We start from the raw sequence: 57,671 nt of genomic DNA on the forward strand, positions 1-57,671 counted from the left end.
CGGCCCCACGCCGCGCGCGATCAGGTGATGCGCGAGGCGGTTGGCGCGGGCGTTCAGCTCGCGGTAGGTGATCGAATCGCCCTCGAACGTGAGCGCCGCAGCATCCGGCGTGCGCTCCACCTGCGCCTCGAAGAGATGGTGCAGGCAGGCCGTGCTCGGATACTCCGCGTCCGTCGCGTTCCATCCCTCGACCACCTGGCGGCGCTCCGCGTCCGGCAGCACGGCGATGCGGCCGACGGGGCGCCCGGGGGCCATCTCCAGCGCCTCGACCAGCCCCTCGAGCGCGCGGTGCATCATCGCGCACACGCGCTCGGGGCCCACCGACGCGGGGGCGTACGCCTTCAGCGCGAAGCCCTCGCCCAGGTCGTCCACCGAGAGCGTGAACGGATAGTTGGTGCGCTCCTCGCCCTGCAGGTGCGTCATCCCCTCGCGCGAGCGGACGGGCTCGCCGGCGGCCTCCAGCTTCCGCGTGTGGCGGAAGTTCAGCATGGCGGTGAAGAGCGGCGCCGGCGCCTGCACGCCGCTGCAGCGCTGCGCCAGCGCCAGCGACGCGTGCTCGTGCCGCAGCAGCCGCGCGAGCTGGCGGTGCGCGTCGCGCACGGCGGCCTCGGCGCCCTCCGCGCCCACCCGCAGGCGCACGGGAAGGGTGTTGATGAACGGCCCCAGCACCCGGTCCGACCCCTCGCCGGCCTGCATCCGCCCGAAGAGCACGGTGCCGAACACCACGTCCGGGCGTCCGCAGACGCGCGCCAGCACCTGGGCCCAGGCCACGTGGCAGACGCTGGCCGCGCTCACCCCCAGCTTGCGGGCGCGCTCGCGCAGCCGCCCGGCCAGCGCGCCGTCCACCGGCAGCCGCGCGTCGCGCGTCCCCGAGCCGTCGCCCCACACGTCCAGCAGGCCGAAGGGCGCGGTGGGCTCGTCCACGTCGCCCAGCAGCTCGCGGAAGTACGCCTCGTGCTCGGCGCGGCTCACCCCCAGGCGCGCCTGCGCCACGAAGTTGCGGAACGGCAGCGCCTCGCCCAGCCGGTCCGCGCGGCCGGAGACGAACGCCTCGACCTCGGCGTGCAGCACCTGCAGCGTGGTGTGGTCGTTCAGCAGGTGGTGGAGAAGAAGGAGCATCACCCAGCGGCCGCTCTCGCGGTCGCGGGCCACGTGCACCCGCATCATGGGCGCGCGCGCCAGGTCCAGCCGCGTGTGGCGCGGGTCGAAGCGCGCCCACAGCGCCCGCGCCGCGTCGGGCTCGTTCGGGTCGAGATCGACCTCCACCACCGCCAGCCGCGCGCTGCGCCAGACGACCTGCACCGGCTCGCGCAGCCCGTCCCACACCACGCTGGTGCGCAGGATGTCGTGCCGGTCGATCACCCGCTGCAGCGCGCCCACGAAGGCGTCCAGCCGCTCGCGCGCGTCGAAGCGGTAGAGGCCCGACATCAGGTACGGGTCGCCCTCGGCCGCGGTCAGGTGGTGGAAGAGGATCCCCTCCTGCAGCGGGGCCAGCGGGTAGATGTCCTGCACGTTCGCCGCGCCGCCGTCCACGCGCGCCACGATCCCGTCGATCTCCCGCTGCGTGAGCTCCGCCAGCGTCAGCATCTCCGGCGTGATCGAGCCACACCCCGCGGGGATGAGGTTGGGCGGAACGGCCACCTCCAGCGACTCGCCGCCCACCGCCGCGGCCAGCTCGGCCAGGGTGGGGCTGGCGAAGAGCACCTGCACCTCGGCGTGCATCCCGCGGCGGCGCATGCGCTCGATGAGGCGCACGGCCAGCAGCGAGTGGCCGCCCAGCTCGAAGAAGTTGTCGCGGCGCCCCACGCCCTCCACGCCCAGCACCTCGGACCAGATCTCGGCCAGCGCCACCTCGGCCTCGCCCACGGGCGGCTCGAAGGCGCGGCGCAGCAGGGCCTCGCCCTCGGGCGCGGGAAGCGCGCGGCGGTCCACCTTGCCGTTGGGCGTCAGCGGCATCGCCTCCAGCGCCACGTACGACGCGGGAACCATGTAGTCGGGCAGGCGCCCGCCCAGGTGCTCGCGCAGCCGCGGCACCAGCGCGCGCGTCCGCCGCCCGCGCAGCGGGTCCGTCGCGTACGTCACCAGCTCGCGCCGCTCGCGGCGGGCGCGCGAGGGGAAGCCGCGGCGCGGAGCATCGGCGCCGCGGGTGAAGCGCGCGTCCATGCGCCCCGCGTCGCCGGCGTCGGCCAGGCGGATCTCCACCGTCCACCCCAGCTGCTCGGCCGCGAGCCAGAGCGCCTCGGGATCCGCGCCGTTCTCCGTCGCCAGCGCGCGCACCTCGTCCACCGTCTGCACGCCGCCGGGGTCGCGGCGGATCTCCAGCTGCCGGAGCGCCGAGGCCACGCGGGCGTTGGGGATCTCGCGCACCACCAGCACGTCGCCGTCCGCGCGCTCCAGCCGCGCGCGGAGCGAGTCCACCGTCAGCCGCTCCACCTCCCAGTCCAGCCACGCGGACTCGGCGGACGCATCCTGATCGTCATCCCCCACGTGCACGACCACGTCGTAGCGGAACTCGGTCAGCTCGTTGCGGAAGCGGCCGCGCTTCTGCAGCGTTTCCACCCGCGCCACACCGGGGACCTCGCGCCCCAGCGACCAGAAGAAGGCGGGATCGACGGCCAGCTCGGCCTCCTGCGCCTGCGCCTGCTCGGCGCGGTCGCGCCAGTCGGCCAGCGTGCGCCCGGGGGGCGAGCGGTAGGTCTCCACCGCGGTGTGGAAGGCGCCCAGCAGCCGCAGGTCGCGCACGTCGCCGATGAAGATGCGCCCGCCCGGCGCGACGACGCGCACCGCGCCGTCCAGCACGCGCTGCAGGTACTCGGCGCTGGGGAGGTACTGGACCACGGAGTTGATGACCACGGTGTCGAACGAGCCCGCCTCGAAGCCGCTGAAGTCGTCGGCCGTGCGCTCCATCAGCTCCACGTGCGCCAGCTCGGGACGCGCGGCGCGGAGGCCTTCCACGCTCTTCACCGCCTTCGCGGAGAAGTCGGCGCCCACGTAGCGCTCGCAGCCGGGCGCCACGCGCGAGAGGAGGAGACCGGTGCCGCACCCCATCTCCAGCACGCGGCGCGGGGCCAGCGAGGCGATGCGGGCCACGGTGGCATCCACCCACTCGCGCATCTCCTCGGCAGGCACGGGCTGGCCGGTGTAGCTGCTGTTCCAGCCGACGATGTTGAAGCGGGCATCGCCCTCCTCCACCCGCTCGTCGCCGTAGGTGTACTCCCAGGTGAGCTTCCAGTCGTCCTGGTGCTCGGCCTCCCAGCCGTCGCCCTCCCCTTCCGCCGGCTCGCTCGCCGCGGCCGAGGCCTCGTCCACGCGCTCCCAGTCGGGGACCACGTAGGCCACCAGGCGCTTGTCGCCGGTGCCGTCCTCGCGCGCCATCACGACCGCCTCGCGCACGGCGGCGTGCTCCACCAGCCGCGCCTCGATCTCGCCCAGCTCGATGCGGTAGCCGCGCACCTTCACCTGCGCGTCGTTGCGCCCCAGGAACTCCAGGTTCCCGTCGGGGAGCCAGCGCGCCAGGTCGCCGGTGCGGTACATCCGCGCGCCGGCGTCGGCCGCGAACGGGTCGGCCACGAAGCGCTCGGCCGTCAGCTCCGGGCGGCCCAGGTAACCCCGCGCCACGCCGCGCCCGCCGATGTACAGCTCGCCCACGACGCCGATGGGGACGGGGTCGCCCGCGGCGTCCAGCACGTAGATGCTGGTGTTGGCCACGGGGCGGCCGATGTGCGGGGCGAAGCCGTTCTCGCGCCGCATCTCCACCCACGTCGAGTACGTGGTGGTCTCCGACGGGCCGTACAGGTTGCACAGCCGGTCGATCCCCGTTCCCGCGAAGATGCGCTCGGCCAGCGCCTGCTTCAGCGGCTCGCCGGCCAGGTTCACCGTGCGCACCGAGGCCGGCACGCGGCCGGACTCCACCAGCGCCTTCATCGCGGACGGAACGGTGTTCACCAGCACGACATCGTCCGCCGGCGCAGCGTCGCCCTCGGCGTGCAGCAGCTCCAGCGCGTCGCGCACCACGCGCAGCGCCGCCCCCGCGCCCAGCGGCACGAAGGTCTCGAAGACGTGCAGGTCGAAGTTCAGCGAGGTGGAGAAGAGGGTCCGCTCCAGCTTTCCGAACCCGAACGAGTCCGCCGCCCAGTGCATGAAGTTGGCGGCGTTCTCGTGCGCGATCATCACCCCCTTGGGCCGTCCGGTCGAGCCGGAGGTGTAGATGACGTACGCCAGGTGGCGCGGGGTGAGCCCCGTCTCCCCGCGATGGAGATTCGTCTCCGGCATCGCCGCCCACGCGGACGCGTCGGCGAGGTCGACGACGGGGATCTCCACGCCGTCGAAGAAGCCGGCGGGCGCGGCGTGGGTGAGGACGACGGCGGGGGCGCTGTCTTCCAGCATGTAGCGCAGCCGGTCCTCCGGATACTGCGGGTCGAGGGGGACGTAGGCGCCGCCCGCCTTCAGCACCGCGAGGAGCGCGGGGACCAGCTCCAGCCCCCGCTCGGCGCAGATGGCGACGCGCGCGTCCGGCCCGACGCCGAGCGCGCGGAGGTGGCGGGCGAGGCGGTTGGCCGCCGCGTTCAGCTCCGCGTAGGTCAGCGAGCGCTCGCCGTGCAGCACGGCGACGGCGTCCGGCGTGCGCGCGGCCTGCGCCTCCACCAGGTCCTGCATGCAGGCGGCGGGATACGCGGCCTGGCTGCGGTTCCAGTCGTCGAGGAGAAGACGGCGCTCGGACGCGGGGAGGAGGTCGAGCCGCTCCAGCGGGCGCTGGTCGTCCTCCACCATCTCCTCCAGCACGCGGCGGAGGTAGCCCACGTAGCGCTCCACCGTGGCCGCCTCGAACAGCGAGGTGGCGTACTCCAGCCCGCCCACGATGCGCCCCGCCTGCTCCGACATCTCCAGCGACAGGTCGAACTTGGCGGTCACGCGCGCCGAGCCCTCCGGCGTCACCTCCAGCCCGGGGAGCTGCAGCGCCGACCGGGGGACGTTCTGCCAGGCGAACATCACCTGGAACACCGGGTTGTGCGCGAGCGACCGCGCCGGCTCGACCAGCTCCACTACCTGCTCGAACGGGATGTCCTGGTTCTGCTGCGCCTCCAGCGCCCGCGCCTTCACCCGCGCCAGCAGCTCGGCGACGGTCGGCGAGTGGCCGAGATCGACCCGCAGCGCCAGCGTGTTCACGAAGAAGCCGATCAGCCGCTCCACCTCGGCGCGGTTGCGGTTGGCGGTCGGCGTGCCGATGACCACCTCGTGCTGGCCCGAGAGGCGGCCGAGGACGACCGACCACCCCGCCAGCAGCGTCATGAACAGCGTGGTGCCGTGGCGCTGGCCGAGCGCCTTCAGCCCCGCCGTCAGCGCCTCGTCCAGCTCCACGCGGACCAGGCCGCCGGCGTGGTCCTGCCGCGCCGGACGCGCGTGGTCCTTGGGCAGCTCCAGCAGCTCGGGGGCGCCGGCCAGCGTGCGCTTCCAGTACTCGCCCTGCGCCTGCAGCACCTGGTCGTTCACCCAGCGCCGCTGCCACGCCGCGTAGTCGGCGTACTGCACGGAAAGCGGGGGGAGGGGATCGCCCTCGCCGCGCAGGAAGGCGCCGTAGAGCGTGGCCATCTCGTCGATCAGCACCCCCACCGACCACCCGTCGGAGACGATGTGGTGCATGGCGATGAGGAGCACGTGGTCGTCCTCGGCCAGCCGCACCAGGCGGCCGCGGATGAGCGGCCCGCGCGCCAGGTCGAACGGGCGCGCGGCCTCCTCGGCCATCAGCCGCTCCAGCTCGGCCGCGGCGTCGGGGTGCGCCGAGATGTCGTGGTCGGTGACGGCGAACGCGGCCCCGGCCGCCGGGGCGATGTGCTGCTCCGGCTCCTCGTGCTCGACGCGGAAAACCGTGCGCAGCGGCTCATGGCGCGCGACCACGCCGTCCAGCGCGCGCCCCAGCGCGTCGCGGTCCAGCCGGCCGCGCATCCGCAGCCGCGCCGTCATGTGGTAGGCGCCGCGCAGCTCGCTCAGGCGGTCCAGGAACCACAGCCGCTGCTGCGCGAACGACAGCGCCAGCCGCCCGCCGCGGTCCACCGGCTCGATCGGGGACAGCTGCGACCAGCTGCGCTCCAGGTTGGCGGCGCGCGCCAGCTTCAGGAGCCGTTCACGTTCGGCGATCGTCAGGGTGGCCGTCATCTGCTTTTGGAGCCGTTGTGCGGGTACGGGCGCGGCGCTCCGCGGCCGCCGGTGGGGCGGTCGCGCGAGCCGCGCTGCGATGTTCGTCGGTTTTCCGCCGCCGGCGGGGGCGGGCGCCGGCCGGGGCCGGGCCCGCTCTGCGTTCAGGCGGACGGGTTCGAGGTCTGCTGGGTCCGGGCGCGCCGGTGGATCAGGTCACGGGTGCCGGGCGGACCAGCGCCGTCAGGTTGGCGATGTCGATCGCGCTGAACTGGGCCAGCTGCGCGTCCAGGATCGCGTTCGCGAGCTGCCAGAGCACGGGGTGCTCGAAGACGTCGCCCAGCGCGACGTCCACCTCCATGTGCTGCTTGATGCGGGGCACCAGCTTGCTGGCCATCAGCGAATGGCCGCCGAGCTCGAAGAAGTGGTCGTGCCGCCCCACCCGCTCCACGCCCAGCACCTCGCTCCACAGCCGGGCCAGGATCGTCTCGGTCTCGCCCTCGGGCGCCTCGTAGCCGCGCCGGGCGTAGGCGTCGCCCTCGGGCGCGGGAAGCGCGCGGCGGTCCACCTTCCCCGTCCCCGTGCGCGGCATCGCCTCCAGCCGCACGTACGCGGCGGGAACCATGTACTCGGGGAGGCGCTCGGCGAGATGCGCCCGCAGCGCGTCCACGTCCGCCTCCTCGCCCACGAAGTAGGCGACGAGCCGCTTGTCGCCCGGCCCGTCCTCGCGCGCCACGACGACGGATTCGCGGACGGCGGCGTGCTCGGCCAGGCGCGACTCGATCTCGCTCAGCTCGATGCGGAAGCCGCGCACCTTCACCTGGAAGTCGTTGCGCCCCACGAACTCCAGCCTGCCATCCGCCTTCCAGCGGACGAGGTCGCCGGTCCGGTAGAGACGCGCGCCGGGCTCGCCGCCGAACGGATCGGAGACGAAGCGCTCGGCGGTGAGGTCCGCGCGGTTCCAGTATCCCAGCGCCACGCCGTGCCCGCCGACGTACAGCTCGCCGACGGCGCCGGTCGGCACCGGCTCGCATGCCGCGTCGAGGACGTAGACGCGGGTGTTCCCCTTCGGCCGACCGATCGGGACGACGCGCGTATCCTCCGTCACCCCCACGACATCGTGGGCGATGGAGAAGCAGGTCGTCTCCGTCGGCCCATAGCAGTTGTAGATGGTGACGCGGCCGCGCTCGGCCAGCACCCGCGCGTACGCCGCCGGATCGGCCTTGTCGCCGCCGGTGAGGATCTGCTTCAAGCCCGCGAGCGCGACGGGGATGACCCGCGCGTAATGGTTGAACAGCACGGGGGTGATGAGGATCGTCGTCACGCCCTGGTTGACCAGCAGCGTGCCGTACGCCTCCGGATCGAGCAGCACGTCCTGCGGCACGACGACGATGCGGCCGCCGTTCAGCAGCGGCCCCCAAACCTCCATCGTCGCCGCGTCGAACGCCGGGTTCGAGGCGAGGGCGACGCGATCGTCCGCATCCAGGTCCGCGAAGCCGTTCGTCATCACCAGCTGCGTGATGGCGCGATGCGGAACCATCACCCCCTTCGGCTCGCCGGTCGATCCCGACGTGTACATCACGTAGGCGACGGACTCGCCGCCGCTGGTGATGCGGAGGTTCTCCGTATCCCCATCGACCACGCGGTCGATGTCGATGCGCTCGACGTTCGGGAGATGCGGAACCTGCTCGCCCGACTGGCTGAGCAGCACGCCGCAGCCGCTGTCCGCGACCATGAAGGCGATGCGCTCGGCGGGATACGTCGCATCGAGCGGGACGTACGCGGCGCCCGCCTTCAGCACCGCCAGCTCCGCGGCGACCAGCTCCGCGGAGCGCGGCAGCAGGATCGCCACGCGCGTCCCCGCGCCGACGCCGCGGGCGGCGAGGTGGTGCGCGAGGCGGTTCGCGCGAGCGTTCAGCTCCGCGTACGTCACCGTCGCGGCGCCGTCCACGATGGCGGCGGCGGCCGGCGTGCGCTTCGCCCGCGCCTCGAACAGCTCGTGCACCGCGGACCAGCTGGGGTAGGACGCGGCGGTCGCGTTCCACGTGTGCAGCACCCGCCAGCGCTCGTCCTCGGGCACCAGCGCCAGCCGCTCCGCGGGGCGGGGGTCGTCGGCCACCATCTCGGCCACCGCGCGGCGGAGGTAGCCGGCGATCCGCTCCACCGTGGCCGCCTCGAAGAGCGACGTCGCGTACTCCATCCCGCCCACGATGCGGCCGTCCGCCTCGCGCAGCTGCAGCGACAGGTCGAACTTCGACGTCGCCAGCGTGGCGCCCGGGAGCGCCGCGGGCTCCAGCCCGGGAAGCTGCAGCGTGCCGCGCGGCGCGCTCTGCCAGGCGAACATCACCTGGAAGACCGGGCTGTGCGCCAGCGAGCGGGCGGGCTGCACCAGCTCCACCACCTGCTCGAAGGGGATGTCCTGGTTCTGCTGCGCCTCCAGCGCCCGCGCCTTCACCCGCCCCAGCAGCGTGGCGACGGACGGCGAATCGGAGAGGTCGACGCGCAGCGCCAGCGTGTTCACGAAGAAGCCGATCAGCCCCTCCACCTCGCGCCGCCCGCGGTTGGCCGTGGGCGTGCCGATCACCACGTCGTGCTGTCCCGACAGCCGGGCCAGCACCGTGGCCCAGGCGGCCATCAGCGCCATGAACGGCGTGGCGCCGTGGCGGCGGGCGAGCGCCTTCACCCCCGCCGTCAGCGCCTCGTCCAGCTCCAGCGGCAGCGTCGCCCCGGCGTGGTCCTGCCGCGCCGGGCGTGCGTGGTCAAGCGGCAGCTCCAGCAGCTCCGGCGCGCCCGCGAGCGTGGCCTTCCAGTAGTCCGCCTGCGCGCGGACGGCGCCGCCGTCCACCCAGCGCCGCTGCCAGGCCGCGTAGTCGGCGTACTGCACCGGCAGCGGGGCGAGCGGGTCGCGCTCGCCGCGGCGGAAGGCGGCGTACAGCGCGCCCAGCTCGTCGGTCAGCACGCCCATCGACCACGCGTCGGAGACGGCGTGGTGCAGGGTCACCAGCAGCACGTGGTCGTCGTCCGCCAGGCGGATCAGCCGGGCGCGCGCCAGCGGCCCGCGCGACAGGTCGAACGCCGCCGTGGCCTCGTCGGCCATCAGCCGGTCCAGCATCTGCTCCGCGTCGCCGTGCTCGCGCAGGTCGTGCTCGCGCAGGGGGAAGCGCGCGTCGGAGACGGGGGCGATGCGCTGCTCCGGCTCGCCATCGTTCCCGGCGAAGGTGGTGCGCAGCGCCTCGTGGCGCTCGGCGATGCGGTCCAGCGCGCGGACCAGGGCGGTGCGGTCCAGCTCGCCGCGCAGCCGCACGCGGCTGCGGACGTGGTACGCGGGGCCCAGGTCGCCCAGCTGCTCCAGGAACCAGAGCCGCTGCTGCGCGTGCGACAGCGGCAGCGCCGCGCCGCGGTCCGCGCGCCCGATGGGCGGCAGATCGGCGCGCGCGGCGGCGTCCAGCGTCCGCGCGAACTCGGCCAGCGTCGGGCGGTCGAAGAGCTCGCCGAGCGCGGCCTCTACCCCCAGCACCTGCCGCACGCGCGAGATCATCCGCACGGCCACCAGCGAGTGGCCGCCCAGCTCGAAGAAGCCGTCGCGGCGGCCGACCCGATCGGCCCCCAGAACCTCGGCCCAGATCTCCGCCAGCGCCGACTCGGTCTCGCCCACCGGCGCCTCCCACTCGCGCGCGGCGAACGCGTCACCCTCGGGCGCGGGGAGCGCGCGGCGGTCCAGCTTGCCGTTGGGCGTCAGCGGGAACGCGTCCATCCTGACGTACGCCGCGGGCACCATGTACTCCGGCAGCGCGGCGGCGAGATGCGCCCGCAGCGCCTCGGTCTCCCCCTCGCCCACGAAGTAGGCGGCGAGGCGCCGGTCGCCCGGCACGTCCTCGCGCGCCACCACCACGGCCTCGCGGATGCCGGGGAAGGCGGCCAGGCGCGCCTCGATCTCGCCCAGCTCGATGCGGAAGCCGCGGACCTTTACCTGGAAGTCGTTGCGGCCCAGGAACTCCAGAACCGAAGTGCGTGAGTGCGGGAGTGCGGCAGTGCGTCCATCGCGCGCGGAGGACGTACTTCCGCACTCACGCACTTTCGCACTTTCGCACCATCTCGCGAGGTCGCCCGTGCGGTACATCCGCGCGCCGGGCGTGGACGCGAACGCATCGGGGACGAAGCGCTCGGCGGTGAGCGCCGGGCGGCCGAGGTATCCCCGCGCCACGCCCGCGCCGCCGATGTACAGCTCGCCCGCCACCCCGGCCGGCACCGGCTCGCCGCGTCGGTCCAGGAGATAGAAGCGCGTGTTCGCCAGCGGCCCGCCGATCGCCACCGAAGCGGTGGAGAGGGAGCCGTCCGCGTCCACCGGCTGCACCGACGACCAGATGGTGGTCTCCGTCGGCCCGTACACGTTCCACAGTGCGCCGACCCGCTCGCGCAGCCGCGCGGCCAGCTCGGCCGGCAGCGCCTCGCCGCCGCAGAGGGCGCGGAGATTCGCATCGCCCTCCCACCCGGCGTCCACCAGCATCCGCCAGGTCGCGGGCGTGGCCTGCATCACCGTCGCCCCGCCCGCGGCGATGGCGCGCATCAGCGCCTCCGGGTCGGCCGACGAGGCGCGGTCCAGCAGCTCCACCCGCGCGCCGGTGACCAGCGGGAGGAAGAGCTCCAGGACGGAGATGTCGAAGGAGATGGTGGTGACGGCGATGAGACGATCGGCGGGCGTCATCCCGACCGTCCCGCCGATCGACGCGAGGAGGTTCACCACGCCCCCGTGCGTGTTCATCACCCCCTTCGGCTCGCCCGTGGAGCCGGAGGTGTAGATGACGTACGCCAGGTTCCCGGGCCGCACCCGCCCGCGCGCCGGGTTCGCCGCGGACAGATCGGCCCACGTCCCCGCGTCCGCGTCCAGCCGGAAGACGGGGATCTCCATCCCCCCGAAACGGTCCGACAGCGATGCCTGGGTGAGCACCACCGCGGGCGCGCCGTGGCGGAGGACGTAGCCGACGCGGTCCGCCGGGTACGCGGGATCGAGCGGGACGTAGGCGCCGCCCGCCTTCAGCACGGCGAGCAGGGCCACCATCATCTCCACCCCGCGCTCCGCGCAGACGGCCACCCGCACGTCCGCCCCCACGCCGCGCGCGATCAGCGCATGTGCGAGGCGGTTGGCGCGCGCGTTCAGCTCGCCGTACGTCACCTGCTCCCCGTGGAAGACGAGGGCAACGGCGTCCGGCGTCCGCGCGGCCTGCGCCTCGACCAGCTCGTGCACGCAGGCGCCGGGATACGCGGCCTCGGTTGCGTTGCGCGCCTCGAGGGCGGCGCGGCGCTCGGCGGCGGGGAGGACGTCCACGCGGGCCAGCGGCCGCGCGGGCGCCGTCTCCAGCGCCTCGGCCAGCCCTTCCAGCGCGCGGTGCATCATCGCGCAGACGCGGTCCGCGCCCACCGACGCGGGGGCTACGGAGGTCAGCGACAGCGCCTCGCCGCGGTCGTCCACCGACAGGGTGAGCGGATAGTTGGTGCGGCCGACGCCGTAGATCGGCTCGAAGTCCGAGGCACGTGCCGCCTTCCCCGCCCCGCCGCCACTGTGGCGGTAGTTCAGCAGCGCGGTGAAGAGCGGCGCCGGGGCCTCCACCCCGCTGCAGCGCTGCGCCAGCGCCAGCGAGGCGTGCTCGTGGCGCAGCAGCTCGGCCAGCTGCCGGTGCGCGCCGCGCACGGCGGCCTCGGCGCCCTCGTCCGCCACGCGCACGCGGACGGGGAGGGTGTTGTTGAAGAGCCCGAGCACGCGGTCCGCGCCCTCGCCGCCCTTCATCCGGCCGAAGAGCACGGTGCCGAACACCACGTCGTCGCGGCCGGAGACGCGGGCGAGCACCTGCGCCCACGCCACGTGGCAGAGGGCGGCCGCGCTCACGCCCAGCTTCCGCGCGCGGTCGCGCAGCGTCGCGGCGAGCTTCCCGTCCACCGGGAGACGGGCCTCGGCCACGCCCGAGCCGTCGCCGCGCACGTCCAGCAGCCCGAACGGCGCGGTGGGCTCGTCCACGTCCGCCAGCAGCTTGCGGAAGTACGCCTCGTGCTCGGCGCGGCTCACGCCCAGGCGCGCCTGCGCCACGTAGTCGCGGAACGGCAGCGGTGCGGGGAGCGAGGCCGCGCGCCCCAGCAGGTGCGCCTCCACCTCGGCCTGCAGGACTTCCTGCGCCTGGTGGTCGCTCACCAGGTGGTGGCGCAGCACCAGCAGCAGCCAGCGTCCGCGCGCTTCGTCGCGGGCCACCACGGCGCGCATGATCGGCGCGCGGCGCACGTCCAGCCGGTGCAGCCGCGGGTCGAAGCGGTCGTACAGCCGGCGGACGGCATCGCCCTCCCCCTCCAGCTCCACTTCCTCGACGGGGAGCACGGCGCGGCGGCAGACCACCTGCACCGGCTCGCGCAGCCCTTCCCACATCACCGCCGTCCGCAGCACGTCGTGGCGGTCGATCACCGCCTGCAGCGCGCCCAGGTACGCGTCCAGCCGCCAGCGCGTGTCGAAGCCGTACACGACGGCGAGGAGATACGGATCGCCCTCCGCGGCCAGCAGGTGGTGGAAGAGGATCCCCTCCTGCAGCGGGGCCAGCGGGTAGATGTCCTGCACGTTGGCCGCGCCGCCCTCGACGCCCGCGACGACCCGGTCGATCTCCCCCTGCCCCAGCTCCACCAGCGGGAGCATGGCCGGGGTGATGGCGGTGCACGGCGTGGGGATGCGGTTGGCGGGGACGGCCACGTCGCTCGACTTGCTCCTCACCACCCCCGCCAGCTCGGCCAGCGAGGTGGTGGTGAAGAGCGCGCTGACCTCGGCGTGCAGCCCGCGCTTGCGCATCCGCCCGGCCACCATCATCGCCCGCAGCGAGTGGCCGCCCAGCTCGGCGAAGTTGTCCCACCGCCCCACGCGCTCCACGCCCAGCACCTGGCACCAGATCTCCGCCAGCGCCTCCTCGGTCTCCCCCTGCGGCGCCTCGAAGCCGCGGCGCGCGAAGGCGTCGTCCTCGGGCGCGGGAAGGGCGCGGCGGTCCAGCTTGCCGTTGGGCGTGCGCGGCAGCTCGTCCAGCGCCAGGCAGGCCGCGGGGACCATGTACTCGGGCAGCCGCTCGGCCAGGTGCGCCCGCAGCGCGTCGGCATCGACGGCCCCGTCCGCCACGTAGTAGGCCACGAGGCGCCGGTCGCCGGGCGAGTCCTCGCGGGCGATGACGACCGCTTCGCGGATCTGGGGATGATCGATCAGGCGCGACTCGATCTCGCCCAGCTCGATGCGGAAGCCGCGCACCTTCACCTGCGCGTCGGCGCGCCCCATCACCTCGATCGCCCCGTCCGCCAGCCAGCGGCCCAGGTCGCCCGTGCGGTAGAGGCGCGCGCCCGCCTCGCCCGAGAACGGGTCGGCCACGAAGCGCTCCGCCGTCAGCTCGGGGCGGTTCCGGTATCCCCGCGCCACCTGCACGCCGCCGATGTACAGCTCGCCGACCACGCCGGCGGGCACCGGCTGCGCGTCGCCGTCCAGCACGTACATCCGCACGTTCGCCATCGGGTGGCCGATGGGGATGCGGTCGCGCTCGTCGCCGGCGGCGCAGCTCCACTCGGTGACGTCCACCGCGGCCTCGGTCGGCCCGTAGACGTTGTAGAGGCGCGTGTCGGGGAGATGCTGGTGGAAGCGCTTCACCAGCTCCGGCGGCAGCGCCTCGCCGCCGCAGACCACGCGCTTCAGGTGGGTGCACTCGCCGAAGTCCGCCTCCTGCACCAGCACCTGCAGCATCGAGGGGACGAAGTGCAGCGTCGTCACGCGCTCGCGGCGGATCGTCTCCAGCATGTAGCGCGCGTCGCGGTGGCCGCCGGGACGGGCGACCACCATCCGCGCGCCGACCAGCAGCGCCGGGATCAGCTCGCGGAGCGAGGCGTCGAAGCTGTACGGCGTCTTCTGCAGCACCACGTCGGTCGAATCCAGCCGCCACGCCGCGTTCATCCAGGCGAGGACGTTCACGATCGCGCGGTGCTCGACCATTACCCCCTTGGGCTGGCCCGTCGACCCCGAGGTGTAGATGAGGTACGCCAGGTGGTTCGGGGTGACCGCGCGCTCCGGATTCGTCTCCGGGAGATGCGACCACGCCGCCGCGTCGCGGTCCAGCGCCACGACGGGAACGCCGAGCCCGCCGAAGCGGTCCGCCGACGCGCCGCAGGTGAGGAGGACGGCGGGCTCGCTGTCCACCAGCATGTAGCGCAGCCGCTCCTCGGGATACTCGGGGTCCAGCGCGACGTAGGCGCCGCCCGCCTTCAGCACGCCCAGCAGCCCGGCCATCATCTCCAGGCTCCGCTCGACGCAGAGGCCCACGCGCACGTCCGGCCCCACGCCGCGCGCCACCAGGTGATGCGCGATGCGGTTCGCCCGGGCGTTCAGCTCGCGGTAGGTGATCGAATCGCCCTCGAAGGTCAGCGCGAGCGCGTCCGGCGTCCGCTCCACCTGCGCCTCGAAGAGGTGGTGGAGACAGGCGGCATGGGGATACTCCGCGGCGGTCGCGTTCCATCCCTCCACCACCTGCCGGCGCTCCGCCTCGGGGAGCACCTCGATGGCGCGCAGCGGGCGCTCGGGCGCCGTCTCCAGCGCGTCCACCAGCCCGGCCAGCGCGCGCTCCACCAGCGCGCACACGCGGCCGGGGCCGACGGACGCGGGGGCGAAGACCTTGAACGACAGCGACTCGCCGCGGTCGTCCACGTTCAGGGTGAGCGGGTAGCTGTTGCGCGTCAGCATGCGCAGGCGCCGGATCCCCTCGGGGAGCCCGGCCTGGGCGGGCGTCTGCTCGCCCAGCGCGCGGCTGTGGCGGTAGTTCAGCAGCGCGGTGAACAGCGGCGCCGGCGCCTCCACCCGGCTGCAGCGCTGCGCCAGCGCCAGCGACGCGTTCTCGTGGCGCAGCAGCCCGGCCAGCTGCCGGTGCGTGGCCAGCACGCCGCCCTCCGCCCGCTCGGCGCCCACGCGCACGCGGAAGGGGAGGGTGTTCATGAACGGCCCCAGCACGCGGTCGGCGCCCTCGCCGCCCTGCATGCGGCCGAAGAGCACGGTGCCGAACACCACGTCGTCGCGGCCGGAGACGCGCGCCAGCACCTGCGCCCACGCCACGTGGCAGAAGCTGGCGGCGCTCACGCCCAGCCGCCGCGCGCGGTCGCGCAGGCGGATGGCGAGCGCGGGGTCCACCGCCAGCACGCCCTCGTCCAGGTCCAGCCCGTCGCCCCAGGCGTCCGCCAGCCCGAACGGCGCCGTCGGCTCTTCCACGTCGCCCAGCAGCGCGCCGAAGAACGCCTCGTGCTCGGCCTGCGTCACCCGCATCCGCGCGCGCGCCACGTGGTCGCGGAAGGCGATCGGCTCGGGAAGCTCGCCCCCGCGGCCGGCCAGGTGCGCGTGGATCTCGTCCTCCAGCGCCTCCTTGGTCACGTGGTCGGCCACCACGTGGTGAAGCTGGTCCAGCAGCACCCAGCCGCCGTCCTCGCCGCGCGCGGCGTACAGGCGGATGAGCGGCGCGCGGCGCAGGTCCATCCGCCGCCGCAGCGGCGCGACCCAAGTCCACAGGCGCCGGGCGGCGTCGCCCTCGCCGGGCTCCAGCTCGACCTCGACCACCTCCAGCTTCGCCCGGCGCCACACCACCTGCACCGGCTCGCGCAGCCCCTCCCACGCAACCGACGAGCGCAGCACGTCGTGCCGGTCGATCACCGCCTGCAGCGCGGCCACGTACGCGTCCAGCCGCTCGCGGCTCTCGAACAGGCTGATCCCCGCCAGCACGTACGGGTCGCCGTCTTCCGCCATCAGGTGGTGGAAGAGGATTCCCTCCTGCAACGGGGCCAGCGGGTAGATGTCCTGCACGTTCGCCGCGCCGCCGTCCACGGTCGCCACGATGCCGTCGATCTCCCCCTGCGCCAGCTCCACCAGCGGCAGCATCTCGGGGGTGATGGCGTCGCACGCGGCGGGGATGCGGCTCGCGGGGACCTCGATCTCGCGCGCCTCGGTGCCGGCGACCGCGGCCAGGCGGGCCAGCGTGGGCGCGCCGAACAGGTCCTGCACGCGGGCGTGCAGGCCGCGCTGGCGCATGCGCTCGGTCAGCTTCACCGCCAGCAGCGAGTGGCCGCCCAGCTCGAAGAAGTTGTCGCCGCGGCCGACGCGCGCCACGCCCAGCAGCTCGGCCCAGATCTCCGCGAGCACGGCTTCCGTCTCGCCCTCGGGCGCCTCGTAGCCGCGCGCCGCGAAGGCGCCGGCGTCCGGCGCGGGAAGCGCGCGGCGATCCACCTTGCCGTTCGGCGTCAGCGGGAGCGCCTCCAGCCGCACGAACGCGGCGGGCACCATGTACTCGGGCAGCCGCTCCGCCGCGAACGCGCGCAGCGCCTCCGCGTCGATCGCCGCGTCCGCGACGTACCACGCCACCAGCCGCGGGTCGCCGGCGCTTTCGCGCGCGAGGACGACGGCGGCGCGCACCTGCGGATGCCCGGCCAGCCGCGTCTCGATCTCGCCCGGCTCGATGCGGAAGCCCCGCACCTTCACCTGGAAGTCGTTGCGCCCCAGGAACTCGATCGTCCCGCCCGCCCGCCAGCGCACGAGATCGCCCGTCCGGTACATCCACGCGCCCGGCTCGGCGGCGAACGGATCGGGGACGAAGCGCTCGGCCGTGAGCCCGGGCCGGCCGAGGTAGCCGCGCGCCACGCTCGCGCCGCCGACATACAGCTCGCCCGCGACGCCGACGGGCACCGGCTCGCCGCGCGCGTCCAGCACGTAGACCTGCGTGTTGGCGATGCCGCGCCCGATGTGCAGCCGGTCCGCCGCGCCGACCTCGCCCGAGGTCGCGACGACCGTCGTCTCCGTCGGCCCGTAGTTGTTGATGACGGTGTAGCGCGCGTCCGCCGGAAGCGTCCGCAGCCGGTCGCCGCCGACGAGCAGCGTCCTCAGGGTCGCGGGGGCGATGCCTCGCTCGAACGCGAGCTCGGCCAGCGGCGTGGGGAGGAAGCACACGTCCAGCGGCTGCTTCGCCCACCACTCCAGCAGCGCCTCGGGATCGCGCGCGGCGGGAAGGTGCAGCGCGGCGCCCGCGCACAGCGGCGGCCAGATCTCCCACGTGCTCGCGTCGAACCCGAAGCCCGCTACGCTGGACGACCGGTCGCCCTCGCGCAGCGCGAACGCATCGCAGTGCCAGGCGACCAGGTTGCCCAGGCTGCGGTGCTCCACCTGCACGCCCTTCGGCGTCCCCGTCGATCCCGAGGTGTAGACGACGTACGCCAGGTGCCCCGCGTCCAGCCCGACGCTCTCGCGCGCAGGATTCGTGGCGTCGCGATCCGCCCACGCCGCATCGTCGCCCAGGTCGAGGACGGGGAGATCTACATCCGCGAAGCGCGCGGCGAGCGACGCCTGCGTCAGCAGGGCGACGGGGGCGCTGTCCGCGAGCATGTAGCGCAGCCGCTCGTCGGGATACGCGGGATCCATCGGCACGTACGCACCGCCCGCCTTCACCACGGCGAGCAGCGCTTCCACCATCTCCGTCCCCCGCTCCACGCAGACGGCGACGCGCGAATCCGGGCGGACGCCGAGCGCGCGGAGGTGGTGCGCGAGGCGGTTGGCGCGCGCGTTCAGCTGCGCGTACGTCAGCGCCCCGCGCTCGGAGACGACGGCGTCCGCGTGCGGCGTCCGCGCGGCCTGCGCCTCGAAGCGCTGGTGGATGCACAGGTCGCGCGGGTAGTCCAGCGCGGTTGCGTTCCACGTCTCCACCACCTGCCGGCGCTCGGCGTCGGGGAGGAGGGAGATGGAATCCACGCGCTGGCCGTCGCCGGCCACCATCGCCTCCAGCACGCGGCGGAGGTAGCCCATCCACCGCTCCACCGTCTCCGCCTGGAAGAGCGACGTCGCGTACTCCACCCCGCCGGCGATCCGTCCCCCCACCTCCTGCAGCGACAGCGACAGGTCGAACTTGGCCGACGGCTGCGGCGAGCGCTCCAGCACGGCGGGCGCCAGGCCCGGCAGCGCCAGGCGGCTGCGCCGCACGTTCTGCCACGAGAACACCACCTGGAACACCGGGTTGTGCGCCAGGCTGCGCGTGGGCTGCACCCGGTCCACCACCTGCTCGAAGGGGAGGTCCTGGTTGTGCTGCGCGGCGATCGCGCGCTCCCGCACCCGCCCCAGCAGCTCCGCCACCGTCGGCGCGTCGGCGAGGTCGATCCGCAACGCCAGCGTGTTCACGAAGAAGCCGATCAGCCCCTCGATCTCGCCCCGCCCGCGGTTGGCCACCGGCGACCCGATCACCACGTCCGTCTGCCCCGCCAGGCGGCCGAGCACCACCGCCCAGCCGGCCAGCAGCGTCTGGTACAGCGTGGTCCCGTGGCGGCGGCCCAGCGCCTTCAGCCCGGCCGTCAGCGCCTCGTCCAGCTCCAGCGCGACGGAGGCGCCGGCGTGGTCCTGCCGCGCGGGGCGGGCGTGGTCCAGCGGCAGCTCCAGCAGCTCGGGAATGCCGGCCAGCGCGCGGCTCCAGTACGCCGCCTGCTCCTCCAGCACCTCGTCCTCCACCCACCGGCGCTGCCACGCGACGTAATCCGCGTACTGCACCGGCAGCGCGGGAAGCGGGTCCGCCGCGCCGCGCCGGAACGCCGGGTACAGCACCCCTAGCTCGTCCACCAGCACCTCCATCGACCAGCCGTCGGCCACGATGTGGTGCAGGGTGACGAGCAGCACGTGGTCGTCCGCGGCCAGCCGCACCAGCCGGCCGCGCGCCAGCGGCCCGTTCTCCAGGTCGAAGGGCGCCACCGCCTCCTCGGCGATCAGGCGGCGAAGCTCGGCGTCCGCCTGCGGATCGGCCGAGAGGTCGTGGTGGGCGAGGGGGAAGCGGGACGACTCAGCCGGGGCCACGCGCTGCTCCGGCTCGCCGTCCATCGCGTGGAAGCTGGTGCGCAGCGCCTCGTGGCGGTGGACGATACGGTCGAGCGCGCGGGCCAGCGCCTCGGCGTCCAGCTCGCCGCGCAGCCACAGCTGGCGGGGGATGTTGTACACGCCGGGAAGGCCCAGCTGCTCCAGGAACCACACGCGCTGCTGCGCGAAGGAGAGCGCCAGCCGGCCGCCGCGGTCCGCCGCGGCGATGGGCGGCAGCTCCGCGTGCGCCGCCTGCGCCACCCCGCGCGCGAACTCGGCCAGCACCGGCCGCTCGAACACCTCGCCCACCGCCACGTCCACGCCCAGCGCCTGGCGCACGCGCGCGGCCACCCGCGCGCCCAGCAGCGAGTCGCCGCCCAGCGCGAAGAAGTCGTCGCCGCGGCCCACGCGCGGGGCGCGCAGCACCTGCTGCCAGATCTCCGCGACCGCCGCCTCCACCTCGCCCACGGGCACGGCGTACCCCGGCCACCCGTCGCCGCCCTGCGGGGCGGGAAGGTGTCCGGCCGAGCTGCTCGTTCCGACGTCACTGCGCATGGACGAAATACGGGGTCGTTGGGTGGGCAAAGGTCCCGGTCGAACGGCCGGCCCCGCCGCGGCGGGGCCGGTCCTGTCGGTGGAGGCGGGCGGATGTCCGCCTCTGTCTGTGCGTGTGTGTGCCTGCCGAGGGGGGTGCGTCCACTGCGGAGCTGCGTCCTCCACCATCAGCCGCCCCGGAGCCGCGCGCGCTCCGGTCCCGTCCTGCCGCCTCCGTGGTCCCGGGAGCCCGGGAGCCATGCGGTGGCGGGTTCACTCCGTATGTTCACCGGCGTCCGCTCGATGGCGCCTTCGCAGCGCCATTGCCGGACGGGGAACGCTCCGCCGGTCCGTCATCGCCCTCGCCGGGCGATCCACCGCTCTCCGCCGCCGGGTGCGGGGACGCACCCGGTGTACGCCCGTTCAGCCGTTTGGGGTCACCGCTGGTACGGTGACCCGGCCGGGCGGGTTTCACATCCGCCGATCGATGCCGTAAGGAAATCGGGTCCGGGCAGGCAGGTCAGGGCAGGGCGAGAAGGGATGCCAGATGCTGCACGTGCGGCCGCCTGAGCGCCGTCATGTGGTTCCCGGCACCCATGGAGAAGGCGAGGCCGGGCGCCCAGTGCGTCCACCCCCGAACACTTTCCGCGACACGTTTGTGATTGGCGGCATCATCATACCCAGGATCGCTCACAAGTACAAGTCGAAGTTTGTCCTGGTAGCTCCCAACGGGACGATAGGTCGCCCGGAGGCAGGTGGAAAACGTCCGGAATGGACCCCGCAGCACCTCATGCGTCGACCGGCGCGGGAGGATGCCCAGGTTCACCAGCCGGCCGTGCAGGACGCGCAGCCGCCCGCCCTCGTCCAGCGCCTCGACCTCGGCGGGGAGAATGCCCAGCGGGCGCTCGGCGGTCTGCTCGAACACCTCCACCAGGCGGAAGAAGGCCTCGCGCCCGTCGTGCTCCAGCGCGTCGCGCGCCTCCTCGCCGGGGACCTCGCTGTCCAGGATCGTCAAGCTCCCCACCGTGCGGCCGGCCGCGCGCAGCCGCAGCGCCATCTCGAAGACGACCCATCCCCCGAACGAGTGCCCCAGCAGGTGCACCGGCCCGGTGGGGTGAACCTCGTGCAGCGCGCGCAGATACAGCTCCGCCGCGGCCTCCACGGTGGCGTGGGGAAGGAGCCCGCCGTCCAGGCCGCGCGGCTGGAAGGCGTGGATGGGGCGCGACGGGTCCAGGCACCCGGCCAGCTCGGCGAAGCCCGCCACGCTGGCCCCCGCGCCGGGCACGCAGAACAGCGGCTCGCCCCCCGCCCGCCCGAAGCGCAGCGTCACCAGCGGCGCATACCCGTCCTCGGGCGTGGCGCGCCCGGCGGCCGGCGCGGCGAGCGCGCGCGACAGCGCCTGCCCGAGCGCGGGAACGTGCTTCGCCTCCACCATCGACAGGTGCGACCCCGGCACCGGGGCGACCCGCAGCAGCCGGTCGGGGAGGAGCGCCTGCCACCCGCGCCGCTCGTCCGGATCCGCGCTCCCCTGCGCCGGGAACAGGTGCACGGGGATGGGGAGCGCCTGCGGGAAGTACTCCCCGAGCGCGTGGAGATGCGCCCGCAGCAGCGCGTGATCGGGCTCGGTGCCATCGGCCGCCGACGCGGCGCGCGCGGCGGTGGACGAGGGGCAGCGCGTATCCATCATCCCCACGAACTCCACCGCCTGGTCCATGCCGATGAGCTGGGTGGCCATCTCGTACGCCAGCACGCCGCCGAACGACCACCCGGCCAGGCGGTACGGGCCCTCCGGCTGCACCGCGCGCACCATCCGCAGCAGCCGCGCGGCCATCCCCTCCACCGTGCGCGGCTCCCCGGCCGCGGCGGCGGGAAGGGCGTACACGGGAAGATCGGGAGGGAGATGGGGATGCAGCACCTGCGCGTAGTCCGTCGACCCGGTCCCCTCGTGCACCAGGAAGAGCGGGCGCTGCTGCCCCGCGGCGCGGATGGGGATGGCGCGGTCGCCGCGCGTCTCCCCCGCCCCGCCGCCCAGCCGCTCCGCGAACGCGCGCAGGGTGGGGTGCGCGAACAGGTCCGCCAGCGCCACCTCGCACCCCAGCGCCTGCCGCGCCTTCGCCGCAGCCTGCACCGCCAGCAGCGAGTGCCCGCCCAGCGCGAAGAAGCTGTCGTGCCGGCCGACGCGCTCCACGCCCAGCACCCGCGCCCAGATCGCGGCCAGCGCCTCTTCCGTGGCTCCGACCGGCGCCTCGTACGCGCCGCTGTCGAAGGCGTCGCCCTCCGGCGCGGGGAGCGCGCGGCGGTCGACCTTGCCGTTGGGCGTCAGCGGCAGCGCGTCGAGCCGCACGAACGCGGCGGGAACCATGTACTCCGGCAGCCGCCCGGCCACGAACGCGCGCAGCGCCTCCGCCTCGATCAGCGCATCCGCCACGTACCACGCCACCAGCCGCGCATCCTCGCGCGCCAGGACCACGGCGCGGCGCAGGTCGGGATGCTCGGCGAGCCGCGACTCGATCTCCCCCAGCTCGATGCGGAATCCGCGCACCTTCACCTGGAAGTCGTTGCGCCCGATGAACTCCAGATTCCCATCCGGAAGCCAGCGGACGAGATCACCCGTCTTGTACATGCGCGCCGACGCGTCGCCGCCGAACGGATCGGGGACGAATCGCTCCGCGGTGAGCCCGGGCCGGCCGAGGTAGCCGCGCGCGACGCCGGCGCCGCCGATGTACAGCTCGCCCGCCACGCCCGCCGGCACCGGCTCGCCGCGCCGGTCCAGCACGTAGACGCGGGTGTTGGAGATGGGCCGCCCGATGTGCAGCCGGTCCTCCGCGCACATCTCGCCCGAGGTGGCGACGACGGTGGTTTCGGTCGGGCCGTAGTTGTTGACGACGGTGTAGCCCGCGTCCGCCGGCAGCGTGCGCAGCCGGTCGCCGCCGACGAGCAACGAGCGCAGCGTCTTCGGGGCGATGCCTCGCTCGAACGCGAGCTCGGCCAGCGGCGTGGGGAGGAAGCTGACGTCCAGCGGCTGCCTCGCCCACCACTCCAGCAGCGCCTCCGGATCGCGCGCGGCGGGAAGATGCAGCGCCGCGCCCGCGCAGAGCGCCGGCCAGATCTCCCACGTCGCCGCGTCGAACCCGAACCCGGCGACGCTGGACGACCGATCGCCCTCGCGCACGCCGAACGCATCGCAGTGCCAGGCGACGAGATTGCACAGGCTGCGATGCTCCACCTGCACGCCCTTCGGCGCCCCCGTCGATCCCGACGTGTAGATGACATACGCCAGGTGCCCCGCGTCGAGCCCGGCGCTCTCGCGAGCCGGATTCGACGCGTCGCGATCCGCCCACGCCACCGCGTCGCCCAGGTCGAGGACGGGCACCGCCGCGTCCGCGAACCGCGGTGCCAGCGACGTCTGCGTCAGCAGCGCGACGGGTGCGCTGTCGGCCAGCATGTAGCGCAGCCGCTCGTCCGGGTACGCCGGGTCGAGCGGGACGTACGCGCCGCCGGCCTTCACCACCGCGAGCAGCGCCGCCACCATCTCCGTTCCGCGCTCCACGCAGACGGCCACGCGTGCGTCGGGACGCACGCCCAGCGCACGGAGGTGGTGCGCGAGGCGGTTGGCGCGCGCGTTCAGCTCCGCGTACGTCACCGCCTCCCGCTCGGAGACGACGGCGTCCGCGTGCGGCGTCCTCGCGGCCTGCGCCTCGAACAGCTCGTGGACGCACAGGTCGCGCGGGTACTCGGCGGCGGTGGCGTTCCACGTCTCCACCAGCTGCGTGCGCTCGGCCTCCGCGAGGAGCGGGAGCGCGTCCACGCTGCGCGCGTCGTCCGCCACCATCGCTTCGAGCGCGCGGCGGAGGTAGCCCATCCACCGCTCGATCGTCGCCGCGTCGAAGAGCGCGGTTGCGTACTCCACGCCGCCCGCGATCCGTCCCCCGGCTTCGCTGAGCGAGAGCGAGAGGTCGAACTTCGCGGTGACGTGGGCCGCCGCCGCGCCGCCCGCCGAGCCCGCGCGCAGGCCGGGGAGCGGCGATGCATCGCCCTCCGGCGCGTCCTGCCAGGCGAACATCACCTGGAAGAGCGGCGTGTGCGCGAGCGAGCGCGCCGGCTGCACCCGCTCCACCACCTGCTCGAACGGGATGTCCTGGTGATGCTGCGCCCCGAGCGCCGTCTCCTTCACGCGCCCCAGCAGCCCGGCGACGGAGGGCGAGCCGGCGAGGTCGATGCGCAGCGCCAGCGTGTTCACGAAGAAGCCAATCAGCCCCTCGATCTCGCTGCGCCCGCGGTTGGCGGTGGGCGTGCCGATGGCGATGTCGTCCTGCCCCGACAGGCGCGCGAGCACCGCGGCCCACCCGGCGAGCACCGTCATGTACAGCGTGGTGCCGTGGCGGCGGCTCAGCTCCTTCAGCCCCGCCGTCAGCTCCTCGCCGAGGTCGACGCCCGCCATCGCGCCCGCGTGGTCCTGCCGCGCGGGGCGGGGCCGGTCCGTCGGCAGCTCCAGCAGCTCGGGGACGCCAGCCAGCGTGCGCGTCCAGTACTCCGCCTGCTCGTGGAGGACATCTCCATCCACCCACTTCCGCTGCCACGCGGCGTAGTCCGCGTACTGCACCGGCAGCGGCGGGAGGGGATCGGCATCCCCCCGCCGGAAGGCGTCGTACAGCGCACCCAGCTCGCGCGTCAGCACGCCCATGCTCCACCCGTCGCTGACGATGTGGTGCAGGGTGATGGCGAGCACGTGGTCGTCCTCGGCCACCCGCACCAGCCGGCCGCGGACGAGCGGGCCCCGCTCCAGGTCGAACGGCGCCGCGCTCTCGTCGTCCAGGATGCGGCGCAGCTCGGCCATCGCATCGGCGCGGCCGGCGAGATCGTGCTCCACCAGCCGGGACGCGCTCTCCTCGATCGCGGTGACGCGCTGCACCGGCTGTCCATCGACCTCGGCGAACGTGGTGCGCAGCGCCTCGTGGCGGGCGACGATGCGGTCCAGCGCGCGGCGGAGCGCATCTCCATCCACCCCGCCCCGCAACCGCATGCGCAGGGGGATGTGGTACGCCGTGCCCATTCCGCCCAGCCGCTCGATGAACCAGAGCCGCTGCTGCGCGAACGAGAGCGGCATCGCGGAGCCGCGGTCCACCGGCACGATCGGCGGGAGATCGGCGCGCGCGGCGGATTCCAGCCCGCGCGCGAACTCCGCCAGCACGGGGTGCACGAACAGGTCGCCCAGCGCGGCCTCGACGCCCAGGATCTGGCGGATGCGGGAGATGACCCGCACCGCGCGCAGCGAGTGGCCGCCGAGCCCGAAGAACGAATCCCACCGGCCCACGCGCTCGACGCCGAGCACCTCGGCCCAGATTTCGGCGACGGCGCGCTCGGTCTGGCCCAGCGGCGCCTCGTAGTCGCGCACGCCGAACGCGTCGCCCTCGGGCGCGGGGAGCGCCTTGCGGTCCAGCTTGCCGTTGGGCGTCAGCGGCATCGTCTCCAGCGCGACGTACGCCGCCGGCACCATGTGCTCCGGAAGCTGCCCGCCCAGCCACGTCCGCAGCGCCTCGGCGCCCACGCCCTCGCCGACGTAGTAGGCGACGAGCCGCTTGTCGCCCGGACTGTCCTCGCGCGCCAGCACCGCGGCCTCGCGGACCTCGGGGTGCCGCGCCAGGCGCGCCTCGATCTCGCCCAGCTCGATGCGGAAGCCACGGATCTTCACCTGCGCGTCGTTGCGGCCCAGGAACTCGATGTTGCCGTCCGGCAGCCACCGCGCCAGGTCGCCCGTGCGATACATCCGCGCGCCGGGCTCGCTCGCGAACGGGTCCGCGACGAAGCGCTCCGCCGTCAGCTCGGGGCGATCGAGATACCCGCGTGCCACCCCGTCGCCACCGATGTACATCTCCCCGACGACACCGGCGGGAACGGGCTCGCCGTCCGCGTTCAGCAGGTAGATCTGCGTGTTGGCGATAGGACGGCCCACGTGCGGCGCGAAGCCGTCCTCGCGCCGCATCTCCACCCACGTCGAGTACGTCGTCGTCTCCGACGGGCCGTACAGGTTGCAGACGCGGTCCACGCTGGTCTCGGCGAAGATGCGCTCCACCAGCCCCTGCTTCAGCGGCTCGCCGGCGAGGTTCACCGTCCGCACGGTCGCCGGCACGCGCCCCGCCTCCACCAGCGCCTTGATGGCCGAGGGGACGGTGTTCACCAGCGTCGCATCGACGTCCGCGTGCACCAGGTCCAGCGCGTCGCGCACCACGCGCACCGTGGCGCCGACGGACAGCGGGACGTAGACCTCGAAGACGTGCAGGTCGAAGTTCAGCGACGTCGACAGCAGCGTCCGCCCGATCCCACGGTCGCGGAACTCGCGCGCGCCCCAAACGAGGAAATTCACCGCGTTGCGATGCGTGATCGCCACGCCCTTCGGCTGCCCGGTCGAGCCGGAGGTGTAGATGAGGTAGGCGAGATGTCCGGGACGGAGCCCGCCGCGCTCCGGATTCGTCTCCGGGCGGTCCGCCCAGCGCGGCGCGTCCGCGTCCAGCGCCACGACATCGACGCCCGTCCCCGCGAAGCGCGAAGCCAGCCGCGCCTGCGTGAGCAGCACCGCGGGGCGGCTGTCGGCCAGCATGTAGCGCAGCCGGTCCTCGGGGTACTCGGGGTCCAGCGGCACGTACGCCCCGCCTGCCTTCAGCACGGCGAAGAGCGCCACCACCATCTCCACCCCGCGCTCCACGCAGAGCCCGACGCGCACGTCGGGACCGACGCCGCGCGCCCGCAACTCATGCGCGAGACGGTTCGCGCGGCGGTTCAGCTCCGAATAGGTCAGCGACGCGGCCCCGTCGGCGACGGCCTCTGCGTGCGGCGTGCGCTCCGCCTGCGCCTCGAAGAGCGAGTGGATGCAGGCGTCCGACGGGTACTCCATCTCCGTCGCGTTCCACCCCTGCAGCAGCTGCCGGCGCTCGTCCGCGTCCAGCATCGGCAGCGCGTCCACGCGCCGGTGCTCGTCCGCCGCCATCGCGGCGAGGACGTGGCGGAGGTAGCCCAGCCAGCGCTCCACCGTGGCCGCGTCGAACAGCGCCGTGGCGAAATCCGCCCCGCCCACGATCCGGCCGCCACGCTCGCCCATCGTGAGCGACAGGTCGAACTTGGCCGTCACCTGCGGCGCCGCGCCGCCCATCGGGCCGCCGCGCAGCCCGGGAAGGCTCGCCTCGCCGCCGCCCGGCATGTTCTGCCAGGTGAACATCGCCTGGAAGAGCGGCGTGTGCGCCAGCGACCGCGCGGGCTGGACGAGATCGACGACCTGCTCGAACGGGATGTCCTGGTGCTCCTGCGCATCCAGCGCCCGCGCCTTCACCCGCGCCAGCAGCTCGGCCGCGGTGGGCGAATCGGACAGGTCGATGCGCAGCGCCAGCGTGTTCACGAAGAAGCCGATCAGCCCCTCGATCTCCCGCCGCCCGCGGTTCGCCGTGGGCGTGCCGACCACCACGTCGCGCTGGCCGGAGAGGCGGCTGAGCACGACCGTCCACGCGGCGAGGACGGTCATGAACGGCGTGGTCCCGTGCCGCCGCCCCAGCGCCATCACCGCGGACGAAAGCTCGTCGCCCAGGTCGATGCCGACGGCCGCGCCCGCGTGATCCTGCCGCGCCGGGCGCGGATGGTCGGTGGGCAGCTCCAGCAGCTCCGGCGCGCCCGAGAGCGTGGGCGTCCAGTACTCCGCCTGCTCGCGCAGCACATCCCCATCCACCCACTGCCGCTGCCACGCCGCGTAGTCCGCGTACTGCAGGGCCAGCGGGGGAAGAGGATCGGCATCGCCGCGGCGGAAGGCGTCGTAGAGCGCGCCCAGCTCGCGGGTGAGCACGCCCACGCTCCACCCGTCGGAGATGATGTGGTGCAGGGTGATGAGGAGGACGTGGTCGTCCTCCGCCAGCCGCACCAGCCGCCCGCGGACGAGCGGCCCGCGCGCCAGGTCGAACGGCGCCGATGCCTCCTCCGCCATCACCCGCCGCAGCTCGGCCCCGTCCGCCTGGTCCGCCAGGTCGTGGTCGAGCAGCCGGAACGCGCTCTCCGCCGCCGGCGCCACGTACTGCACCGGCTCGCCCGCGGCCTCGGCGAAGGTGGTGCGCAGCGTCTCGTGGCGCGCGACCAGCCGGTCCAGCGCGCGGAGCAGCGCGGCGCGGTGCAGCTCGCCGCGCAGGCGCATGGCCGTGGGAACGTTGTACGCCGCGCCCGCGGTGCCCAGCTGCTCCAGGAACCACAGCCGCTGCTGCGCGAACGACAGCGGCAGCGGCCCGCCGCGCTCCACCGGCTCGATGGCCGCGAGCTCCGCGCGCGCCGCCGTCTGCACCGTGCGCGCGAAGTCCGCCAGCACGGGAGATACGAAGACCTCGCCCAGCGCGACCTCGGCGCCCAGCGCCTCGCGGATGCGCGAGACGACCTGCACCGCACGCAGCGAGTGCCCGCCCAGCCCGAAGAAGCTGTCGCGGCGCCCCACGCGCTCCACGCCCAGCACCTCGGCCCAGATCGCCGCGACCGCCGTCTCCACCTCGCCGACAGGCGCTTCGTACGCGTGCGTGGCGTAGGCGTCGCCCTCGGGCGCGGGGAGCGCGCGGCGGTCCAGCTTGCCGTTCGCGGTGACGGGGAACGCGTCCATCCGCACGTACGCGGCGGGCACCATGTAGCCGGGGAGACGAGCGGCCAGATGCGACCGCAACGTCTCCGCGTCGAGCGAATCACCCGCCCAGTACGCCACCAGCCTCCGGTCGCCGGGCGAATCCTCGCGCGCCAAGACGACCGCCTCGCGCACGTCCGGATGCTCGCGCAACCGCGCCTCGATCTCGCCGAGCTCGATGCGGAAGCCGCGGATCTTCACCTGGAAGTCGGTGCGGCCGAGGAATTCCAGATCCCCGCGCGCACTCCACCTCGCCCGGTCGCCGGTGCGGTACAGACGCGCGCCGGGGATGCCGGAGAAGGGATCGGGGACGAAGCGCTCCGCCGTGAGCGACGGACGACCCAGGTAGCCGCGAGCCACCAGCGCGCCGCCGAGGTACAGCTCGCCCGCCACGCCAGTCGGGACCGGCGCGCCGAACGCATCCAGCACGTAAGCCGAGCGTCCGGGGAGCGGCCGGCCGATGGGGGCGACGGGGGTGGAGATGTCACCCGCGCGCGCATCGAACGCCGTCGCAGTGATGACCGTCTCCGTCGGCCCGTAGCAGTTCAGCAGCCGCGTCCCTGCGCCCGCGTCCGCCGCGTCAGCCGGAAGCGCGTCGCCGCCGACGAGGAGGAGGCGGATGTTCGCGAGCCCGCCCTCCGCCTGCGCCGCGGGAGCAAGCTCCTGCCAGTACGCGGGGGGAAGATTCGCGACGGTGATGCCGAGCGAACGCGCGCGCTCCGCGAACTCCGCCGGGCTCCACAGCTCCGGCCCGCGCAGCACGAGCGTCGCGCCGGAGAGGAGCGGGAAGAACACCTGCTCCAGCGACACGTCGAACCCGGCCGAGGCGAACTGGAGGACGCGGTCCTCCGCGCCGATGCCGAGTTCTCCGGCCATCGCCGACAGGTGCGCCGCCGCGGGGCCGTGCTCCACCGCCACGCCCTTGGGCCGCCCGGTCGAGCCGGAGGTGTAGATCAGGTATGCGAGATTGGTCGGGGAGATCGCGGAGCGCGGCGCATCGGACGATTCAGCCGTGATCCGCTCCGCATCCGCATCCACGCGCACGATTGCGTCGGCGTGGATGGAGTCGGCGAGCGCGCCGCGGGTGACGAGCGCGCGGAGCCCCGCATCTTCCGCCATGTACGAAAGCCGCTCGGCGGGGAGCGACGGATCGAGCGGGACGTAGACACCGCCCGCCTTCAGCGTCGCCAGCAGCGCGACGACGAGCTCCGTCTCCCACTCCAGGCACACGCCGACCGCGGACTCGGCGGAGACGCCCCGGCCCTTGAGGTGATGCGCCAGCCTGTTCGCACGCGCGTCCAGTTCGCCGTACGTCACCGCCTCGCCGCCGCACATCAGCGCGACGGAATGCGGCGTGCGTGCGGCCTGCGCCTCGAAGAGCGCGTGGATGCAATCGCCGGCCGGGGCCGCGACCGCCGCCCGTCCCCAATCCTCCACGACTTCGTGGCGCTCGGCGTCGGCGAGGAGGGCAATGCGGGCGACGGACTGCCGCTCGTCCGCGGCCATCGCCTCCAGCGTGCGGCGGAGGTAGCCCATCCACCGCTCCACCGTGGCCGCGTCGAAGAGCGCGGTCGCGTACTCCACCGCCCCGCCGATGCGACCGCCGATCTCGGTGAGCGAGAGCGAGAGGTCGAACTTGGCGGTGACCTGCGCCGTCGCGCCTCCGGCGGAGCCCGCGCTCAGGCCCGGGAGCGGCGATGCATCGCCCTCGGGCGCGTCCTGCCAGCTGAACATCACCTGGAAGAGAGGCGTGTGGGCGAGCGACCGCGACGGCTGCACGCGCTCCACCACCTGCTCGAACGGGATGTCCTGGTGATGCTGCGCGCCCAGCGCCCGCTCCTTCACCCGCGCCAGCAGCCCGGCCACGGTGGGCGAACCGGCGAGGTCGATGCGCAGCGCCAGCGTGTTCACGAAGAAGCCGATCAGCCCCTCGATCTCGCTCCGTCCACGGTTGGCCGCTGGCGTGCCGATCGTCACGTCGTCCTGCCCCGAGAGGCGCGCCAGCACGGCGGCCCACCCGGCGAGCAGCGTCATGTACAGCGTGGTGCCGTGGCGGCGGCTCAGCGCCTTCAGCGCGGCCGTCAGCTCCTCGCTCAGCCCGAAGCCCGCCATCGCTCCCGCGCGGTCCTGGCGCGCGGGGCGCGGACGGTCGGCCGGGAGCTCCAGCAGCTCGGGCGCGCCGGAGAGGGTGCGCGTCCAGTACTCGGCCTGCTCGCGCAGCACCTCGCCATCCACCCACTTCCGCTGCCACGCGGCGTAATCCGCGTACTGCACGGGAAGCGGAGGAAGGGGATCGGCATCGCCGCGCCGGAAGGCGTCGTAGAGCGCGCCCAGCTCGCGCCTCAGCACCCCCATGCTCCACCCGTCGCTGACGATGTGATGCAGGGTGATGAGCAGGAGATGGTCGTCCTCCGCCATCCGCACCAGGCGCCCGCGGATGAGCGGCCCGTGCTCCAGGTCGAAGAGCGCCGCGCCCTCCTCGTCGCCGATGCGGCGCAGCTCGGCGGATGCATCGGAGCTGCCGGCGAGGTCGTGCTCCACCAGCCGGAACGCGCTGTCCTCGATCGGCGCGACGCGCTGAACCGGCTCGCCCGCTACCTCGGCGAAGGTGGTGCGCAGCGCCTCGTGGCGCGCGACGATGCGGTCCAGCGCGCGGCGGAGCGCATCCGCATCCACCCCGCCGCGAAGCCGCATGCGGAGAGGGATGTGGTACGCGGTGCCCGCCCCGCCCAGCCGCTCGATGAACCAGAGCCGCTGCTGCGCGAACGACAGCGGCATCGCGGCAGTGCGATCCACCGGCACGATCGGCGGGAGATCGGCGCGCGCGGCGGATTCCAGCCCGCGCGCGAAGTCCGCCAGCACCGGGCGCTCGAACAGGTCGCCGAGCGCCGCCTCGACGCCCAGCACCGCGCGGATGCGCGAGACGACGCGGACGGCGCGCAGCGAATGGCCGCCCAGCCCGAAGAACGAATCCCACCGCCCGACGCGCTCGACGCCCAGCACCTCCGCCCAGATCTCCGCCACCGCGCGCTCGGTCTCGCCCAGCGGCGCCTCGTAGGCACGTGCGGCGAACGCATCGCCCTCGGGCGCGGGAAGCGCGCGGCGGTCCAGCTTGCCGTTCGGGGTGACGGGGAAGGCGTCCAGCCGCACGTACGCGGCGGGCACCATGTAGCCGGGGAGACGAGCGGCGAGATGCGACCGCAGCGCCTCCGCATCCACCGCATCACCCGCCCAGTACGCCACCAGCCGCCGGTCGCCCGCCACGTCCTCACGCGCCACGACGACGGCGTCGCGCACGTCCGCATGCTCCCGCAGCCGCGCCTCGATCTCCCCCGGCTCGATGCGGAACCCGCGGATCTTCACCTGGAAGTCGGTGCGGCCGAGGAATTCCAGCTCCCCGCGCGCACTCCATCTCACGCGGTCGCCGGTGCGGTACAGCCGCGCGCCGGGAAGGTCGGAGAACGGATCGGGGACAAAGCGCTCCGCCGTGAGCGACGGACGACCCAGGTAGCCGCGGGCCACCAGCGCACCGCCGAGATACAGCTCGCCCGCGACGCCCACGGGGACCGGCGCGCCGAACGCATCCAGCACGTACGCGGTGCGTCCCGGCAGCGGCCGGCCGATGGGGGCGACGGGCGTGGAGATGCCGCCCACGCGCGCATCGAACGCCGTCGCGGTGATGACCGTCTCCGTCGGCCCGTAGCAGTTCAACAGACGCGTCGCCGCGCCCGCGTTCGCCGCATCCGCGGGAAGCGCGTCGCCGCCGACGAGGAGGAGGCGGATGCCGGCGAGGCCGCCGTCCGACTGCGCGGCGGGAGCCAGCTCCTGCCAGTACGCGGGAGGAAGATTCGCGACGGTGACGCCCAGCGACCTCGCGCGCTCCGCGAACTCCGCCGGGGCCCACAGCTCCGGCCCGCGCAGCACCAGCGTCGCGCCAGACAGGAGCGGGAAAAACACCTGCTCCAGCGACACGTCGAACCCGGCCGAGGCAAACTGGAGGACCCGGTCCTCCGCGCCGATGCCGAGCTCTCCGGCCATCGCCGACAGATGCGCCGCCGCCGGGCCATGCTCCACCGCCACGCCCTTCGGCCGCCCGGTCGAGCCGGAGGTGTAGATGAGGTACGCGAGATTGGACCGGGAGATCGCGGAGATCGGCGCATCGGACGACTCAGCCGCGATCCGCGCCGCATCCGCATCCACGCGCACGACCGCGTCGGCGTGGATGGCGCCGGCGAGCGCGCCGCGGGTGACGAGCGCGCGGAGCCCCGCATCTTCCGCCATGTACGCCAGGCGCTCCGCGGGGAGCGCGGGGTCGAGCGGGACGTAGACGCCGCCGGCCTTCAGCGTCGCCAGCAGCGCGACGACGAGCTCCGTCTCCCACTCCAGGCACACGCCCACCGCGGACTCCGCGGACACACCCCGGCCTTTGAGGTGATGCGCGAGCCGGTTGGCGCGCGCGTCCAGCTCCGCGTACGTCACCGCCTCGCCGCCGCACATCAGCGCGACGGAATCGGGCGTGCGCGCGGCCTGCGCCTCGAACAGCGCGTGGATGCACGCGCCGGTTGGCGCCGCGACGGCCGCGCGTCCCCAATCCTCCACCACCTGCCGGCGCTCGGCGTCCGCGAGCAGGGCGATGCGGGCAACGGACTGGTGCTCGTCCGCCGCCATCGCCTCCAGCACGCGGCGGAGATGGCCCAGCCAGCGCTCTACCGTGGCCGCGTCGAACAGCGCCGTGGCGAACTCCGCCCCGCCCGCGATCCGCCCGCCGCTCTCGGCCAGCGCGAGGGTGAGGTCGAACTTCGCGGTCACGTGCGCGCCGCTGTCGCCCATCGACCCCGCGCGCAGCCCGCCCAGCGACGGCGCGCCGCCCTCCACGCTCTGCCAGCTGAACATCACCTGGAAGAGCGGCGCGTGCGCCAGCGACCGCGCCGGCTGCACCAGGTCCACCACCTGCTCGAAGGGGATGTCCTGGTGATCCTGCGCCTCCAGCGCCCGCGCCTTCACCCGCGCCAGCAGCTGGACGACGGTCGGGGAGTCGGAGAGGTCGACGCGAAGCGCCAGCGTGTTCACGAAGAAGCCGATCAGCCCCTCGATCTCGCGGCGCCCGCGGTTGGCCGCCGGCGTGCCGATGACGACGTCGTCCTGCCCGGAAAGCCGCGCCAGCACCACCGCCCACGCCGCGAGCACCGTCATGAACGGCGTGGTCCCGTGCCGCTGGCCGAGCGCGATGACCGCCGACGAAAGCTCGTCGCCCAGGTCGATGCCGACGGCCGCGCCCGCGTGGTCCTGCCGCGCGGGACGCTGACGGTCGGTGGGCAGCTCCAGCAGCTCGGGCGCGCCGGCCAGCGCCGCTGCCCAGTAGTCCGCCTGCCGCTGCAGCACCGGGCCGTCCACGCGCCGCCGCTGCCACGCGGCATAGTCCGCGTACTGCACCGGGAGCGGGGCGAGGGGATCGGCATCGCCGCGCCGGAACGCGTCGTAGAGCGCGCCCAGCTCGTGCGTCAGCACGCCCATGCTCCACCCGTCGCTGACGATGTGGTGCAGGGTGACGAGCAGCACGTGGTCGTCCTCCGCGACCCGCACAAGCCGCCCGCGGACGAGCGGCCCGCACTCCAGGTCGAACGCCGCCGACGCCTCCTCCGCCATCACCCGCCGCAGCTCGGCGGCGGCGTCCGCGTGGCCGGCCAGGTCGTGCTCGAGCAGCCGGAACGCGCTCTCCGCCGCCGGCGCGATGCGCTGCACCGGCTCGCCCTCCACCTCGGCGAAAGTGGTGCGCAGCGTCTCGTGGCGCGCGACCAGGCGGTCCAGCGCGCGCACCAGCGCGGCGCGGTCCAGCTCGCCGCGCAGGCGGATGCGCGCCGGCATGTGGTACGCCGACCCCGCGCCGCCCAGCCGCTCCAGGAACCAGAGCCGCTGCTGCGCGAACGACAGCGGCATCGCCGCGCCGCGCTCGGCGGGGTGGATGACGGAGAGGTCGGCGCGGGCGGCCGTCTCCACCGCCGCGGCGAAATCGGCAAGGACGGGAGATACGAAGACCTCGCCGAGCGGCACCTCCACGCCCAGCGCCTCGCGGATGCGCGACACAACCTGCACCGCGCGCAGCGAATGCCCGCCCAGCTCGAAGAATTGGTCGCGCCGCCCGACGCGCTCCGCGCCCAGCAGCTCCGACCAGATCGCGGCGATCGCCGTCTCCACCTCGCCGGCGGGAGATTCGTACGCACGCGTGGCGTAGGCGTCGCCCTCGGGCGCGGGGAGCGCGCGGCGGTCCAGCTTGCCGTTCGCGGTGACGGGGAACGCATCCATCCGCACGTACGCGGCGGGCACCATGTACCCGGGGAGACGAGCGGCCAGATGCGACCGCAGCGTCTCCGCATCCACCGCATCTCCCGACCAGTACGCCACCAGCCGCCGGTCGCCCGCCACGTCCTCGCGCGCCAGCACGATGGCCTCGCGCACGCCTGCGTGCTCACGCAGCTGCGCCTCGATCTCGCCCGGCTCGATGCGGAACCCGCGGATCTTCACCTGGAAATCGGTGCGGCCGAGGAACTCCAGATCCCCGCGCGCACTCCATCTCACGCGGTCGCCGGTGCGGTACAGCCGCGCGCCGGGGACGTCCGAGAAAGGATCGGGGACGAAGCGCTCTGCGGTCAGCGACGGCCGGCCGAGGTAGCCGCGGGCCACCAGCGCGCCGCCGAGATACAGCTCGCCCGCCACGCCCGCGGGCACCGGCGCGCCGAACGCATCCAGCACGTACGCGGTGCGCCCGGGCAGCGGCCGGCCGATCGGCGCGACGGGCGTGGAGATGCCGCCCGCCACGTCGAACGCGGTCGCGGTGATGACCGTCTCCGTCGGCCCGTAGCAGTTCAGCAGCCGCGTCGCCGCGCCCGCGTTCGCCGCATCCGCCGGAAGCGCGTCGCCGCCGACGAGGAGGAGGCGGATGCCGGCGAGGCCGCCGTCCGCCTGCGCGGCAGGCGCGAGCTCCTGCCAGTACGCGGGGGGAAGATTCGCCACGGTGACGCCGAGCGACCGCGCGCGGTCCGCGAACTCCGCCGGGCTCCACAGCTCCGGCCCGCGCAGCACGAGCGTCGCGCCGGAGAGGAGCGGGAAGAACACCTGCTCCAGCGACACGTCGAACCCGGCCGAGGCGAACTGGAGAACGCGGTCCTCCGCGTCGATGCCGAGCTCTCCGGCCATCGCCGACAGATGCGCCGCCGCCGGGCCATGCTCCACCGCCACGCCCTTCGGCCGCCCGGTCGAGCCGGAGGTGTAGATCAGGTACGCGAGGTTTGCCGGGCCGACATTGGAGCGCAGCGCATCGGGCGATTCAGCCGCGATCCGCTCCGCATCCGCATCCACGCGCACGATTGCGTCGGCGTGGATGGAGTCGGCGAGCGCGCCGCGGGTGACGAGCGCGCGGAGCCCCGCATCTTCCGCCATGTACGAAAGGCGCTCGGCGGGGAGCGACGGATCGAGCGGGACGTAGACACCGCCCGCCTTCAGCGTCGCCAGCAGCGCGACGACGAGCTCCGTCTCCCACTCCAGGCACACGCCCACCGCGGACTCGGCGGACACACCCCGGTCTTTGAGGTGGTGGGCCAGCCGGTTGGCGCGCGTGTCCAGCTCCGCGTACGTCACCGCCTCGCCGCCACACATCAGCGCGACGGAATGCGGCGTGCGCGCGGCCTGCGCCTCGAACAGCGCGTGGATGCAATCGCCGGTCGGCGCCGCGACGGCCGCGCGTCCCCAATCCTCCACCACCTGCCGGCGCTCGGCGTCCGCGAGGAGGGCGATGCGGGCGACGGACTGACGCTCGTCGTCGACCATCGCCTCCAGCACGCGGCGGAAATAGCCGAGGTAGCGCTCCACCGTTGCCGCGTCGAACAGCGCGGTGGCGTACTCCAGCCCACCGCCGATGCGCGCGCCGCGCTCGCCCATCGTCAGCGACAGGTCGAACTTGGCCGTCACGTGACCGGCCGACGCGCCGCTGACGGAGCCCAGCGTGAGCCCGGGAAGTTGCAGCCCGCCGCCGCCCGGCGCGTTCTGCCAGGCGAACAGCACCTGGAAGAGCGGGCTGTGCGCCAGCGACCGCGCCGGCTGCACCCGCTCCACCACCTGCTCGAAGGGGATGTCGGGGTGATGCTGCGCCTCGAGCGCGCGCTCCTTCACCCGCGCCAGCACCTGCGCCACGGACGGCTGGTCCCCCAGCTCCACCCGCAGCGCGAGGGTGTTCACGAAGAAGCCGATCAGCCCCTCGATCTCCCGCTGCCCGCGGTTGGCGGTGGGCGTGCCGACCACCACGTCGTCCTGCCCGGAAAGGCGGGCCAGCGTCGTCGCCCACCCCGCCAGCAGCGTCATGAACAGCGTGGTCCCGTGCCGCCGCCCCAGCGCCCGCAGCCCGGCCGCCAGCTCCTCGTCCAGCTCGAACATCGCCAGCGCGCCGGCGTGGTCCTGCCGCGCGGGGCGGGGGCGGTCGGTGGGCAGCTCCAGCAGCTCGGGCGCGCCCGAAAGCGTCCGCGCCCAGTAGTCGGCCTGCTCGCGCAGCACCTCGCCGTCCACGCGGCGGCGCTGCCAGGCCGCGTAGTCGGGGTACTGCACGGCCAGCGGCGGAAGGGGATCGGCATCCCCGCGCCGGAAGGCGTCGTAGAGCGCGCCCAGCTCGCGGGTCAGCACGCCCATGCTCCACCCGTCGCTCACGATGTGGTGCAGGGTGACGAGCAGGACGTGGTCGTCCCCCGCCATCCGCACCAGCCGCCCGCGCACCAGCGGCCCGCGCTCCAGGTCGAACGCCGCCGCGCTCTCCTCCTCCATCACCCGGCGCAGCGCGGCTTCATCCCCCGCCAGGTCGTGCTCCACCAGGCGGAACGCGCCCGCCTCCGCCGGCGCGACACGCTGCACCGGCTCGCCATCGACCTCGGCGAAGGTGGTGCGCAGCGCCTCGTGCCGCGCCACGATGCGGTCCAGCGCGCGCCGCATGGCATCGCCGTCCAGCTCCCCGCGCAGCCGCAGCCGCAGCGGGATGTGGTAGGCCGTGCCCGCACTCCCCAGCCGCTCCAGGAACCAGAGCCGCTGCTGCGCGAACGACAGCGGCATCGCGTCGCCGCGCTCGGCCGGCTCCACCGGCGGCAGCTCGGCGCGGCCGGCCGTCTCCACGCCACGGGCGAAGTCGGCCAGCACCGGGCGGGTGAAGAGGTCGCCCAGCGGCACCTCCACCCCCAGCGCCTGCCGCACCCGCGAGGCGATCTGCACCGCCAGCAGCGAGTGGCCGCCCAGCTCGAAGAAGTGGTCCCACCGGCCCACGCGCTCCACGCGCAGCACCTCGGCCCAGATCTCCGCCAGCACCGCTTCCGTCTCGCCAACCGGCGCCTCCCACTCGCGCGTGGCGAAGGCGTCGCCGCCGGGCGCGGGAAGGGCGCGGCGGTCCACCTTGCCGTTGGGCGTCTGCGGGAAGGCGTCCAGCCGCACGTACGCGGCGGGCACCATGTACTCGGGGACGCGCGCGGCCAGGTGCGTGCGCAGCGCGTCGGCCTCGACCGCCGCCGCGGCCGTGTAGTAGGCGACGAGGCGGCGGTCCCCCGGCGCGTCCTCGCGCGCGAGGACGACCGCGTCACCCACGGCGGGGTGCTCGGCCATGCGCGCCTCGATCTCGCCCAGCTCGATGCGGAAGCCGCGCACCTTCACCTGGAAGTCCAGGCGCCCCAGGTACTCCAGCTCGCCGTCGGGGCGCCAGCGCACGCGGTCCATCACCCGGTACATCCGCGACCCCGCGGGGCCGAAGGGACAGGGGACGAAGCGCTCCGCCGTCATCGCCGGGCGCCCCGCGTAGCCGCGCGCCAGCCCGTCGCCGGCCAGGTACAGCTCGCCGCCCGCGCCGCGCGGCACCGGCTGGAGATGATCGTCCAGCACGTACGCCCGCGTGTTCGCCACCGGGCGGCCCACCATCACCGCCGCGGCGCCGCGGGGGACGAGCGAGTAGGTGGAGTAGGTGGTGTCCTCGGTCGGCCCGTACAGATTGCCGACCTTCTCCACCGTGCCCAGCGCGTACAGCCCCTGCGCCAGCGCGTTGGGCAGCGCCTCGCCGCCCAGGTTCAGCGTCCGCACGCAGGGGGGGATGCTGCCGCCGCGCAGCAGCTCGGCCGCGGCGCTGGGGACCATGCTGGCGTAGACCACTTCCTCGCCCAGCGTGGCCAGCTCCAGCGCGTTCTCCACCAGCACCAGCCTGCCGCCCCAGCAGAGCGTGCCGAACACCTCGGCGATGGAGACGTCGAAGTTCACCGAGGTGGAGAAGAGCACCGACGCGCGCTCGGCGTCGGTCACGTTCTCGCGCAGCCAGTGCAGGAGGACGACGGTGGCCGCGTGGCGGATCATCACCCCCTTGGGCCGCCCGGTGGACCCCGAGGTGAAGATGACGTGCGACAGGTTGCCGGGGACGGCGCCGCTCTCCGGCGCGTCGGAGGACTCCGCGGCCAACGCGCCCCGCTCGCGGTCCAGGAGGAAGAGCGCCGCCGCATCCTCCGGCAGGCGGTCCGCGAGGTGAGATTCGGTGAGGACGAGCGGGATCTCCGCGTCCTCCATCATCCACCCCAGCCGCTCGCGCGGATACGCGGGGTCGAGCGGGACGTACGCGCCCCCCGCCGCGAGGACGCCCAGCAGCGCGACGACGAGATCGGGCGTGCGCGACAGGCAGACGCCCACGCGCACCTCCGGCCCCACGCCGCGCCGCCTGAGCGCGTGCGCCAGCCGGTTGGCGCGCGCGTCCAGCTCCGCGTACGTGACCCGCTCGCCGCGCCAGGAGAGGGCGACCGCGTCCGGCGTCCGCCGGGCCTGGGCCTGGAACATCCCGTGGACGCAGGCGCCCGCGGGGTAATCGCGATCGGTCGCGTTCCACCCCTCCAGCACCTGCCGCCGCTCCGCCTCGGGGAGGAGGGGGATGCGGGAGACGGGCTGCCGCTCATCCGCCACCATCTCCTGCAGCACGCGGCGGAGGTAGCCCAGCCACCGCTCCACCGTCGCCGCGTCGAAGAGCGCGGTGGCGTACTCCATCCCCCCGGTGATCCGCCCGTCCGACTCGGCCAGCGAGAGCGTCAGGTCGTAGCGCGAGGTGGGATGGTCCGCCGCCGCGCCCAGCGGGCCCGCCCGCAGCCCGTCCACGGAGCGGCGCTCGCGGCCGCCGCCGGAGGCGCTCTGCCAGGCGAACATCACCTGGAAGAGCGGCCCGTGCGCCAGCGACCGCGCCGGCCGCACCCGCTCCACCACCTGCTCGAAGGGGATGTCCTGGTGCTGCTGCGCGGCCAGCGCCCGCTCCCGCACCCGCGCCAGCAGGCCGGCCACGGTGGGCGAATCGCCCATCTCCACCCGCACCGCCAGGGTGTTGACGAAGAAGCCGATCAGCCCCTCCACCTCGGGGCGCGCGCGGTTGGCGGTGGGCGTGCCGATCACCACGTCCGCCTGCCCCGAAAGGCGGGCCAGGACGACGGACCAGGCCGCCATCAGCGTCATGAACGGCGTGGCCCCGTGCCGCCGGCCGAGCGCCACAACCGCGGCCGTCAGCTCCGCGTCCAGCTCCAGCGGCACCACCGCGCCCGCGAAGTCCTGCCGCGCGGGGCGGGGCCGGTCCGCCGGCAGCTCCAGCAGCTCGGGGGCGCCGGCGAGCGTTTCCGCCCACCAGTCCGCCTGCTGCCGCAGCAGGTCGCCGCCCACGCGGCGCCGCTGCCACGCCGCCCAGTCGGCGTAGTGCACGGACAGCGGGGGGAGGGGATCGGGATCGCCACGGCGGAAGGCGTCGTAGAGCGCGCCCAGCTCGCGCGCCAGCACCCCCATGCTCCACCCGTCGCCGACGATGTGGTGCAGGGTGAGCAGGAGCGCGTGGTCGTCCGCCGCCAGCCGCACCAGCCGCCCGCGGATCACCGGCCCGCGGGCGAGGTCGAACGGCGCCGTCGCCTCCTCCGCGGCGATGCGGCGCAGCTCTGTTTCGGCCTGCGGATCGGCGGAGAGGTCGTGCTCGAGGAGATGGAAGGGCGAATCCTCGACCGCGGCGATGCGCTGCGCGGCCACGCCGTCCACCTCGGGGAAGCTCGTCCGCAGCGCCTCGTGGCGCGCGACGATGCGGTCCAGCGCGCGGACCAGGGCGCGGCGGTTCAGCTCGCCGCGCAGCCGCAGCCGCATGGGGATGTGGTAGGCCGCGCCCGCGCCCTCCATGCGGTCCAGGAACCAGAGCCGCTGCTGCGCGAACGACAGCGCCGCCCGCTCGTCCGCCGCCGCGGGGGTGATCGGCGGAAGCCCCGCGCCGGGCCCCGTCACCAGCTCGCGCGCGAAGTCGGCCAGCACCGGGCGGGCGAAGACGTCGCCCAGCGCGGCATCGGCGCCCAGGCGCTGGCGGACGCGGGAGATGGCCTGCACCGCGCGCAGCGAGTGGCCGCCCAGCTCGAAGAAGTGGTCGTTGCGCCCCACGCGGTCCACGCCCAGCACCTCGGCCCAGATCTCCGCCAGCGCGGTCTCGACATCCCCCTGCGGCGCCTCCCACCCGCGCCGGGCGAAGGCGCCGCCCTCGGGCGCGGGGAGGGCGCGGCGGTCCAGCTTGCCGTTGGGGGTGAGCGGCATCGCGGCGAGCCACACGAACGCCGCGGGAAGCATGTGCTCCGGCAGCCGCTCGGCGGCGAAGGCGCGCAGCGCGTCGGCCTCGATGGCCGCGTCCGCGACGTAGTACGCCACCAGCCGCTTCCCGCCGCCGGCGTCGGCGCGGGCCAGCACCGCCGCCTCGCGCACGCCGGCGTGCTCGGCCACCCGCGCCGCGATCTCGCCGGTCTCGATGCGGAAGCCGCGGATCTTCACCTGGAAGTCGTTGCGGCCCAGGAACTCCAGAACCGCACTTTCCTTCCATCTCGCCAGGTCGCCCGTGCGGTACAGCCGCGCGCCGGGCGTACCCGAGAACGCGTCGGGGACGAAGCGCTCGGCGGTGAGCGCGGCGCGGTTCAGGTATCCGCGCGCCACCCCCACCCCGCCGATGCACAGCTCTCCCGCCACGCCGACGGGCGCCGGACGGCCCGCGGCGTCCAGCACCAGCACGCGGTGGTTGGCCACGGGGCGGCCGATGCACGGATCGCCGGCCTCGCCGGCGCTGCAGGCGTGGACGGTGGACCAGACGGTGGCCTCGGTGGGGCCGTAGGCGTTGAACATCCGCCGCCCCGGCGCCCAGCGCTTCACCAGCGCCTCCGGCACCGCGTCGCCCGCCAGCACCAGCGTGCGCAGCGACGGCATCTCCACCCCCTCCGGCAGCGGCGCGAGCACCGCGGGGGGAAGCGTGGCGTGGGTGATCCCCTCGCGCGCCACCAGCTCCACCAGCGCCTCGCCCGCCAGCACCGCCCCGCGCGGGGGGAGATGCAGCGCGGCGCCGCGGCAGAGCGCCATCGCCATCTCGAACACGCACGCGTCGAAGCTGAACGAGGCGAACTGCAGCACGCGGCTCTCCGGCGCCGCCTCGAAGCACGCCTGCGCGGCGACGAGGTTGGCCACGCCGCGGTGCTCCACCATCACCCCCTTGGGGCGGCCGGTGGAGCCGGAGGTGTAGATGAGGTACGCCAGGTTCCCCGGCCCCACGTCCGCGCGCGCCGGGTCCTCGTCCGACAGCCCGGCCCACGCCTCCGCGTCCCCGTCCAGCGCCAGCGCGGGCACCCCCGCGGCGGCGAAGCGCGCGGCGAGCGAGGCCTGCGTCAGCAGCACCGCCGGGGCGCTGTCGGCCAGCATGTAGTCCAGCCGCTCCCGCGGATAGGCGGGGTCCAGCGGCACGTATCCCCCGCCCGCCTTCATCACCGCCAGCACGGCGCCCACCATCTCCACCCCGCGCTCCACGCACAGCGCCACCCGCACGTCGGGCCCCACGCCGCGCGCGATCAGGTGATGCGCCAGGCGGTTCGCGCGGCGGTTCAGCTCGCCGTAGGTGAGCGTCCCGCCATCGAAGGACAGCGCCACGGCCTCCGGCGTGCGCCGCGCCTGCGCCTCGAAGAGGTGGTGGAAGCACGACGTGCGGGGATACTCCGCCTCCGTCTCGTTCCATTCGCCGACCACCTGCCGGCGCTCCGCCGGGGGAAGGACGTCCACCGCGGCAGCGGGGCGATGGGGCGCGGTCTCCAGCGCCTCCACCAGCCCGTCCAGCGCGCGGTGCATCATCGCGCAGACGCGCTCGGGGCCGACGGACGCGGGCGCCTGCGTGGAGAAGCCCAATCCGTCGCCCCAGTCGTTCACCGACAGCGCGAGCGGGTAGTTGGTGCGCTCCTCGGCGCACATCCCGCGGACGCCCTCGCCCTCGCCGGCGGCTTCGGAGGGGCGCACGCCGCCGCCCACGTGGCGGTAGTTCAGCAGCGAGGTGAAGAGCGGCGCCGGCGCCTGCACGCCGCTGCAGCGCTGGGCCAGCGCCAGCGAGGCGTGCTCGTGGCGCATCAGCCCGGCCAGCTGGCGGTGGGCGGCGCGGACGGCGGCCTCGGCCCCGTCGGCGTCCACCCGCACACGCACGGGAAGGGTGTTGATGAACGGCCCCAGCACCCGGTCCGCCCCCGCCCCGCCCTGCATCCGCCCGAAGAGCACGGTGCCGAACACCACGTCGTCGCGGCCGGAGACGCGGGCCAGCACCAGCGCCCACGCCACGTGGCAGACGCTGGCCGCGCTCACGCCCAGCGCCCGCGCGCGCTCGCGCAGCCGCCCGGCCAGCGCGCGGTCGACCGGGAGCCGCGCCTCCTCGATCCCCGAGCCGTCGCCCCACGCGTCGGCCAGGCCGAAAGGCGCGGTGGGCTCGTCCACGTCCGCCAGCAGCGCGCGGAAGTACGCCTCGTGCTCGGCGCGCCCCACGCCCTGCCGCGCCTGCGCCACGTAGGTGCGGAACGGCAGCGGCGCGGGAAGCTCCGCCTGCCGCCCCAGCAGGTGCGCGCGCACCTCCTCGCGCACCAGGTCGAAGGTCACGTGGTCGCCGGTGAGGTGGTGCTGCTGCAGCAGGAGCACCCAGCGCTCGCCGTCGCGCGCGGCGTACGCCCGCATCAGCGGCGCGCGGCGCAGGTCCATGCGCGTGTGCCGCGCGTCGAAGCGGTCCCACAGCTGCCGCGCCACGTCGCCCGCGGACGCGTCGGCCTCGACCTCCTCCACCTCCAGCCGCGCCTGGCGCCACACCACCTGCACCGGCTCGGGAAGCCCCTCCCACACCACCGCGGTGCGCAGGATGTCGTGGCGGGCGGCCACGGCGCGGAGCGCGGCCACGTACGCCTCCAGCTCGGCGCGCGTGGCGAAGGTGGAAACGCTGGAAAGGAGATACGGATCGCCCTCCTCGGCCATCAGGTGGTGGAAGAGGATCCCCTCCTGCAGCGGCGCCAGGGGGTACACGTCCTGGAGGTTGGCCGCGCCGCCGTCCACCGACGCCGCGACCAGCTCCATCTCCGCGGGGGAGAGCTCCAGCAGCGGCGCGGCGGGGGCGGCCGCGGCGGCGTACTCGCCGGAGCGGACCACGTTCAGCAGCGCTTCCTTGTTCTCGCGCAGCAGCCCCAGCAGCGCCGGGTCCAGCTTCCGGCCGCGGGCGCGCACCACCAGCTGGTCCGCGTCCACGCCCAGCTCGACGCGCGCGTCGGCCAGGCGTTCGAGAAGCTCTGCGATGTTCACAGCCGGAACTCCTGCACGTGCTCGGTGACCGCGGCCAGCCCGGCCAGCGTGGGGGTGGTGAACAGGTCGCCGACCTCGGCGTGCAGGTCGCGCTGCCGCATCATCTCGAACAGGCGCACCGCCAGCAGCGAGTGGCCGCCCAGCTCGAAGAAGTTATCCGTGCGCCCCACGCGCTCCACGCGCAGCAGCTCGGCCCAGATCTCCGCGAGCACTTCCTCCGTCTCGCCCACCGGCGCCTCGTAGCCGCGCGCCGCGAAGGCGCCGGCGTCGGGCGCGGGAAGCGCGCGGCGGTCCACCTTGCCGTTGGGCGTCAGCGGCAGCGACTCCAGCCGCACGAAGGCGGCGGGGATCATGTACTCCGGCAGCCGCTCGCCGACGAACGCGCGCAGCGTCTCCGGCTCGATCGCCGCGTCGGCCACGTACCACGCCACCAGCCGCGGCCCGCCCGGCGCATCCTCGCGCGCCAGGACGACGGCCGCGCGCACCTGCGGATGATCCGCCAGCCGCGTCTCGATCTCCCCCGGCTCGATGCGGAAGCCGCGCACCTTCACCTGGAAGTCGTTGCGGCCGAGGAACTCGATCGTCCCATCCGCCAGCCAGCGGACGAGGTCGCCCGTGCGGTACATCCGCGCGCCCGGCCCGGCGCTGAACGGATCGGGGATGAATCGCTCCGCCGTGAGACCGGGCCGGCCGAGGTAGCCGCGCGCCACGCCCGCCCCGCCGACGTACAGCTCGCCCGCGACGCCGACGGGCACCGGCTCGCCGCGCGCGTCCAGCACGTAGACCTGCGTGTTGGAGATGCCGCGCCCGATGTGCAGCCGCGCCGCCGTCCCGACGATGCCGGATGTGGCGACGACCGTCGTCTCCGTCGGCCCGTAGTTGTTGACGACGGTGTAGATGGCGTCCGCCGGGAGCGTCCGCAGCCGGTCGCCGCCGACGAGGAGCGTGCGCAGCGTCTTCGGGGCGATGCCTCGCTCGAAGGCGAGCTCGGCCAGCGGCGTGGGGAGGAAGCACACGTCCAGCGGCTGCCTCGCCCACCACTCCAGCAGCGCCTCCGGATCGCGCGCGGCGGGGAGATGGAGCGCGGCGCCCGCGCAGAGCGGCGGCCAGATCTCCCACGTGCTCGCGTCGAACCCGAAGCCCGCGACGCTCGAAGACCGATCACCCTCGCGCAGCGCGAACGCGTCGCAGTGCCAGGCGACCAGGTTGCCCAGGCTGCGGTGCTCCACCTGCACGCCCTTCGGCGTCCCCGTCGAGCCCGACGTGTAGACGACGTACGCCAGGTGCCCCGCGTCCAGCCCGACGCTCTCGCGCGCCGGGTTCGCCGCGTCACCATTCGCCCACGCCGCATCGTCGCCCAGGTCGAGCACGGGGACGTCGATGCCGGTGAACCGCGCCGCCAGCGATGCCTGCGTCAGCAGGGCGACGGGGGCGCTGTCCGCGAGCATGTAGCGCAGCCGCTCGTCCGGGTACGCAGGGTCCATCGGCACGTACGCGCCGCCCGCCTTCACGACGGCGAGCAGCGCTTCCACCATCTCCGTCCCCCGCTCCACGCAGACCGCGACACGCGAATCCGGCCGCACACCCATCGCGCGCAGGTGGTGCGCGAGGCGGTTGGCGCGCGCGTTCAGCTGCGCGTACGTCACCGTCCCCCGCTCGGAGACGACGGCGTCCGCGTGCGGCGTCTGCACCGCCTGCGCCTCGAAGCGCTGGTGGATGCAGAGCTCGCGCGGGTAGTCCAGCGCGGTGGCGTTCCACGTCTCCACCACCTGCCGGCGCTCTTCACCGGCCAGCAGCGGGATCGATGCGACGCTCCGGCGCTCGTCCGCCACCATCCCCGCCAGCACGCGGCGGAGGTAGCCCATCCACCGCTCCACCGTCTCCGCCTGGAAGAGCGCGGTCGCGTACTCCACCCCGCCCACGATCCGCCCGTCGCGCTCGGAAAGGGTCAGCGAGAGGTCGAACTTCGCCGTCGCCTGCGCGGCCCCGCCGACGGAGCCCACGGCCAGGCCGGGGAGCTCCAGCCGCCCCTGCGGCGTGCTCTGCCAGGCGAACATCACCTGGAAGAGCGGCGTGTGCGCCAGGCTGCGCACCGGCTGCACCAGCTCCACCACCTGCTCGAAGGGGATGTCCTGGTGGTGCTGCGCCCCCAGCGCCCGCTCCCGCACCCGCCCCAGCAGCGCGGCGGCGGAAGGCGCGTCCGCCAGGTCGATGCGCACCGCCAGCGTGTTCACGAAGAAGCCGATCAGCCCCTCGATCTCGCTCCGCCCGCGGTTCGCCGTCGGCGTGCCGAGAACCACGTCGCCCTGCCCGGCCAGGCGGCCGAGAACCACGGCCCACGCGGCCATCAGCGTCATGAACGGCGTGGTGCCGTGGCGCTGGCCGAGCGCCTTCACCGCCGCCGTCAGCGCCTCGTCCAGCTCGAAGCCCAGCGACGCGCCCGCGTGGTCCTGCCGCGCCGGGCGCGGATGGTCGGTGGGCAGCTCCAGCCGCTCGGGAGCGCCGGCCAGCGTATCGCGCCAGTAGTCCGCCTGCCGCCGCAGCACCTCGCCGTCCACCCAGCGGCGCTGCCAGGCCGCGTAGTCGGGGTACTGGACGGGGAGCGGCGGAAGCGGATCGGCGGCGTCCCGGCGGAAGGCGCCGTACAGCGCGCCCAGCTCGTCGGTCAGCACGCCCATCGACCACGCGTCGGAGACGATGTGGTGCAGGGTGATGAGCAGCACGTGGTCGTCGGCCGCCAGCCGGATCAGCCGCCCGCGCACCAGCGGCCCGCGCTCCAGGTCGAACGGCGCGCCGGCCTCGCCCGCCGCCAGCCGCCGCAGCTCGGCCTCGGGGCCGGCGTGCGCGGACAGGTCGTGCTCGCGGAGATGGAACCGGCTCTCCTCCGCGCGCGCCACGTGCTGCGCCGGCTCGCCGTCCACGGTGCGGAAGGTGGTGCGCAGCGCCTCGTGGCGCGCGACGATGCGGTCCAGCGCGCGGACCAGTGCGTCGCGGTCCAGCTCGCCTCGCAGCCGCAGCCGCCGCGGGATGTGGTACGCCGTGTCCACGCCGCCCAGCCGCTCCAGGAACCACAGCCGCTGCTGCGCGAACGACAGCGCCAGAGGCCCGCTGCGGTCCGCGGGCTCGATCGCCGGAAGGTCGGCGCGCGCGGCGGACTCCAGCCCGCGCGCGAAGTCCGCCAGCACCGGGCGCTCGAACACCTCGCCCAGCTGCGCGTCCACGCCCAGCAGCTGCCGCACCCGCGACACCGCCTGCACCGCCAGCAGCGAGTGGCCGCCCAGCTCGAAGAAGTGGTCGTGGCGGCCCACGCGCTCCACGCGCAGCACCTCGCGCCAGATCTCCGCGACCGCCGTCTCCATCTCGCCGAGCGGCGCCTCGTAGCCGCGCCGGGCGTACGCGTCGCCCTCGGGCGCGGGGAGGGCGCGACGATCGACCTTGCCGGTGCCGGTGCGCGGGAACGCGTCCAGCCGCACGTACGCGGCGGGAACCATGTACTCGGGGAGGCGCTCGGCGAGATGCGCCCGCAGCGCGTCCACGTCCGCATCCTCGCCCACGAAGTACGCGACCAGGCGCTTGTCGCCCGGCCCGTCCTCGCGCGCGACGACGACGGACTCGCCGACGGCCGGATGCTCCGCGAGCCGCGACTCGATCTCGCTCAGCTCGATGCGGAAGCCGCGGACCTTCACCTGGAAGTCGTTGCGGCCCACGAACTCCAGCCGCCCATCGGCCCGCCAGCGCACCAGGTCGCCGGTGCGGTACATCCGCGCCTCCGGATCGCCGGCGAACGGATCGGCGACGAAGCGCTCCGCCGTCAGCTCCGCGCGGTTCCAGTATCCCAGCGCGACACCGTCGCCACCGACGTACAGCTCGCCGACGGCGCCGATCGGAACCGGCTCGCCGGCCGAATCCAGCACGTAGACGCGGGTGTTCGACTGGGGGCGGCCGATCGGGACCGTGCGCGTATCCTCCGTCACCCCAACGACATCGTGGGCGATGGAGAAGCAGGTCGTCTCCGTCGGGCCGTAGCAGTTGTAGATGGTGACGCGCCCGCGCTCCGCCAGCACCCGCGCGTACGCCGCCGGATCGGCCTTGTCGCCGCCGGTGAGGATCTGCTTCAGCCCGGAGAGCGCGCCGGGGATGACCCGCGCGTAGTGGTTGAAGAGCACGGGGGTGATGAGGATCGTCGTCACGCCCTCATCCACCAGCAGCATGCCGTACGCCTCGGGATCGAGCAGCACGTCCTGCGGGACGATGACGATGCGGCCGCCGTTCAGCAGCGGACCCCACACCTCCATCGTCGCCGCGTCGAACGCGGGGTTCGAGGCGAGGGCGACGCGATCGTCCGCATCCAGGTCCGCGAAGCCGTTCGTCATCACCAGCTGCGTGATGGCGCGATGCGGAACCATCACCCCCTTCGGCTCGCCGGTCGATCCCGACGTGTACATCACGTACGCGACCGCTTCGCCGGTGATGGAGATCTGGAGATCATCCGCGTCTCCATCCCCAATCCCGTCGATGTCGATGCGCTCGACGTTCGGGAGATGCGGGACCTGCTCGCCGGACTGGCTCAGCAGCACGCCGCAGCCGCTGTCCGCGACCATGAAGGCGATGCGCTCGGCCGGATAGCTCGCATCGAGCGGCACGTACGCGGCGCCCGCCTTCAGCACCGCCAGCTCCGCGGCGACCAGCTCGGCCGAGCGCGGCAGGAGGATCGCGACGCGCGCCCCCGCACCGATGCCGCGACTCACGAGGTGGTGCGCGAGGCGGTTCGCCCGCGCGTTCAACTCGGCGTAGCTCACCGTCGCGCCGCCCTCGGCGATCGCGGCGGCGTTCGGCGTCTGCTGCGCCCGCGCCTCGAACAGCGCGGGGACGGACGCGTGGCGGGGATACTCCGCATCCGTCGCGTTCCACGTCTCCACCACCGTCGCGCGCTCGGCGTCGGGCAGCACGGCGAGCCGGTCGACGGGGCGGGCGTCATCCGCCACCATCTCCTCCAGCACGCGGCGCACGTAGCCCGCGACGCGCTCGACCGTCGCCGCGTCGAAGAGCGACGTCGCGTACTCCAGCCCGCCCACCAGCCGCTCGCCGCGCTCCGAGAAGGCGAGCGACAGGTCGAACTTGGCCGTCACCTGCCCGCCGCCGTCCACCGGGGCGACCTCGAGCCCCGGCAGCTCCATCCCGCCGGCGCGCGCGGCGCCGTGCCACGCGAACGCCACCTGGAAGACGGGCGTGTGCGCCAGCGACCGCGCCGGCTGCACCAGCTCCACGATCTGCTCGAACGGGATGTCCTGGTTCTGCTGCGCCGCCAGCGCGCGCTCCCTCACCCGCGCCAGCAGCGCGGCGACGGACGGCGAATCGCCCAGGTCGATGCGCAGCGCCAGCGTGTTCACGAAGAAGCCGATCAGCCCCTCGATCTCGCGCCGCCCGCGGTTGGCCGCCGGCGTGCCGATCACCACGTCGCGCTGCCCCGAAAGGCGGCTCAACACCACCGCCCACGCGGCCAGCAGCGTCATGAACGGCGTCGCCCCGTGCCGCCGCCCCAGCGCCTTCACCCCCGCCGACAGCGCCTCGTTCAGCTCGAAGCCGAGCGAGGCGCCCGCGTACTCCTGCCGCGCCGGGCGCGGACGGTCGGTGGGCAGCTCGATCAGCTCCGGCGCGCCGGCCAGCGCCTCCTTCCAGTAATCGCCCTGCTGCCGCAGGACGTCGCCCTCCACCCAGCGCCGCTGCCAGGCCGCGTAGTCCGCGTACTGCACGGGAAGGGGCGTGAGGGGATCGGCGTCGCCGCGGCGGAAGGCGGCGTAGAGCGCGGCCAGCTCGCGGGTGAGCACGCCCATGCTCCACCCGTCGGCCACGATGTGGTGCAGGGTGACGAGCAGCGCGTGGTCGTCCGACGCCATCCGCACCAGCCGCCCGCGGACCAGCGGCCCGCGCTCCAGGTCGAACGGCGCGTTCACTTCCTCGATCGCCAGGCGGCGCAGCTCCGCCGCCGCGCCCGCCTCGCCCGACAGGTCGTGCTCGACGAGGTGGAAGCGGCACCCCTCCGCCGGCGCGATGCGCTGCGCGGCGGCACCGTCCGTCTCGCCGAAGGTCGTCCGCAGCGCCTCGTGCCGCGCGACGATGCGGCCCAGCGCGCGCGTCAGCGCAGCGCGGTCCAGCTCGCCGCGCAGCCGCAGCCGCGCGGGGATGTGGTAGGCCGCGCCCGCGCCGCCCATGCGGTCCAGGAACCAGAGCCGCTGCTGCGCGAACGACAGCGCCAGCCGGTCGCCGTCCTCCGCCGGCACGATCGCGGGAAGGTCCGCGCGCGACGCCGACTCCAGCCCGCGCGCGAAGTCCGCCAGCACGGGGCGCAGGAAGAGGTCGCCCAGCGGCACCTCCACCCCCAGCGCCTGCCGGACGCGCGAGATCACCTGCACCGCGCGCAGCGAGTGCCCGCCCAGCTCGAAGAAGTGGTCGCGGCGGCCAACGCGGTCCACGCGCAGCAGCTCCGCCCAGATCTCCGCCACCGCCTGCTCCGCCTCGCCCTCCGGCGCCTCGTACGCGCGGCTGGCGAAGGCGTCGCCCTCCGGCGCGGGGAGCGCGCGGCGGTCCAGCTTGCCGTTGGGCGTCAGCGGGAACGCGTCCATCCGCACGAACGCCGCGGGCACCATGTACTCCGGCAGCGACGCCGCCAGGTGCGCCCGCAGCTCCTCGATCTCCACCCCATCGCCGAGCACGTAGGCGACGAGCCGCGCGTCGCCGGAGCCGTCCTCGCGCGCCAGCACGGCGGCCTCGCGCACGGCGGCGTGCTCCGCCAGCCGCGCCTCGATCTCGCCCAGCTCGATGCGGAAGCCGCGCACCTTCACCTGGAAGTCGTTTCGGCCGACGAACTCGAGGACCGCGGTGCGTGAGTGCGGGAGTGCGGGAGTGCGCTGGTTCTCGCGCGGATCCAACGCACTTCCGCACTCACGCACTTCCGCACTTTCAGTCCATCTCGCCAGGTCGCCCGTGCGGTACATCCGCGCCCCCGGCTCGCCGGAGAACGGGTCGGCCACGAAGCGCTCGGCCGTCAGCTCGGGGCGACCGAGATATCCGCGCGCCACGCCGGCACCACCGACGTACAGCTCGCCCACGGCGCCGAGCGGCACCGGCTGGCCCTCGCCGTCCAGCACGTAGATGCGCGCGTTCGCCACGGGGCGGCCGATGTGCGGCTTCCCGCCGCTCTCCATCGACCCCGAGGTGGCGACGACGGAGGCCTCGGTGGGGCCGTAGTTGTTCACCAGCGCGAACGGCAGCCCCTCCGGCACCGCGTGCAGCCGGTCGCCGCCGACCAGCAGCGTGCGGAGATGGGGATGGGTGATGCCGCGCGCGAACGCCGACTCGGCCAGCGGCGTGGGCAGGAAGCTCACGTCCAGCGGCTGCGCGGCCCACCACTCCAGCAGCGCCGATGGATCGCGCCCGGCCGGGGGAAGGAGGAGCGCGGCGCCCACCGCGAGCGGCGGCCAGATCTCCCACGTGGCCGCGTCGAAGCCCAGCCCGGCCACGCACGACGAGCGGTCGCCCGCCTTCAGCCCGAACGCCGCGCAGTGCCAGCCGACCAGGTTGGCCAGCCCGCGGTGCGGCACGGCCACGCCCTTGGGCATGCCCGTCGACCCGGAGGTGTAGATGACGTACGCCAGGTGCTCCGGCGTCACCCCCGCCACCCGCGGATCCGCGTCCGATTCGTCCGCCCACGCCGTGTCCGCGTCCAGCGCGAGGATCGGCAGGTCGGCGGCGAGCGCGCCGAGGCGCGGGGCGAGCGCGTTCTGCGTCAGCAGCACGGCGGGGCGGCTGTCGGCCAGCATGTAGCGCAGCCGGTCGTCCGGGTGCTCGGGGTCGAGCGGCACGTAGGCGCCGCCCGCCTTCAGCACGCCGAGCAGCCCCGCCACCATCTCCATCCCCCGCTCCACGCAGAGCGCGACCGGCACGTCCGGCCCCACGCCGCGCGCGACCAGGTGGTGCGCCAGCCGGTTCGCGCGGCGGTTCAGCTCGCCGTAGCTCAGCGTCTCGCCACCGGCCTCCACCGCCGCCGCCTCGGGCGACTGCGCCGCGCGCGCCTCGAACAGCGCGTGCACGCAGACGCCGGTCGGGTGGTCCGCGGCGGTCGCGTTGAACGCTTCCAGCAGCTGCGCCCGCTCGGCGGCGGGGAGCAGGTCGAGCCGGTCCACGCGCCGCGTCTCGTCCGCCGCCATCTCCGCCAGCGCGGCGCGGAGGTAGCCGGCGTGCCGCTCCACCGTGGCCCGATCGAAGAGCGCGGTGGCGAACTCCATCGCCCCCACGATCTTGCCGTTCCACTCGGAGAGGGAGAGGGAGAGGTCGAACTTGGCCGTCTCCTCCGCCACGCCTCCGGGAACCGGCGCCAGCTCCAGCCCGGGGAGCTCGAGCTTCCCGCCCGGCGCGTTCTGCCACGCGAACATCACCTGGAACACGGGGGTGTGCGCCAGCGACCGCGCCGGCTGCACCAGCTCCACCACCTGCTCGAACGGGATGTCCTGGTGATGCTGCGCCTCCAGCGCCCGCGCCTTCACCCGCGCGAGGAGCGTGGAGACGGTCGGCGAGCCGTCGAGATCCACGCGCAGCGCCAGCGTGTTCACGAAGAAGCCGATCAATCCCTCGATCTCCCGCCGTCCGCGGTTGGCCGTGGGCGTGCCGATCACCACGTCCCGCTGGCGGGCCAGGCGGCCCAGCACCGCGGCCCACCCGGCCAGCAGCGTCATGAACAGCGTGGTCCCGTGCCGCTGCGAGAGCGCCTTCAGCGCGGCCGTCAGCGCCTCGTCCAGCTCCACCCGCACCGAGGCGCCCGCGTGGTCCTGCCGCGCGGGGCGGGGGCGGTCGGTGGGCAGCTCCAGCAGCTCCGGCGCGCCGGCGAGCGACGCGCGCCAGTAGTCGGCCTGGCGCTGCAGCACCTCGCCGTCCACCCAGCGCCGCTGCCACGCCGCGTAGTCGGGATACTGGATGGGGAGGGGCGCAAGGGGATCGGGGTCGCCGCGGCGGAAGGCGGCGTACAGCGCGCCCAGCTCGTGCACCAGCACCCCCATCGACCACGCGTCGGAGACGATGTGGTGCATGGAGACGAGGAGCACGTGGTCTTCCGCCGCCAGCCGCACCAGCCGCCCGCGGATGAGCGGCCCGCGCGCCAGGTCGAACCCGGCGTTCGTCTCCGCGGCGATGAGGGCGCGCAGCTCGGCCGCGGTGTCCTCGTAGTAGCCGGACAGGTCGTGCTCGGCGAGATGGAAGCGGCTCCCCTCCGCCGGCGCCACGCGCTGCTCCGGCTCGCCGTCGGCCGCGGCGAAGGTGGTGCGCAGCGCCTCGTGCCGCTGGACGATGCGGTCCAGCGCGCGGACCAGCGCGGCGCGGTCCAGCGCCCCCTTCAGCCGCAGCCGCCGGCGGATGGTGTAGGCGGGGCCCACGCCGCCCAGCTGCTCCAGGAACCACAGCCGCTGCTGCGAATAGGAGAGCGCCAGCCGTCCGCCGCGCTCCGCCGGTTCGATCTCGGGCAGCTCCGCGCCGTCCGCGATGTCCAGCCCGCGCGCGAAGTCCGCCAGCACGGGGCGCTCGAACACCATCCCCAGCGGCACCTCCACGCCCAGCACCTGCCGCGCGCGAGAGATCACCTGCAGCGCCAGCAGCGAGTGGCCGCCCAGCTCGAAGAAGTCGTCGTGGCGCCCCACGCGGTCGGTGCCCAGCACCTCGGCCCAGATCCCGGCCACCGCGCGCTCCGTCTCGCCCTCCGGCGCGTGGTAGCCGCGCCGCGCGAAGGCGTCGCCCTCGGGCGCGGGGAGCGCCTTGCGGTCCAGCTTGCCGTTGGGCGTCAGCGGCATGGCGTCCAGCGCCACGTACGCCGCCGGCACCATGTGCTCGGGAAGCTGCTCGCCCAGCCACGTCCGCAGCGCCTCGGCGCCCACGCCCTCGCCGACGTAGTAGGCGACGAGCCGCTTGTCGCCCGGACTGTCCTCGCGCGCCAGCACCGCGGCCTCGCGCACCTCGGGGTGCCGCGCCAGCCGCGCCTCGATCTCGCCCAGCTCGATGCGGAAGCCACGGATCTTCACCTGCGCGTCGTTGCGGCCCAGGAACTCGATGTTCCCGTCCGGCAGCCAGCGCGCGAGGTCGCCCGTGCGGTACATCCGCGCCCCGGGATCGGCCGCGAACGGGTCCGCGACGAAGCGCTCCGCCGTCAGCTCGGGGCGATCGAGATACCCGCGCGCCACCCCGTCGCCACCGATGTACATCTCCCCGACGACGCCGGCGGGCACGGGCTCGCCGTCCGCGTTCAGCAGGTAGATCTGCGTGTTGGCGAGCGGCCGGCCCACGTGCGGCGCGAAGCCGTCCTCGCGCCGCATCTCCACCCACGTCGAGTACGTCGTGGTCTCCGACGGGCCGTACAGGTTGCAGACGCGATCGACACCGGTTTCGGCGAAGATGCGCTCCACCAGCCCCTGCTTCAGCGGCTCGCCGGCCAGGTTCACCGTCCGCACGGTCGACGGGACGCGGCCGGCCTCCACCAGCGCCTTGATGGCCGAGGGGACGGTGTTCACCAGCGTCGCATCGACCTCCGCGTGCACCAGGTCCAGCGCGTCGCGCACCACCCGCACCGCCCCGCCCACGACGAGGGGAACGAAGGTCTCGAAGACGTGCAGGTCGAAGTTCAGCGACGTCGACAGCAGCGTCCGCTCGATCGCGCGGCCCTGGAACTCGCGCGCGCCCCAGGCCAGGAAGTTCACCGCGTTGCGATGGGCGATGGCGACGCCCTTCGGCTGCCCGGTCGATCCGGAGGTGTAGATGAGGTAGGCGAGATGGCCGGAACGCAGCCCGCCGTGCTCGGGATTCGTCTCCGGCCGGTCCGCCCAGCGCGGCGCGTCCGCGTCCAGCGCGACGACCGGCATCCCCACACCGGCGAAGCGCGAGGCCAGCCGCGCCTGCGTCAGCAGCACGGCGGGGCGGCTGTCGGCCAGCATGTAGCGCAGCCGGTCCTCGGGGTACTCGGGGTCCAGCGGCACGTACGCCCCGCCCGCCTTCAGCACGGCGAGCAGCCCCACCATCATCTCCACCCCGCGCTCCACGCAGAGGCCGACGCGCACGTCGGGCCCCACGCCGCGCGCACGCAGCTCGTGCGCGAGGCGGTTGGCGGCACGGTTCAGCTCGCGATAGGAGAGCGACGCCGCCGCGTCGGCGACGGCTTCCGCGTCCGGCGTGCGCTCCGCCTGCGCCTCGAAGAGCGAGTGGATGCACGCATCCCGCGGGTACTCCGCGGCGGAGCGGTTCCACTCCACCAGCACCCGGCCGCGCTCCTCCGCGGGAAGCACCTCCACGCGCGCCAGCGGGCGCCCGGGCGCCGTCTCCAGCGCGTCCACCAGCCCCTCCAGCGCGCGCCGCATCATCGCGCAGACGCGCTCGGGACCGACGGAGGAAGGCGCGAGCACGGTCAGGCCCACCTGCTCGCCCCGGTCCTCGACCGAGAGGGTGAGGGGATAGTTGGTCCGCTCCTCGCCGCGCACCCCGCGGATCCCCTGCCACGCGCGCGCCGCCTCCGCCGTCCGCGCCTGCTTCCCGCCGCCGATGTGGCGGTAGTTCAGGATGGCGGTGAAGAGCGGCGCCGGCGCGGCCACCCCGCTGCAGCGCTGCGCCAGCGCCAGCGAGGCGTGCTCGTGGCGCATCAGCTCCGCCAGCTGGCGGTGCGCCGCGCGCACGGCGTCGGCCGCGCCCTCCGCGCCCACCCGGACGCGGACGGGAAGGGTGTTCATGAACGGCCCCAGCACCCGGTCCGCCCCTTCCCCGCCCTGCATGCGCCCGAAGAGCACCGTCCCGAACACCACGTCGCCGCGCCCCGAGGTCCGCGCCAGCACCTGGGCCCACGCCACGTGGCACAGGCTGGCGGCGCTCACCCCCAGCCGCCGCGCGCTCTCGCGCAGCCGCAGCGAGAACGCGTCGTCCAGCCACAGCTCGTGCTCGGCGATCCCCGAGCCGTCGCCGCGCACGTCCAGCAGCCCGAACGGCGCCGTCGGCTCCTCCACTCCCGCCAGCAGCGCGCGGAAGTACGCCTCGTCGCCCGCGCGGCCGTCGCCGCGGCGCGCCTGCGCCACGTAGCCGCGGAAGGCGAGCGGCGCGGGGAGCTCGGCCTGGCGCCCCAGCAGGTGCGCGCGGATCTCCTCGCCCACGATCTCCGACGTCACGTGGTCGCCGATCACGTGGTGGCGCTGGCGCACCATCACCCAGCGCTCCCCGTCCCTCGCGGCGAACAGGCGCATCAGCGGCGCGCGGCGCAGGTCCATCCGCTGCGCGCCGGCCCCGTGGCGCGCCCACAGCTGCCCCGCCACGTCGCCCTCCGCCGGGTCCAGCTCCACCTCCGCCACCTGCAGCGTGGCCTGGCGCCAGACCACCTGCACCGGCTCGCGCACCCCCTCCCAGGCCAGCGACGTGCGCAGGATGTCGTGCCGGTCGATCACCGCCTGCATGGCCGCCACGTACGCGTCCAGCCGGTCGCGCGTCTCGAAGGTGGACAGGCTCACGCCGATGTACGGATCGCCCCCGTGCGCCATCAGGTGGTGGAAGAGGATCCCCTCCTGCAGCGGCGCCAGCGGGTAGATGTCCTGCACGTTGCGCGCGCCGCCCTCCACCGTGGCCACGACGGTGTCGATCTCCTCCTGCGTGAGCTCGACCAGCGTCAGCATCTCGGGGCGGATGGCCGCGGGCGACCACCACTCCTCGCCGGCGATCAGGTCCAGCAGCGCGGACTTGTGCACCCGCAGCTGGCCCAGCAGCTCGGGGTCCAGCCGGGTCCGGTCGCCCGAGACGGCCAGACCCTCGCCGCTCCTGCGCAGCTGGATTCCGGCGGCGTGGAGCCTGGCGAGCAACGCGTGAACTGTCATACGGGGGTGCCTGAGCCGTTGCGGATGCAGGGAGATGGAGAGGGCTTGCCCGCCCTCGCAGCCGAAGCGCGGAAGCCGGCGCGCGCCGTGGAGATGCCGCTCGCGCCGCCGCGCGGATGCGGACGCGGCAAGCCCGCCCGGACGCGCGAGACGCGGCCGGGGGCCACCGCGCGTGCGCGGCGCGGGACGTCGAAATGCGGCCGCGGGAGCTCCCGGCGCGGCTCCACGGGGAGCGGCGACGAGATCCCGGCGCGGCGTGCGGGACCGGAGTGGCGGATTGGCACCGGTGGGGGTAGCCGATCGGGCGGAGCGTGGGCGAAAACGGAGGCGCGTCCGGTGGCGCGGAACTGCCCCGCGCGCCGGACGCCCCTGGGGGACGTCAGTCTGTTCGGAATGTGGACGGCCGGCTCGCCCGGCGCGGCGTCACACGGAAACCAGCCCTGCGGGATGGACGGCGCGGAGGCGGCGCGGCACGGCACCGCGTCCATCGGCCGGCGGACACTTCACACGGCAGGCGCTTCACACGGCGGACACCTCAGGACGGCGCGCGCGGCAAGCCCCGCGGTCCTCTCCGCCGCCCGGGGACGGGGAGCGATCGTGTCGGGGTGCCGGAGCCGGCGAAATCCTCCCGCGGCTCCTCCGCCCGCCCCGCGTTCCTGGAGGGGTGGAGAAGTGCACGTAAGGTCCGTCGGTGGCCCGAAGTGGATGGGCTGCGTCGCCGGAGGTACGGGTGTCGGTGCGACAAAGATGGAGCAAAGATCCGGATCGCGCCAGTGTTCCCCACCCCGCGCGACAAACCGGTGATTCCGCGCGGAGCGGAGGATTCCAATGCGGACGGAGGGTGCGCGGCCGGTCCGGCAGCTTTCCCCGCCGGGGATTCACCCGCGACCCGGCCGAACGTCGAAGGATGTCTCGCCGGGTGTGCGCGATGGCGCGTTCCGGGTGCGGATTTGCGGGGTGCGCTTGACGCGGGAGCGGTTTTGCTCCA

Annotated in this window: 4 protein-coding genes (1 of these 4 only partly in view); all 4 read right to left on the bottom strand. The window is 74.5% G+C overall.

Going from position 1 to position 57,671, the window contains the following annotated elements; genetic code table 11:
- Positions 1–6,153, bottom strand: the 5' portion of a protein-coding gene (locus tag VLK66_RS25890) for a non-ribosomal peptide synthetase (protein ID WP_325312407.1). Its footprint begins 4,914 nt before the window's first position; 6,153 of the gene's 11,067 nt are visible here — the first part of the coding sequence; its start codon is at positions 6,151–6,153; its stop codon lies beyond the left edge, outside the window.
- A gap of 190 nt (positions 6,154–6,343) precedes the next feature.
- The gene (locus tag VLK66_RS25895; protein WP_325312408.1) at positions 6,344–19,549 is read right to left on the bottom strand and encodes a non-ribosomal peptide synthetase; all 13,206 of its coding nucleotides are present in this window, start codon (positions 19,547–19,549) and stop codon (positions 6,344–6,346) included.
- A 499-nt stretch (positions 19,550–20,048) separates the two neighbouring features.
- A complete protein-coding gene (locus VLK66_RS25900) occupies positions 20,049–43,802 on the bottom strand; it encodes a non-ribosomal peptide synthase/polyketide synthase (RefSeq protein ID WP_325312409.1) in 23,754 nt (7,917 codons plus the stop codon).
- Positions 43,799–56,668 (bottom strand): non-ribosomal peptide synthetase, encoded by a 12,870-nt coding sequence (locus VLK66_RS25905; RefSeq protein ID WP_325312410.1) that lies wholly within the window; start codon positions 56,666–56,668, stop codon positions 43,799–43,801. Before VLK66_RS25905 ends, VLK66_RS25900 begins: the two co-directional genes overlap by 4 nt.
- Between the last annotated feature and the right edge of the window lie 1,003 nt (positions 56,669–57,671).

The sequence above is a fragment of the Longimicrobium sp. genome, assembly GCF_035474595.1.
Classification (GTDB): Bacteria; Gemmatimonadota; Gemmatimonadetes; order Longimicrobiales; family Longimicrobiaceae; genus Longimicrobium.

Bases quoted from the DNA above. Each gene is read 5' to 3' on its own strand.
- VLK66_RS25895 (WP_325312408.1), bottom strand. From the start codon at position 19,549: ATGCGCAGTGACGTCGGAACGAGCAGCTCGGCCGGACACCTTCCCGCC.